The sequence below is a fragment of the Streptomyces sp. NPDC057428 genome, from assembly GCF_042803195.1.
Lineage (GTDB): Bacteria > Actinomycetota > Actinomycetes > Streptomycetales > Streptomycetaceae > Streptomyces.
In genome coordinates this window covers 856-49,502 of the sequence record NZ_JBHVCT010000051.1, presented here as the reverse complement: position 1 = coordinate 49,502, position 48,647 = coordinate 856, and the positions used below count along the sequence as shown (strand labels likewise).

Here is a 48,647-nt window from a genome sequence, read left to right as displayed (position 1 = left end):
GCCTGAGGCGAAGCAGGCCGGCCGGAGTGCGTCCATGGCGGGAGGGGTCAGCCGACCGTCGTGCGGACGACGGGCGAGACGGCGCCGCCGCCGACGATCCGGAGGGCGTTCTCGCCCCGGATTCCCAGCTTGACCCGCAGGCTGTACTCGCCACTGGCGGCCGTCTTCATCGTGGCCGGCAGGGCGACCCAGCGCCCGCCCTGCTTCTGCTGAAGGGTGACCGGGGTGCCGGAGCCGATGTTCCGGGCAGAGCCGTGGATACGGAACTCCTCCCAGGCCGCGACATTGCGCGCGGTCGCGTACGCCGACAGGGCCGGGCGGGTCATCAGATCCTTGGCGCTGTGCCCGGACGGCGCGGGGACGTCGGACGAGGCCGCCGCTGCGCCCACCGCACCGGCCAGTGCCAGCGCTGTCAGCAGTGCTGCCGCGGACGCGCGCCTGAATCGGTCCATGGATGGCTCTCCTTCGTGCACGGCGTGATCGGCGGGACCGACGCGATGCGATCGACTTCGGGAGCGCCAAACCTAGACATATTTCACATAATCCTCACTATGGACACGCCGTCAGAATCGCAGGACCGCCGCTACGCGTCCGTGGCCCGCGAGTGAGTCGTCGGCGACGAAGGCCACCTCGCAGCCGTTGTCCAGCGCCGCCTCGACCAGTTCGTCGACCACGTCCTCGCGCACCTGGCCGTCCGTGCCCGGGGTGACGTCGGGGCCCACCAGCTCCAGGTGTCCGTCGGTGATCCTGGCGGTCTGCTCGAAGTGCTCCTCGGCCGTGACCAGGCCCGCGCGCCCCTCTCGCACGGCCGTCCACACCTCGTCCAGTCCGCCGGCGAAGGAATGGCTGCTCTTGGCGTTGTCGAGCCGGCCGCGGATTCCCGCCGCGGCCTGCTGTCGCCAGTCGTCCAGAGCCGGGCTCAGCTCCTTGAGGAGTTCGGCTGGGCTCGTGTCCGCCGTGGTCCCTTTGGCGATCCGGCCGACGGCGGTACTCGCGCTCTCTCCCACGTCGTCGAGCAGGGAGAGCGCGGGCGCGAGGCCGACCAGGAACAGCGGGCGGGGATCCGTGGACAGAATCCCGCGCAGCTTCGCGTCGACCGAGCGCAGGAAGTTGCGCGTGTCCTCGCTGGTGTAGGTGCTCGGGGTGTCGCCGATCCGTTCCTCTCGCTGCGGATTGGGCGCCTCGTGCGGGGCCGTGAGCGGGAACCCGCCCTTCTTCTCGGCGTGCAGGCCGTCGTTCGTGCCCGAGAAAAGGGTGGCGTGCTCCGCGGAGAATCCGAGAACCCAGAAGTGCTGCGATCGCGCCTTGGCGGAGACGAGATTCCGGGTCAGGTAGCTGTCGCTGAGCACCACGCGCTCGGGGGCGGTGCGCGGCAACTGCCAGATCTGGTACTCGCCGGCGTCGGCGAAGATGACCAGCGCGTCCAGCGCGCGACGTTGATCGACCTCTTCCGCGGCCCGTTCGAGCTGAGCCTTCACGGCGGCCGCGGTCTCCCGGCTCACCCGGGGATCGGCCTCCAGCCGACTACCCGCCTCGGCCACCAGATTCCGCAGCCGTACGGCGTCCTGGGCGTTCTCCGGCGCTTTGCGGTGGGTGGGCATCGTCAGGGACAGGGCCGGGTACGGCCGGGTCCTGCGCAGTTCCTGCAAGAGGCCGGGGGTCAGGGCGTCCGTATCCATCGTTCCCTCCCGGAGGGTTCGGGGTGTGCGGTACTGGGGTCGCCCCTGCTGCGGAGCGGGTGATTCAACGAGTCAATTCATACCTTTTGTTCCTAGTATGAGCGAGTTGTTCCCCCTCTCCGCGGAGGTGCGTGCGATGGTCATGCCCGAGATCCCCGACTGCACCGTCGTGACGTGGCCGGCCGGGCGCACCGGCCCCGGGGCGAGGCGACCCCAGGACATCTCCGGCGGCTCGGGATGACCGCGAAGCCCGGGGGGCCCGCGGTTCGTGCCGCCGGAGGCCGGGCTGGGCGTCCGGTGGCCTGCGCGTGAGCGCGGCAGACGCGGTGACGGACGCGCTGCGCGATCTCCACAAACGTTTCATGGACGTACGTGAGGGCCAACGTGCTGATTACATCCCGGAGTTGACCAGGTCCGATGCCCGCGACTTCGGCCTCGCGCTCGTCAGTATGGACGGGCACCGCTACAGCGCGGGCGCCGCCGACACCCCCTTTACGATGCAGTCGGTCTCCAAACCGTTCGTCTACGCCCTCGCCCTCTCCTCGCTCGGCCTCGACGAGGTGGGCCGCTGGGTCGGTGCGGAACCCAGCGGCGAGGCCTACAACGCCATCAGCCTGGAGCCCGGCACGGGGCGGCCCGCCAACGCCATGGTCAACGCCGGTGCCATCGTCACCACGGCTCTGGTCCCCGACACTCAGCAAGCCCCCGCCTTCACCCGCATCCTGACCACCCTGAGCCGCTTCGCCGGCCGGAATCTGGACGTCGACGAGGACGTGTACGCCTCCGAGGCGGCCACCGGCGACCGCAACCGTGCCCTCGCCTACCTGATCCGCAGCACGGGGGTCCTGCCCGCCGATCCGGTGGCCGCCGTGGACACCTACTTCCGCCAGTGCGCGGTGCGGGCCACCGCGGTCGACCTCGCGGTGATGGCGGCCACCCTCGCGCACGGCGGCGTCAATCCCGTCAGCGGTGAGGCGGTCGTGTCCGCCGACGTGGCGGCTCAGGTCCTCGCGGTCATGGCCACCTGCGGCATGTACAACGCCTCCGGAGAATGGCTGCTGCGGGTCGGACTGCCGGCCAAGAGCGGTGTGTCGGGCGGTCTGATCGCTGCGGGGCCCGCCCGCTTCGGTCTGGCCACCTACAGCCCGCTCCTCGACGCCGCGGGGACCTCGGTGCGCGGCCGTGACGCGCTCGGCGCCCTCTCGGAACGCCTGGGGCTCCACCTCATGAAGAACCCCGCGCTGCCGGGGTCCACCGTCACGCTGGCGACCACCGCCGACGTCCTGCCCTCGGCTCCGGCCGGCAGGGAGGAGAGAGCGCTGAGGGAACGCGTCGGAGTCGTCGCCGCACAGGGTGCCCTCGACTTCACGGCGGTCGAGCGGGTGCTCCACGCCATGGACGAGTCCGGTCCCGAGCGTGCCGGTCCGGTCGTGCTCGATCTGCGGGAGGTGACGGGTGCTGACGCGGCCGCCCTCGCCTTGCTGCATGCGGGCCTCGCCCGGCTCGCGCGCGAGGGCCGGCGCCTGGCCGTGGTGGACCCGGGAGGCCGCCTCGGCCCGCCGGACCTCGTCCGGGGACGGACCGGCCGGGACCTGCCGCGCCACAGCTCTCGCGAGGAGGCGGTCGAGCACTGCGCACAGGACCTGGCCGGACCGGCGTGAGCCCCTACCAGACGGCCTCGACCCACTCGGGGTGGTCGATGAACGGGTTCCGGTTGTGCTGGAAACGGTCGAATATGACCTGGTTGCGGTTCTGCTCGAAGCTGTCCGGCGGGTCCTCCTGGCTCCACTCCTTCAGCACGGAGAGCCGGCCGATGTTAGGGGCCGAGCCGTTGTCGACGTTGTCGTTCGGCTCGAGGTCCGCGAACGAGTCGTCGCCTTCGTAGCGGACCGCCATGTAGAGGATCATCCGGGCCACATCGCCCTTGACCGCGTCGCGCGGTTCGAAGGAGTCGCCGTCCGTGAAGTTGCCGGGCGCGCCCGAGACGGCGCTGCCGCCGTTGTCGAAGTCCTTGTTGCCTCGGATCGAGTTGACCCCCACGTCCTCGGGGCGCAGGTGGTGGATGTCGGTGCCCGGACCGGTGGCCGTGCCGAAGTCGCCGTGCGACTTGGCCCAGACGTGCTCCCGGTTCCAGTCGCCGGTGTCGCCGCCGTTTCCGCTCTTCGCCTGCGAGCGTCCGGTGTAGAGGAGGATCACGTTGGAGGAGTTCGAGGGGTCCTGGTCGGTGACCTTGAGTGCGTCCCACACCTGGCTGTAGGAGAGCTTGGTCTGTTCGCTGATGATCGTGTGCAGTGAACTCTTGAGCGCGGCGCCGGTCTTGCCCACGGCGTCCTGGTAGTAGGTGTCGTCGAGGGCGGCGGCCGGTGACGTCGTTGCGACGCGTGTGGGGGTGGCGGCGGGCGCGGTCGCCGCGACGCCGGTGAGTACGGCGATCGAGGCTGCTGTCGCGAGCAGTGGACGCGCGTAGAAAAGGCGACGACTGGACATGTGGGGTGTCCTCTCCGGGACTGCGAACGGTGTCGTGAGGCCGGGCACTGCCTGGTGGCTCGGGAGCTTTCCACACGCACGGTGCCGTCGGGTGAACGTTGCGTATTTATCATGTGCAAGTCAAGTGGCATCTAATCCGCGTGCGCTGGGTCATCGGATGCGCGGAGCGCGCCCCGGCGCGAGAATTGCCGCAAGGACGAGGAGGCGGTATGAGCGAAGAGTCCGATTCTGTATCCGTGCCGGAGATCCGGGGCATCACTCCGGACCATCTGCTGCACACGGGCGGCGACGACGAACCCAGCGCGGAGGATCTGGTCCTCGCCTCGGGGCGTGACCTCAGCCCCGAGAACCTCGAGTGGGCCCGGCGCAGGCTGTCCCAGGAGGGCCGGTCTGCCATGGACAAACAGCTCCCGTAGGGCCGGCGGGATCTCCACCGGGCGGGCGGCGTGCTCGGCAGCGCCCGCCGCTCGGTTAGCCTGAACGCAACATGAACCGTTTGACGACGTCACAGGGCGAATTCGAGCTGGCCCGCTTCCCGGAGAACCCGCGCGACCCGTTCCGGGCGTGGGACGCCGCCGACGAGTACCTGCTGCACAGGCTGGACGGCGACGAGGGAAGCGAGCCCGTCCGTCCGTCCGGCACCGTGGCGGTCGTGGGAGACCGCTGGGGCGCACTCGCCACCGCGCTTGCCACCCACCGGCCCGTACAGATCACCGACTCCTACCTCACCCGGCGCGCGACCGAGGCCAACCTCGAGCGCAACGGCGCCGCCGCGGACTCGGTCCGGATGCTGTCGGCACGCGACACCCCGCCGGAGCGAGTGGACCTGCTTCTCGTACGCGTACCCAAGAGCCTCGCGCTCCTGGAGGACCAGCTGCACCGGCTCGCGCCCGCCGTGCATGCCGGGACCGTCGTCATCGGCACCGGCATGGTGAAAGAGATCCACACCTCCACACTCAAACTGTTCGAGCGGATCATCGGGCCCACCCGTACGTCCCTCGCGGTCAAGAAGGCGCGGCTGATCCACTGCACGCCGGATCCGGCCCTGCCCCGGACGCCCAGCCCCTGGCCGTACCACTACGACCTGCCCGACGACGTCGGTGTGGTGTCCGGGCGGACGGTCACGAATCACGCCGGGATCTTCTGCGCCGAGCGGCTCGACGTCGGCACCCGCTTCTTCCTGAAGCACCTCCCCACACGGAGCGGACCCGACCGCGTCGTCGACCTGGGCTGCGGGAACGGTGTCGTAGGCACGGCCGCGGCGCTCGCCAACCCCGAAGCGTCCGTCACCTTCATCGACGAGTCCTATCAGGCCGTCGCCTCGGCCGAGGCGACCTTCCGGGCGAACACCGATGCCGATGCCGCCTTCCTGGTCGGCGACGCGATGGCGGACGTCGCACCGGGAAGCGTGGACCTGGTCCTGACCAACCCGCCGTTCCACTCGCACCAGGCGGTCACCGACGCGACGGCCCGGAACATGTTCCACGGGGCGCGCACCTCGCTGCGGCAGGGCGGTGAGCTGTGGGTGGTCGGCAACCGTCACCTCGGCTACCACACGCAGCTGCGCCGGATCTTCGGCAACTGCGTCACGGTGGCGGGCGACCCGAAATTCGTGGTCCTGCGAGCCGTCAAGCGCTGAGTCCCCGTCCGGGGCGTGCCGCCCGCCCCGTACAAACTCCGCAGACAGGGCGCCATACTGGACGCGCCGGGGAGGGCACAGCAGTAGGGCCTTTCGCCCGGATCACGCTGGAGCAGGGTGCGGTGACAGGCACGCGAGCCCGGCGCGACCCGTACGAGGGGCCCTGGGCGGGCAGTGAGACAGACGGGGGGCGACGACAGGCGATGGCGGACACGAGGCTGATCCAGAGCCGCTACCGGCTGCTCGATCTGATCGGGCGCGGGGGCATGGGTGAGGTGTGGCGGGCGCGGGACGAGGCGCTGGGCCGCCAGGTGGCGGTCAAGTGCCTGAAGCCGGTGGGGCCGCAGCACGACAAGGACTTCACCCGCATCCTGCGCGAGCGGTTCCGCCGCGAGGCTCGGGTGGCCGCCGCGCTCCAGCACCGGGGTGTCACCGTCGTACACGACTTCGGCGAGTCGGACGGCGTCCTGTATCTCGTCATGGAGCTCCTGGAGGGACGTAACCTCAGCCAGCTCCTCGAGGACAACGAGCAGAACCCGCTGCCGGTGGCCGAGGTCGTCGACATCGCGGACCAGGTCGCCGACGCCCTCGGTTACACCCACCAGCAGGGCATCGTGCACCGCGACCTCAAGCCCGCCAACATCATGCGGCTCGACGACGGAGCGGTGAAGATCTGCGACTTCGGGATAGCCAGGCTCGGCCACGACATCGGCTTCACCTCACGCCTCACCGGAAACGGGATCGCGATGGGGACCACGCACTACATGTCGCCCGAGCAGATCAGCGGCGGCGAGGTCGACCACCGCAGTGACCTGTACTCCCTGGGCTGTGTGCTGTACGAGATCGCCACCGGGGCACCGCCGTTCGACATGGACGACGCCTGGGCCGTCCTCGTCGGACACCGCGACACCGTCCCGGAGCCGCCGCGCACCCGCCGGGCCGAACTCCCCGGATTCCTGGACCGGGTCGTCCTCGATCTGCTGGCCAAGGAGCCCGGCGAGAGGCCTGCCGACGCCGGAGACCTGAGGCAGCGCATCGCCGTGGGCCGTACCGGCGAGCAGCCGGCCGGCGGAAACGGCCGCCTGGCCCCGTCACCGGTACGGGGCCTGGGCCTGGGTGCGCCGACCCGACTGCCGTCCTGGACACGCCATATGACCACCGGACCCAGGGCCGCCGGTATGGCCGCCGACCCCGGGGCGGCGGCCCTCGACCACGCGGCCGCCCTGACCGGTTCATGGACCACGGTGGCCGGATCCGGGCTCACCGGCGCTTTCCCGCACGCCGGTTCCGGCCGCCCCGTCGCGTCGCCCGCGCTGCTCGCAACCCTGGCCAGCCGTCACAGCGCCGGCCTGAACCTGGGGCGGCTCGGCCACTGGGAGGAGTCCGCCGAGGCACACCGCGCGGTCGCCACCGGACGCGAAAACGCCCTCGGCCCCGACCACCCCGACACGCTGGCCAGCAGGTACGAGGCCGGATACGCCCTCAGCCGCTCCGGACGGACCGAGGACGCGCTACGCGAGTTCGGCAGGGCCGCTGACGGCCGGGAACGTGCCCTGGGCCCCGACCACCCCGAGACCCTCGCCGCACGGCAGGAGACGGCTTACGCACTCGGCCGTCTGGGCCGGCACTTCGAGGCCCACCAGGTGTACGCGGCCGTCCTCGCCTCCCGGGAGCGGGCCACGGGACCGGACCACCCCGACACCCTGCACTGCCGTCACAACCTGGCCCTCAACCTCGGCAGGCTCGGCCGCCCGGAGGACTCGTACCGCATGGCTCGCGAGGTCGCCGACGCCCGGGGCCGGCTCCTCGGCGCGACGCACCCGGACACCCTGGTCACCCTGTACGAAGTGGCCTACACACTGGGCCTCCTGGACCGTTGGACCGAAGCCCTGCAGATCTATCGCGAGGTGGCGGACGCCCGGACCGCCACGCTGGGAACCGACCACCCCGACACCCTCTCCGCCCGCTACGAGGTGGGCATCAGCCTCGGCCGCCTGGGGCGAAGCGCCGAGGCTCTGGAGCTCTACCGGGGACTGGTCGAGGACCGTGCCCGGGTCAGCGGGGCGGCCGACCCCGAGACACTTCGTGCCCGGCACGGCCTGTGCGTCAACCTCGGCCGGCTGGAGCGCTGGGAGGAGGCGCTCGCCGAGGCCCGTGAGGTGTGCGCGATCCGGGCCCGCACGTTGGGGCCCGACCACCCCGACACGCTCGTCAGCCGCCGCGAGGTGGCCGTCGGCCTGGGCTGGCTCGGCCGCTGGGCGGAGGCCCTGACCGACTACAGGGCGGTCGCCGAAGCGCGCGAACGGGTGCTGGGCGCCGACGATCCCGACTCACTCGTTGGCCGCAACGACGAGGCGTACTGCCTGGAGCAGCTCGGTCGCGGCGCGGAGGCCGCCGAGCTCTACCGACGGGTCGCCGACCTTCGCCGGCAGCGTGGGGCACTCCCGCTCCCTGATCCAGCCTGATCCCAACGAAAGACCCTAGGCGCCCCGCGCTCGGTAGAGGTCGCGGAGCAGGGCGATCTCGGCCCCGTGGTGCAGGATCTCCTGGTTGACCCACCAGACGGTGTCGACGAAGGGATCCTCCGGGTCGCTGCCGTAGGGATACGTGCTGTGGCCGACCGTGTCGAGAACGGTGTCGTCCGCGCCGAGAAGCGCCTTACGCCACGCGTCCGCCGATGCCTCGAAGTCCGCCACCGCCCCCGCGGCGTCGCCCACGACCCGGTAGTCGTCCCGTGTCATGCCGTGGCTGCCCGTGGTGTGGTCGGCGCGAAGGGCCAGCAGCTCGCTGAGGTGGCTCAGGCGCCAGGCGAGGGTCGTGAAGGGCGGCGGCGACGGATGCGGGAACGGTGCCGTGTCCCGTCCCCACTCGCCCGAGCCCGTCAGGAGAGCAGCGCCGGGACCCGGACCCGCGCTGCGCCGCCGGACCGACCAGCAGTCCGGCACCGGTTCCCACAGATACTCCGCGTCGGTCAGGACCGAGACCTCCACGACGGTGCCGTTCCCGCTGTCCGCCGCCGGCCCAGCCATCCGCCTGGTGAGCCGCTCGCACGCCCAGTCGAACTGTTCCAGCAGCGGAATCAGACGTGCGGGGGCGTCCATGCGGTCTCCTCGGGTGTCACGGGGCGTGAAGCGGTCAGGGCGAGCAGCCTGCCACAGCCTTCACCGCACCGCCCACGGGTTTCGGGCGTCCACTCCGAGGGCGCCTGCCCTCTGTCCAGGGACGATCAGGGCGTGTTACGAAGGGGCATGCCCGCAGAACAGATGTCCTCACCCGGCACACCCTCGCGCGCCGACTACGACGCGGTCATCGTGGGCGGTGGCCACAACGGCCTGGTGGCCGCCGCCTATCTCGCCCGCGCCGGGCAGTCGGTCCTCGTCCTGGAACGTCTCGCGGGCACCGGCGGAGCGGCCGTGTCGACCCGTCCGTTCGAAGGCGTCGACGCGCGTCTCTCCCGCTACTCCTACCTGGTCTCGCTCCTCCCGACGAAGATCGTCCGCGAGCTGCGCCTCGACTTCGCCGTACGCAAGCGCACCGTGTCCTCGTACACACCCGCCGTGCGCGACGGGCGGGCGACGGGGCTGCTCGTCGGCGGTGACGGGACGCGCGCCTCCTTCGCCGCGCTCACCGGTGGCGACCGTGAGTACGACGCCTGGCAGCGCTTCTACGGGATGACCCGGAAGGTCGCCGAGCGTGTCTTCCCGACACTCACCGAACCCCTCGTCACCCGTGAAGCCCTCCGGGCCCGCGTGGACGACGAGGAGGCCTGGCGCATGCTGTTCGAGGAACCCCTCGGAGCCGCGGTGGAGGAGAACTTCGCCGACGACCTCGTACGCGGAGTCGTGCTCACCGACGCGCTCATCGGGACGTTCGCCGACGCGCACGATCCGTCCCTCCTCCAGAACCGCTGTTTCCTCTACCACGTGATCGGCAACGCGACCGGTGACTGGGACGTCCCGGTCGGAGGCATGGGCGCGCTCACCGACGCGCTGGCCGGTGCCGCTTCGGCCGCGGGTGCCGAGATCCGGGTCCTGCACGAGGCGATCCGCATCGAGACGGACGGCAACCGAGCGGAGGTCACCGTCCGCTCGCCCGGCGGGGAACACGTCGTCGCGGCACGTACGGTCCTGGTCAACGCGTCGCCGCAGGCACTCACCGAACTGCTCGGCGAGAAACCGCCACCCGCGGCCGCGGGCTCGCAGCTCAAGGTGAACATGCTGCTCACCCGGCTGCCGAGACTGCGTGACCGCTCCGTCGACCCGCGCCTCGCGTTCGCCGGGACGTTCCACGTCGCCGAGGGCTACGAGCAACTGGCCGCGGCTTACCGCGAGGCGGCATCCGGACGCCTGCCAGGTACCCCGCCCTCCGAGATCTACTGCCACTCACTGACCGATCCCTCGATCCTCGGCCCCGATCTCGCGGCCCGTGGCTACCAGACCCTGACACTCTTCGGCCTGCACACGCCCGCCCGGCTCTTCGAGGCGGACAACGAAGCGACGCGCGCCGCCCTGCTCGACGCGACCCTGGCCGAACTCGACGTCCACCTCGACGAGCCGATCGCCGACTGCCTGGCCGTCGACGCGACGGGGAAGCCGTGCATCGAGGCGAAGACACCGCTCGACCTGGAGCGCGAACTGGGGCTGCCCGGCGGCCACATCTTCCACCGGGGCCTCTCATTCCCGTACGCCGACGGCGCGACCGGACCCTGGGGCGTGGAAACCGCGCACGCCAACGTCCTGCTGTGCGGCGCCGGCGCGGTGCGCGGTGGCGGGGTCAGCGGGGTGCCAGGCCACAACGCGGCCATGGCGGTGCTGGGCCGGTGAACCGCCGTATACGCCGCACCGGTCCGTTCAGGGAGCGATGCGGACGCCGGCGGCGGGTACCGGCCGTGACGTACGACCCACCGGCCGACCGGCGAGCGGGCGGCGAGGGCCGCCTCCGGGCAGTCCGTGCTCGCAGCCGAGGTGCTCGCTCAGCCGCCGACGAGTGAGAAGCCGAGTACGACGCCCGCCGACACCGTCACCTTGCCGGGCGTCAGATCACCTTCGCCGCTGCCGTCGTCGTGGCTGCTGTGACTGCGGCAGTTCTGCACCTGCTCGGCGTCCACATCCTTGATGTGGACGACGGGACCGAGGCGCGCTCCCGCCGCCTCCGCGTAAAGGGCGGCCTTCTCCCGCGCAGCGGCCACGGCCGCCTCTCGGGCCCTGGCGCGAAGTTCCTTCTTCGTGCGCACGTCGAACTCGACGCCCTTGACTTCGTTGGCCCCGGCCTCGACGACCTTGATGAGGACGGTCTCCAGCGCGTCGAGGTCGCCGAGTTCGATCACGAAGGAGGCGGTGCACTCGTAGCCCAGGAACGTACGCTCGCTGCTGTAGGTACACGGTGGCCGCGCAGGACCTCCCGGATCCGGTTCACCCCGCTCCGCGTGGCCGCGAAGGCCTCACCCGGCTTGTTCCTGGTCTGCGATATCGCCACCCGCAGGCGTGCCAGGTCGGGCGCGGCGTCCACGCTCGCCTCTCCGAACACCGACACGCCCCACGGGGCGTCTATGGACTGGGTTCCGTTCATGCCGGTCATCCAACCAGCAGGACCCGCTCAGTCAGCGGAAACGCTCCACCCGGTCGCCTCGATGCGGTCCGCATCGCCCGGCTTCCTCTCGTCGAAGAGCGTGCGGCGGCCGTCCCGCACTCTGAGCGCGTCCACGTACACACCGCGTCCGACGTACAACTGGTCGGTGGTATAACGCCAGCGAATCCGCACCTCCGTGCCGCGCCAGTCGCCCAGGTCTGCCTCCAGGGAGTGCCAGACGCGTCCTGACCACCCCGAGACCGAGCCGTCCGGGTGTGCGCTGGAGTTCCTGGGCCGCGCCCCCTGGGCCGGCACCGTGGAGAAGGGGACGGGGTGCCAGGTCGCCCCGGAGTCCGAGGAGACTTCCAGCCGCAGGGAGTCGGATGCCGGCTCGGTGTCCCACCACAGGCCGCAGCTCAGGACGGGATGCGATGAGGCGGGGCGCAGCGTGGGGAGTGTCAGTGTCGCGGTGGTGGCGCTCGCCATACCGGAGTACCACGCGGTGCCGCCCCGCGCCGGACGGACCGGCACGGCCCGAGCCATCCGGTTGGCCGTGGCCACTCGTGGTGCGCTTCCCGAGCGCCAGTTGCGCACGGGGTGCACGGAGTTGCCCAGGACGATCAGGAGCGAGTCCGTGGTCGGATCCAGGACCAGGCTCGTACCCGTGAAACCGGTGTGTCCCGCGGTGCGCGGGGTGGCCATCGCGCCCATGTACCAGTGCTGGTAGAGCTCGAAGCCCAGGCCGTGCTCGTCGCCGGGGAAGGCCGTGTTGAAGTCGGTGAACATCAGCTCCACGGATTCATCGGACAGGATCCGGGACCTGCCGTAGACGCCACCGTTGAGCAGGGTGCGGGCCAGGATCGCGAGATCCCAGGCGCAGGAGAAGACACCCGCGTGACCCGCGACGCCGCCGAGACCGTACGCGTTCTCGTCGTGGACCTCTCCCCAGACCAGCCCGCGTTCGAGACCCGACCAGGGCAGCCGGGCGTCCTCGGTGGCCGCGATCTTCGGCTTCCAGGATGCCGGCGGGTTGTACCGCGTCCGGTGCATCCCGAGCGGAGCGGTGATCTCCTCGCGGAGCAGGACGTCCTGGGTGCGACCGGTGATCTTTTCCAGGATCAGCTGGAGCGAGATGAGATTGAGATCGGAGTAGAGGTACTTGCCACCCGGCACGGACGCCAGAACCTCATCCCACAGCAGGCGGAGCTGCCCCTCCCGCGTCGGCTCCTTGTAGAGCGGGATCCAAGCCCGGAAGCCCGACGTGTGCGTGAGGAGCTGCCGCACGGTGACGTTCTGCTTGCCGCCTCCGGCGAACTCGGGGAGGTACGAGGCCACCCGCGCATCGAGTGCCAGCGCCCCACGCTCGATCTGCTGCACGGCCAGGATGGAGGTGAACAGCTTGGACACCGACGCCAGGTCGAAAACCGTGTCCTCGGCCATGGGGATCTGCTGATCCGGAGGGAACTCCACCCCGGTGTCCGTCTTCTCGTCGTACGCCGCATAGCGCACGGCCGAGCCGATCGGACGGTGCAGAGCCACGGTGCCACCGCGGCCGGCGAGCAGCACCGCGCCCGCGTACCAGGGGTGCGCGGGGGAGTCGGACAGATACTTCTCCGCGTCCGCCACCAGTCGGTCGAGCTGATCCGGCAGCAGGCCGGCCCGCGCGGCCGAGCCGCGCCGCAGAGTGGGTCGGCTCCGCCCTGATTCCATGACCGTCCCGGTTCCCGATGCCGCCCCCGGATCCTCGCCGCCCGCCGTGGGCCGCCCCGTGGCAACCGCCGGCCCCGCGGCCCCCGCCAGGGGAATCGGAGCCAGGGCGAGCGCCCCGCCCAGTGCCAGTATCCCGCCGCCCAGCCTCCGACGGCTCATTCCCCGGTCCGACACGTATCCGGCCATCCGGAACCCCTTCCCCTCACGTGCGAAAGCACCAGCGCGAAAGTAACTTTCGAAATCTCGTACGGTGATGAAACTTCCTGCCGAACCAGAGGCTACTGTCACGACCGCCGCCTGTGTCCCTGAGGGAACAAAAGAATCTGACGTGACGCCAGGTGCCGTGGCCCCTTCGCGTCACCTTCGCCCTGCTTCCTCCTCCGCCGCTCCGGCCACCGGTCCCGACGCCTGTGGTCCGTGGCCGGAGTCCCGGGCCCCGCCCCGCGTCATGGCGCACGTCGCCCGACCGCACGAGGGACGGACACCCGCAAACCGGCCTGCCGACACCGACGCGCACGGCTCTTGACCCCCGGCGTCCGGCCGCTCAGGATCACGCCATGACAGGTGTACACAGCAGCACAGTGGACGGTGTCCTCACGCGCAGCGCACGGCGCACCCCGGGGAGCACCGCGGTCAGGTACGCCGAGCGGACCTGGACCTACGCCGCGCTGGACGAGGCGGTGAGCACGGCTGCCGCGGTCCTGACGGCCGGGCACGGGCTGGTACCCGGTGACCGGGTGGCCTCGTACGCCCACAACTCGGACGCCTATCTGATCGCCTATCTGGCCTGCGCCCGAGCAGGGCTGGTACATGTGCCGGTCAATCAGAACCTCACCGGCGAAGACCTGGAGTACATCCTCGTGCAGTCAGGCAGCGCGCTCGTCCTCTCCGACCCGGCCCTCGTCCCCCGAGTCCCCGCCGGTCACCCCGTACGGGCACTGCGGGACGCCCCGGGCTCCCTGCTGGACGAACTCGACACGCCGCGCCCCTTCACCCCAGCGCGCGAACCCGGTGCCGACGATTTGGTGCAGTTGCTCTACACCTCCGGAACCACAGCCCTGCCCAAGGGCGCGATGATGACGCACGGCGCGCTGGTGCACGAGTACGTCAGTGCCGTCACAGCCCTGGACCTCAGGGGCACCGACCGGCCGATCCACTCACTGCCGCTCTACCACTCCGCACAGATGCACGTGTTCCTCCTGCCGTATCTCGCCGTTGGCGCCGAGAGCACGATCCTTGACGCCCCGGACGCCGGGCGGATCTTCGACCTGGTCGAGGCCGGGCAGGCGGACAGCCTTTTCGCGCCGCCGACGGTCTGGATCGGACTCGCCAACCATCCCGACTTCGCGATCCGCGAGCTCGGAGCCCTGCGCAAGGCGTACTACGGCGCCTCGGTCATGCCCGTGCCCGTGCTGGAGCGCTTGCGCGAACGGCTGCCGGAGCTGGCGTTCTACAACTGCTTCGGGCAGAGCGAGATCGGACCCCTCGCCACCGTCCTGGGGCCTGACGAACACGAGGGCCGGATGGACTCGTGCGGGCGACCCGTGCTCTTCGTCGAGGCGCGGCTGGTCGACGAGCACGGCAAGGAGGTTCCGGACGGGGAGGCGGGTGAAGTGGTCTACCGCTCCCCGCAGCTGTGCCAGGGCTACTGGGACAAGCCGGAGGAGAGCGCCGAGGCCTTCCGTGACGGCTGGTTCCACTCCGGAGATCTCGCGGTGCGCGACGCGGAGGGCTACTTCACGGTCGTCGACCGGTTGAAGGACGTCATCAACTCAGGAGGGGTGCTCGTCGCGTCCCGGCAGGTGGAGGATGTCCTCTACACCCATCCAGCTGTGGCGGAGGCCGCCGTGGTCGGGCTGCCGGATCCGCGCTGGATCGAGGCCGTCACGGCCGTCGTCGTCCTCCGCGGGGAGGCGTCGGAGACCGAGCTGATCGATCACGCCCGTGAGCGGCTCGCACATTTCAAGGCCCCGAAGCGCGTGCTGTTCGTCGACGAACTCCCGCGCAACGCCAGCGGGAAGATCCTCAAGAGAGAACTGCGGGGCCGGTTCTCCGAGACGGGCGCCTGACGCCAGGTCGGCGTGCGGTCCCACCGCCTTAGCCCGTTCGCCGTCGCAGGCATGACTGCTCCTCAGCTTCCGGCCCGGATCGGATGACCTGCGCAAACGAACGCCTGGAGGAAGGACCCCGGGTCCGGCTGGGTGACACACCTGGTGGTGCCACGTGTTGCGGCGGTGACGGGGTGTCGGTTGCCTCGGACGTGGGGCACAGCAGAGGCGCCGCGCAGTCCGGCCGGACCCTGCTCCCGTTGGAGGATCCTCATGTGCAACACACGCATCGGTGCGGGTATCTGTCTGGCCGTGGGTTCCCTTGCCCTCGCGGCCCCCGTGGCGGAGGCGGCGGACCCGGCCGGTGAACAGACCATCCGCATCAGCCCGGCGCACGCCTCGCCGGGCGCACAGGTCACCGTCAGCACCAGAGCCTGCGGCAAGGAGACCTACGGCAAGGGGACGTCGGAGGCGGGTGGCGCCTTCCATCTCTTCGAGGGCGACCGCAAGGGAGTGCTCGTCGGCGTGTTCGAGATCCCGCGGGGCACCGTGCCGGGGACGGACACCGTGACCGTGAAGTGCCCTCCGCGGATCAAGATCACGGACACCTACCGGATCACCGACCGCGCGCCCAGCGGGGGCGTGGACGCGGGCTTCGGGGCCCCCACCGACACGAGCACACAGCTCGCCCTGGGGAGCGTGCTGCTCGCCGGGGCCGCGGCCGGGGGAGTGGTGAGGATGCGCCGCAGGGCCGTCGCACGCGGCTGACCCCCCCCGCGCGGCTCCCGTCCGCAGGCCCTGGATCTTCCCGGCTCCAGGGCCCGGGGACTCCCACCTACCCCGTGAAGCAGAGGCACACGATGAAGACCGTGCCCACGAGCAGCCTGACGCCCCAGTCGTTCCCGGCGGTGAAACACCTCGTCTGGGCACTGGCGGTGGGGACCGTGCTGGTGATCACCGGACTGCGCGAGGACAGGCCGCCGCAACCCCCGGCCGTCGCCGCGGCCCCCGCGCCGCCTGCGGCTCCGGCCCCGGCGAGCAGCCCGGTTCGTCCCGCGCGGGCCGGGCCCGCGCTGACGTACACAGCGGCCGAACGCCCCGAGCCCCGGCGTCCTGCCCTCGTCCGTCTGCCTACGGCGCCGCCGGCACTCGTCCCCCGGCCGCCGGTCCGTCCGGCACCGCTGCTTTCGGCGAGGGGATTCCCCGTACCGGCCGGACCCACACCAAGACGGTGGGACGGTGCCCCATCGGCCTCCAAGAGTTCCGCCCCCGGCCGAAGCACTCTTGCGACGCCGCCCTCCGTCCGGCCGCTTCCGCCCGTGACACCGGTCCGCCTGCGCATTCCGAGCCTCAAGGTGGACGCGCCCATGATGAAGTTGGGTCTCGACGCTTCCGGAGCCCTGAAGCCCCCGCCCGACAACAATCCGGTGCTCGCGGGGTGGTACGCCGGGGGCACGGTTCCGGGTTCCGTGGGTACCGCGGTCACGGCCGGACACGTGGACACCCGTCTCGGCCCCGGAGTCTTCCAACTGCTGGGACTACTGCGCAGAGGTGCGACTGTGGAGATCATCCGGGAGGACCTGAGTACCGCGGTGTTCACCGTCTATGCCGTGGAGACTTACGGCAAGAAGGACTTCCCCGACAACAAGGTCTACGGATCCTCGACCCGGCCCGAGCTACGGGTGATCACCTGCGGGGGCGATTACAACAAGAAGTCCGGCTACCAGGACAACGTCGTGGTCTTCGCGTCCCTGACCGACTCACGCTGACCGCCTGACCGCCTGACCGCCTGACCGCCTGACCGCTGAGGGGCTCCCCGCCGACGTCGCTCCCTCCGGGCACTCACCGATCACGGTCCCGCGGGACGAGGCGTCCCCGGGTGCCTCCTCAGTCCTCCTCCCGGAGGTCGACGATCCGCCTGATCTTGCCCATCGACCGCTCGAGCGTCTCGGGGTCGACGATCTCCACCTCGACGCTCACGCCGATCCCGTCCTTCACCGCGGCCCCTATCGTCCGCGCAGCCGACGCGCGGTCGTCCATGCTGGCACCCGACCGTGCCTCGGCCCGCACGGTCAGGGCGTCCAGGCGTCCCTGGCGAGTCAGTCTCAGCTGGAAGTGAGGGGCCACTCCCGGCGTCCGGAGCACGATCTCCTCGATCTGGGTCGGGAAGAGATTCACCCCACGCAGAATCACCATGTCGTCGCTGCGCCCCGTGACCTTCTCCATGCGCCGGAAGGCGCGTGCGGTACCCGGGAGCAGGCGCGTCAGGTCGCGGGTCCGGTAACGGATCACCGGCATGGCCTCCTTCGTGAGTGAGGTGAATACCAACTCGCCCTCCTCCCCGTCCGGCAGGACCTCGCCCGTGAACGGGTCGACGACCTCCGGATAGAAGTGGTCCTCCCAGATGTGCAGACCGTCCTTCGTCTCGACACATTCCTGGGCCACGCCCGGCCCCATCACCTCCGAGAGCCCGTAAATGTCGACCGCGTCGATGGCGAACCGCTCCTCGATCTCCCCGCGCATCTGCTCGGTCCACGGCTCGGCGCCGAAGATGCCGACCTTCAGGGACGTGGAGCGCGGATCGACGCCCTGGCGCTCGAACTCGTCCAGGAGTGTGAGCATGTAGGAGGGCGTGATCATGATGATCTCGGGCCGGAAGTCCTGGATGAGCTGGACCTGGCGCGCAGTCATCCCACCGGACGCGGGAATGACCGTGCAGCCGAGCCGTTCGGCACCGTAGTGGGCACCGAGGCCGCCCGTGAACAGCCCGTACCCGTAGGCCACATGGACCTTGTGCCCTGGTCGGCCGCCGGCGGCCCTGATGGAGCGGGCCACCACATCCGCCCAGGTGTCCAGGTCGCGCGCGGTGTACCCGACGACCGTCGGCCGGCCGGTCGTGCCGCTGGAGGCGTGGATCCGTCGCACCTGTTCCTCCGGGACGGCGAACATCCCGAAGGGATAGTTGTCACGCAGGTCGGCCTTGACGGTGAACGGGAAACGGGCGAGATCGGCGAGGCTGCGGCAGTCCTCGGGCCGCAGACCAGCCTTGTCGAAGGCGGCCCGGTAGAAGGCTACGTTCTCGTACGCGTGCCGCAGCGTGGCCCGCAGGCGCTCCAGCTGCAGCGCCTCGAGCTCGTCGCGGCCGAGCCGCTCCCCGGCATCCAGCAGCGCCGTCATACGGATCATCCTCCCGCCGACAGACGACCGACCATTCGGTCGTTCCCTGGGAGCAGTAATTCAGGACGTGAGGCCTTCTGGCAAGGGGCGGGCGCCGCCTGTGGAAAACCCCACGGGCGTCGTCTGTGGAGAACCCCCGGCCCCCGCGGCTTCGCAGCCGGAGCGTTCAGCCGGCTCAGCATGAGTCCGCCCTGCCGCCCCCGAGCCGGACTCTGGGGCGGCAGGGCGGCAGGGCCGAGGCCGACGGCCCACGGGGCCGCCGATCGTGCCGGGTCAGACCCGGTGCAGCAGTGTCGCCATGACCTCGTACAGCGTTCCCTCGGGGTCCGCCGCCGCGTTCTCGGAACGCCAGGCCACGAATCCGTCGGGGCGCACCAGCACGGCGCCCTCGGCCGAGGTGCCGTGGGAGGCCGCCCAGTCGGCCCCCTCTTCGGACACGAGGTCCGCACCCGGGCCGGAACCGATGCCGAAGGCGTCCAGACGGACGCCCAGGCGCTTCGCCACCCCGGCGGCGGCCGCACGCCAGCCCTGGTGCCGGGCGTCGCAGAGCAGGACGAACGCCTGCTCGTAGAGGTCCAGGGTCGACACGCGCTCCCCGTCACGGCCGAGCCACATGTGCGGGGCGCGTGAGCCCGGCTCACCCGTCAGACCCATCCCCTCGGGCACCACAGGGGCAGCGGGGTCGCAGCCCAGGACGGCCCCCCGCGGATAGCGGTACCCGAGCGCGACCGCGAGCATGCCGCCGCCCTTGCGGCCGCCACCACCGGGGCCCGGCGATCCGGCGTACCCCGGGTGGCTGTGCTCGCTCGAACGGGCCGAGGCGCGGGCACTCGTGGCCTTGGCCACGGGAAGCCGCTCTGCCTCGTACGTCTCCAGAAGCTCCGGCTCCGCCGCGCCGTCGATCACGGCGGCCAGCTTCCACGCCAGGTTGTGCGCGTCCTGGATCCCGGTGTTGGAGCCGAAGGCCCCGGTGGGGGACATCTCGTGGGCGGAGTCACCGGCGAGGAAGACCCTGCCGGAGCCGTAGCGCTCGGCCACCCGTTCCGCCGCGTGCCACGGGGCCTTGCCCGTGATCTCGATGTCGAGATCCGGTGCTCCGACCGCGAGGCGGATGTGTTCCGCGCACCTCTCGTCGGTGAAGTCCTCCAGAGTCTCGCCCCGGTCGGGCTGCCACGGCGCGTGGAAGACCCAGCGTTCCTCGTTGTCCACCGGGAGGAGCGCCCCGTCAGCCTTCGGGTTGGTCAGGTAGCAGACGATGAAGCGCCGGTCACCCACCACCGCGGCGAGGCGCCGGGAGCGGAAGGTGATGCTCACGTTGTGGAAGAGGTCGCCAGGACCCGTCTGGCCGATGCCCAGCTGCTCCCGGATCGGGCTGCGGGGGCCGTCGGCCGCCACGAGGTAGTCCGCGCGCACCGTGCTGTGCACCCCGGTCTCCCGGTCCTTCACGACGGCGGTGACCCCGTCCGCGTCCTGCTCGAAGCTGATCAGCTCGGTGGAGAACCGCAGCTCGCTGCCCTGCGCCCTCGCGTGGTCGACCAGGACGGGTTCCAGGTCGTTCTGGCTGCACAGGCACCAGCCGCTGGGGCTGAACCTGGCGAGCCCGCCGCCCGGGTCGATCTCCTTGAACAGCCATTCCTGGTCGTCCCCGGTGAGCGAGCCGGCCTGCAGGATGCCATGGTTCTCCGCCAGCACGGATGCGGCGTCCCGGATCAGCTGTTCCGCACCCGCGGTGCGGAACACCTCCATGGTGCGGACGTTGTTGCCACGCCCGCGGGGGTGGGTCGAGGTGCTGCGGTGCTTCTCCACCAGCAGGTGGCGGATGCCGAGCCGGCTCAGGAAGAGGGACGTGGACAGGCCCACCAGGGACCCACCGACGACAAGGACCGGTACGCGATGGTCGACGTTCTCATTCATTTGTTGCTCCAGCTCGGACGCACTACGGATGCAGTGTCCATGCCCTCGCGGGAGGGGTTCGGCCGGGCTTCCGACGGTGCCTCACCTGAACGGTTCATAAATCTCGCGCCACCCGCACTCGCGTTCCACGATCAGTCGCGGGAGCGATGTCCGCGATGCGGTGGCGTTGCCACGCGTCAGTGGGCAGGGCCTGCGCCGCTTCCACCGATACCGCCTGATGACGAGGGGCCACGTGACGTGGCCGCCGTACCGTCTCGAAGGAGAACGAAAGATGACAGCCCTCTCGGAACGTATATCTCAGTCCGCCTTCGACGGTTCGAGGCTCCGGGTCATACTGCTGCTGGACCTGCACGACGGCGCCCAGAACCAGTTCCTCGAGGCGTACGAGCACATGCGCAACCAGGTGGCCTCGATCCCCGGACACATCAGCGACCAGCTGTGCCAGTCCATCGAGAACCCTTCGCAGTGGCTCATCACCAGTGAGTGGGAGAGCGCACCGCCGTTCCTCGCCTGGGTCAACAGTGAGGAGCACGTCGCGACGGTGCAGCCGCTGCACAGCTGCGTGCGTGACACCCGATCCCTTCGTTTCAGCGTCCTGCGGGAGACCGGTGCGGCTTTCGAGGGCACCTCTGAGCCCGTCAAGAGCCGCCTCCAGTCCGCGCCGCGCCTCGGTGACGGCGTCGTGCGCCACGCACTGACGTTCACGGTCAAGCCGGGCACGGAGGAGATGGTCGCGAAGATCCTCGCCGACTACGACTCCCCGCAGGCACGCGTGGACGAGAACACCCGACTGCGCCGTACCTCGCTCTTCATGCACGGCAACCGTGTCGTGCGGGCCGTCGAGGTGGAGGGCGACCTGATGGCCGCCCTGCGCCACGTCTCACGGCAGCCCGAGGTCAGGGCCGTGGAAGAGGCCATCAACCCGTATCTGGAGCAGGACCGCGACCTGAGCGACCCCGACTCCGCCCGTATGTTCTTCACCCGGGCGGCGCTCCCGACCGTCCACCATGTGACGGCCGGCCGCCACTCCTCGGCCGAGGTCGAGCGGCACGCGCTGTTCTACCAGGCCAAGGAAGGCTGCGGCATGGCCCTGGCCCGGCTGCTCGCCGGCCAGGACGAGGAGGCGGCGGACGACGTCGCGAGCCCCATCGAGAGCAGCACCATCTTCCAGCGCGACGACATCGTGGTGCGGCTCCTCGAGGTGAGCGGCCCGCTCGGCGCGCACCCGACGCAGGCGCTCGGCATCGGTGGTCACCGCAAGGCGGCCATGCTCGGCCGGCTGCTGGACGGCGGTGCGAACGGCATGCCGACGACCGACCAGGAGGCCGCCCGCTTCCTCGCGCAGGCCGAGATGAACCTGATCACCGACCGTCGGGCCACCGGTTCCTGACGCGTTACCAGCGACCGGGAGCACCCCGATCCGCCGACCACCGCACAACGTGCCTGGAGGAGACCAGCCATGACCACCCAGCGGCCTCGCATCGTGGACCTCAGCGAGACTCAGCCCAACCGCAGGCGCGGGGGCGACCTGCGCGCTCTGCTCACACCCACGGCGGTGGGTGCCACCAGCGGCTTCATGGGGCTGGCCCTCATCGAGCCCGGTGACCGCATCGGCGAGCACTACCACCCGTACTCCGAGGAATTCGTGTTCGTCGTGGCGGGGCTCCTCGAAGTCGACCTGGACGGGGAGACGTTCGCCATGCGGCCCGACCAGGGACTGCTGATCCCGCCGCACGTCCGTCACCGGTTCCGCAACGTGGGGGACGTGGAGGCCCGCATGGTCTTCCACCTCGGCCCGCTGGCCCCGCGCCCGGAACTCGGGCACGTGGACACCGAGGTCACGGAGACTGCCGAGCGCGGAGCCCCGCCGGAACGAACGGGGGCCGCCTCATGACACGGCGCGTCGCGGTAACCGGGGTCGGCGTCGTCGCACCCGGCGGCATCGGGGCGCCGGCGTTCTGGGACCTGCTCGCCAACGGCCGTACGGCCACACGCGGCATCACCCTGTTCGACCCGTCGCAGTTCCGCTCGCGCATCGCCGCCGAGTGCGACTTCGACCCCGCCGCCCACGGCCTGGACGAGCAGCTGATCGCCCGCTCGGACCGGTACATCCAGTTCGCCCTGGTCGCGGCCAGGGAAGCGCTGGGAGACGCCGGACTCGACCTGGAGAGGGAGGACCCCTGGCGCATCGGTGTCTCCCTCGGGACCGCTGTCGGCGGCACCACCAGGCTCGAGCACGACTACGTCGCCGTCAGCGGCAGCGGCGCCCGCTGGGACGTCGACCACCGGCCCGCCGGCGCTCACCTCGAAAGGGCGTTCGCGCCGAGCACCCTCGCCTCCGCGGTCGCGGAGGAGGTGGGTGCACACGGACCGGTGCAGACCGTCTCGACGGGCTGCACCTCCGGACTCGACGCGATCGGCTACGCCTTCCACTCCGTCGAGGAGGGCAGGGTCGACGTCTGCATCGCGGGCGCGTCCGACACGCCGATCACCCCCATCACGGTGGCCTGCTTCGACGCGATCAAGGCCACCTCGGCGAACAACGACGATCCGGAGCACGCCTCCAGGCCGTTCGACGCCCGCCGGGACGGGTTCGTGATGGGTGAGGGCGGAGCGGTCCTCGTACTCGAGGAGCTCGAGCACGCACGGGCCCGCGGCGCCACCGTCTACTGCGAGATATCGGGCTACGCCACCTTCGGCAACGCCTACCACATGACCGGGCTGACCAGCGAAGGCCTGGAGATGGCCGAGGCCATCAACACCGCCCTCGCGCACGCCAGGCTGGACGGCTCGCAGGTGGACTACGTCAACGCGCACGGCTCGGGCACGAAGCAGAACGACCGGCACGAGACGGCCGCGGTGAAGCGCGCTCTGGGCAACCACGCGTACAAGGTGCCGATGAGTTCGATCAAGTCGATGGTCGGCCACTCCCTGGGCGCCATCGGAGCGATCGAGATCGCCGCGTGCGTACTGGCCCTCAAGCACCAGACGGTGCCTCCGACGGCCAACTACGAGACCCCGGACCCCGAGTGCGACCTCGACTACGTACCGCGCACCGCCCGGCCCCTCAAGCTGCGCAGTGTGCTCTCGGTCGGCAGCGGCTTCGGTGGATTCCAGTCCGCCGTCGCCATGACCCGATCAGGCGGGAGGAACCCATGAGTGCCCGCACAACCCCGGCCCACCGCAGCTCCGTCATCACGGGGATCGGCGTCGTCGCCCCCAACGGGACGGGCGTCGGGGCCTTCTGGAAGCAGACCCAGGAAGGAGTCAGCGTCCTCGATCTGGTCTCCCGCGAGGGCTGCGAGAACCTCCCGCTGCGGGTAGCGGGGGAGGTCCGGGACTTCGACCCGGTCGCCTTCATCGAGGAGCGCTTCCTCGTCCAGACCGACCGCTTCACCCACTACGCCATGGCGGCCGCCGATCTCGCCCTCGACGACGCCCGGCTCGGCCGCGCCGACTACGAGGGCGCGCCGTTCAAGGTGGGCGTGGTCACCGCGGCCGGTTCCGGCGGCGGTGAGTTCGGCCAGCGTGAGCTGCAGCGGCTGTGGGGGCAGGGATCCCGCTTCGTCGGCCCCTACCAGTCCATCGCCTGGTTCTACGCGGCGAGCACCGGTCAGATCTCGATCCGGGGCGGCTTCAAGGGGCCGTGCGCCGTCGTCGCCAGCGACGAGGCCGGCGGCCTGGACGCGCTCATGCACGCGGCGCGCTCCATCCGGCGGGGCACGGACGCCGTCGTCGTCGGCGCTGCGGAGGCGCCGCTCGCACCGTACTCGGTCGTCTGCCAGCTCGGCTACGACGACCTCAGCCTGAGCGACGAACCGACCCGCGCCTACCGCCCGTTCACCTCGGACGCCTGCGGATTCGTCCCGGCCGAGGGCGGCGGCATGCTCGTGGTCGAGGAGAAGACGGCTGCCCTCGACCGCGGAGCCCGGGTCCGGGCCGAACTCGCCGGACACGCGGCCACCTTCACGGGCGCCGGCCGGTGGGATGAGTCGCGCGGAGGACTCGCCCACGCGATCGAGGGAGCGCTGCGCGAGGCGGGCTGTGCGCCGGAGGAGGTCGACGTGGTCTTCGCGGACGCGCTCGGCGTGCCCTCGGCGGACCGTGCCGAAGCCCTGGCCATCGCCGACGTCCTCGGCGCACACGGACGGCGCGTGCCTGTGACGGCCCCCAAGACCGGGATCGGCCGCGCCTACTGCGGTGCCCCTGTGCTGGACACGGCAGCCGCCGTCCTGGCCATGGAACACGGTCTGATTCCGCCGACGCCCAACGTCTTCGACGTGTGCCACGACCTCGACGTGGTCACGGGACGTGCGCGCACCGCCGAACTGCGGACAGCTCTCGTGCTGAGCCGAGGACTCATGGGATCCAACGCGGCCCTGGTGCTGCGACGTCCCACCGACACCCCCGTGTGAGAAGGAGCAGTACCGATGACCGCTCAACTGACGTACGAGGAACTGGCCGGACTCATGAAGAACGGCGCCGGCCTCACGGTCGACCCCGCCGTGATGGCCGACCGACCCGGCTCCGCCTTCGACGAGTACGGCCTCGACTCGCTCGGGCTTCTCGGCATCGTCGCCGCGCTCGAGAACCGGTACGGCCACCCCCTGCCGGTCGACGCCGACCGGTGCAAGACGCCCCGCGAGTTCCTCGACCTCGTGAACACCACCCTCGTGACAGGAGCCTGACGTGTCCGGACACACCGAGAACGAGATCACCATCGCCGCGCCTCTTGACCTCGTCTGGGACATGACGAACGATCTCGAGAACTGGCCGCAGCTGTTCAGCGAGTACGCGTCCGTCGAGGTGATGAAGCGTGAGGGGCAGAAGACGACCTTCCGCCTCACGATGCACCCCGACGACAACGGCAAGGTGTGGAGTTGGGTCTCGGAGCGCACCACGGACCGTCAGGGCCGGAACGTGCGCGCCCGGCGGGTCGAGCCCGGCCCGTTCCAGCACATGGACATCCGGTGGGAGTACTCGGAGGTCCCGGGCGGCACGCGCATGCACTGGCGGCAGGACTTCGCGATGCGCCCGGACGCGCCGGTCGACGACGCGTGGATGACCGAGAACATCAACCGCAACTCCCGCGTGCAGCTGGAACTCATCCGGGACAAGATCGAGCAGCGCGACCGGGAGCGGCGCTCCGCCTCGGTTCCTGTCAACTGACGCCCGGAAAGGCAGCCGGATGCACCACGCACTGATCGTTGCCCGGATGGCGCCCGAGTCCGCACCGGACATCGCGAAGCTGTTCGCGGCCTCCGACAACACCGACCTGCCCCACCTCGTCGGCGTCAACAGGCGCAGCCTGTTCCAGTTCGGCGATGTGTACCTGCACCTGATCGAGTCCGAGCGCCCCCCGGGACCGGAGATCGCCAAGGTGATGGAACACCCCGAGTTCAAGGCCATCAGCGACCGGCTGACCGCCTTCGTCAGTCCCTACGACCCGCAGACCTGGCGTGGTCCGAAGGACGCGATGGCACAGCAGTTCTACACGTGGCAGCGGGACGGTTCCGCCTGATGCACGCACGATCGCCCCGGGTCCGGCACCTGAGTGCCGGGCCCGGGGCGATCTTCGTCCGCCCGGGGGTCCGGGTTACGGCACGACGCACTCGAACGCGTGCAGGTACGCGTTGACCGGGTGGATCTGGCCCACCCGCAGGCCGGCGTCGGACATCCGCGTGACCAGGCTCTCCCGGGTGTGCTTCGCACCCCCGACGTTGAGCAGGAGCAGCAGGTCCATCGCCGTGGTGAACCGCATCGACGGGGTGTCGTCGACGAGGTTCTCGATGATCACCACGCGGGCGCCGGGACGCGCGGCGGAGACCACGTTGGCGAGCGTCCTGCGGGTGCTCTCGTCGTCCCATTCGAGGATGTTCTTGATGATGTAGAGATCCACCTCGAACGGGATGTCCTCGCGGCAGTCGCCGGGCACGATCCGGACGCGGTCCGCGAGCGGGCCACCGTCCCGCAGCCTGGCGTCCGCGCGCGCCACGACACCCGGCAGGTCCAGGAGCGTGCCGTGGACCGATGGGTGCTTCTCCAGCAGACTCGCGAGCACGTGGCCCTGCCCGCCGCCGATGTCGGCGACCGATGAGACCCCGGTGAGGTCGAGGAGCTCGGCGACATCCCGCGCCGACTGCACGCTGGACGTGGTCATCGCCCGGTTGAACACCTGGGCTGATTCACCGGCGTCCTGGTGGAGGTAGTCGAAGAAGCCCTTGCCGAACGTCTCGGGGAAGACGCTCTTGCCGGTGCGCACCGCGTCCTCGAGCCGCGGCCAGACCTCCCAGGTCCAGGGCTCCGTGCACCACAGGGAGATGTAACGCAGGCTGTTGGGGTCGTCCTCCCTCAGCAGCCGGGACATCTCCGTGTGGACGAACTTCCCGTCCTGGGTCTCGCTGAAGATCCCGTAGCAGCACAGCGCACGCAGCAGGCGCTGCAGCGGGATCGGCTCGGCATCCACGACGAGGGCCAGTTCGGCGGCCGACGAGGGCGTCTCGCCCAGGGCGTCGGCGATGCCCAGCCGCGCTGCCGCGCGCACGGCCGCGGCGCAGGCCGCCCCGAACGCGAGCTCGCGCAGACGCATGGACGGCGGCGGCGTCTGAGCGGCGGAGGCCGCCGGGTGCGCGGCGACGGGGGTGGTCTCGGGTGTGGGGCTCACGGTTGTCATACCGTCTCGGTCCTCCTTGTGCGGTCGTGGTCAGCTGTCATTCGGCACACATCCCGGCCGGGACGGATGTCCCGCACGTGTTGCTGACGAAGGTGTTGCCCTTGCCCGCGGTGTCGCGGTTGGCGAGGTCGGCCGGCTTGTTGCCGCGCACGAGGTTGCCGCTGATCTCGTTGTCGGTGTTCAGCGCGCCCACGAAGCTCTTGAAGAGCAGGATGCCGCCGGAGAGGGGGGTCGATCCGACGTTGTCCCGAATGACGTTGGAACGGACGATCGTGCTCTCACTGCCGGTGAGTACGATGCCTGACCCCTGGATCGCCGACAGGCGCGGGGTCGCCGGGCAGAACTTGTTGTTCTTCATGATCCGGTTACCGCTGATGGTCATCGCTCCGGCCGCGGGCTTGGACTCGTCGCCGACGACGAAGACCCCGCTGCAGTTGCCGGTCATCGTGTTGCCGTCGATCACCAGGTTCCTGACCCGGCGCGCCGTGACACCGATGCGGTTCCGGGTCACAGAGTTGTCCACGACCAGGGTCCCGCCGGTGTCGGTCGCCCCGCCCTCCTCGCTGACCGAGTTGGCGACGAAGATCCCTGCGTCACCGTTGGCGGTGGCGGTGTTGCGCCGGAAGTCGCCCCGGGTGGAGCGCTCCTGCGCGATACCCCAGGTGCCGTTCCTCGAGGCGGTCACCCTGCGGACGGAGAGCCCGTCGGTCCAGGACGCCCAGACGCCGCTCTTGCTGAACCCGGAGACGGTCAGCGCACGGATCCTGACGTCGTCGACGGTGTGCCCCTTGGTCCCGACGACGCAGATGCCGTTCCCGCCGGCCGCACACGCGTTGGCGGCCCGCGGGCCCCTGGCGGCCTCGGCGCCCTTGGTGGCCTTGGCCGGCTTCGTGGACTTCGCGGGCTTGGCGTTCTTCGCCGGCTTGGTGGCCTTGGCCGCGGGCGGCCTGATCACCGTGCGCTCGCCGGCCCCCCGCAGAGTCAGGCCCGGTGTGGTGATCAGGACGCTCTCGCGGTACGTGCCGGGCAGGAGGACGATCGTGTCGCCCGGCTCCGCGGCGTTCACCGCGCCCTGGATCGATTCGCCCGGGTGCACCACGTGATCACGGTGTCCGGACGCCGCGGTCGGGGCGGCCGCGAGGCCCAGCGCGGAGGCCGTGACGACGGTGACGGCGGCCAGGCTGTTCATGTGTCTTGTTCTCATGAGCCGAAGCTATGGGTGATCAATCGCCGTTGCCACGCATGGTGACCGTATGGATACAAGGCGTGCCTGAATGGCTTACTAGACCTGTTCGGCTCGCCACCCAACGTATTCGTGCAGCGGGTCCGCACCACTGCGGATGCCTCTCGCGACGCCTCCGGCCGGAGCGGGGGCCATGCCCGAGAGGTGCGTCGCGGGCCACCCCGCGGACTTCGACCGGCTCCTGTGATCGGCGGCATGCGAAGACAGGCCGGATCACCCTGCGCGTGCACTCCGCGCTGGACGCGGTCGGGCTCACCGCGGCCGTCGCCCTCGCGCTCACCGATGCGGGGATCAGCTGCAACGTGATCGCCGGGTTCCATCACGACCACCTGTTCGTTCCGTACGAGCGGGCGGCCGAGGCGGTCCGGGTGCTGGAAGCACTGGCGGCGGAGTCGGGCTAGGAGTGCCCGGCTCCGCAACGTGAGCCGGGACACGTAACATGGCCCCATGTCCTTCCTCCGCCGCCGCAGCGCCGCCACTCCCGCGGGCCCGGACTTCGACGTCCTGGCCATGGACCCGGGCGACTGGCCCGGCAACCTCGGCGCCGGTCTCCTGCCCGCCCCCGACGGGAGCTGTCAGGGCGTGTTCCTGCGCTACGACCTGTTCGGTGGACGCGGGCCCGCGATGATCATCGGCAACCTGCCGGAAGGATCACCGGCCCGCGAGACCGAGGAGGGGCAGGTTCCCTTCGAGGTCGCACAGCTCCTCCTCGCGCTCGAGAACGACGAGCCGGTCGAAGTCACCGGCTCCGAGGACGTGCCCGTCATGCAGGGCGACAGCCTGCTGATCGTGCGGCGGATCAAGCTCTCCGAGAGCCGGATCTCCTGCGTCCAGTTCGACCGGAGTGACGGGGTACTCGTCACCATCGCCAGCTGGGACCGTCCGATCACGGATGACCTGTACGCCCTGCTGAAGCCACTTCCGGCAGAGCTGTTCCAGCAGGGCTGAAACGTCCCTGCGCCGTCAGCAGCCGGGTCACCCGAGTTGCTGACGTCCCGAACCCCGTGGGGCCGCTGATGTGCCACGGGGTCCCGGTGCCCCGCCGCAGATCCTGCTCGCGGTAGCGCCGGCAGTCGCGGTGCCAGATGAGGATGCCCGCCATCCAGTGCTGCAGCTCCACGACATAACCCGCCAGGATCTCCCTGGCCTCGGCATCGAGACCGAAATCGTCGTACAGCACGGGGAGTTCCCGCTCGGCGACGTGCTGGAACTGGCGCATCCGCGAATTCATCAGGTCGTCCACGATCGCGACGCCGGTCGGATAGTCCACCCCGAAGAAGTTCTGCACGACCAGGACACCGTTGTGCACCTCGCCCTCGTACTCGATCTCCTTCTGGTACGAGAAGACGTCGTTCATCAGGCACGCGTAGTCGGCGGCCGCGTTCTCGAGGGACCGCATCGGGCCGCTGCGGTAGACCGCGTCCGGCACCTTCTTGCCGTGGCCAAGCCTGCACAGGCTCATGGTGAGGTCCGAACCGAACGTCGCGCGGCGCATCTCCATGTAGTCGACGGGATCGGGAATCCGGTTCTGTGCCTGGTTCGCCAGCTCCCAGAGCCAGCTCGCCGTCATCTTCTCCACGGCCTCGCGGAAGGTACGGCGCCCGCCCTCGTCCATCGGGCCGGCCGTCCTGAGCCAGAGGTCCGCGAGCCCCCGCTCCAGTGCGTTGACCGGCTCGGGCAGGGACGCACCGTCCAGCGGCATGAACATCGACAGCCGCTCGTTGGCGAGCCTCGCCCCCGCCAGATCACGCCCCCGGCCGTGCACCACCGGGAACCAGTCATCCCCGTACGTCCCCCAGGTCAGCCATCCCGACGACAGGTCCAGCTCGTCGGGGGTCGCATCGGGGTGCAACCCGGCGGCACACAGCGGCAGATCGGTCGCGACGAGTCGCTCCTCGTCCCAGATGTGCGAACCCGGCACGCCCGGCTGCGCCTCCAGCAGCCCCATCCGGTGCGACCACTCCACGATCCTGACGCGCGCGCCGTCCAGGTGCGGACTCAGTGTCGTGCTGAACGGCATGTCGAAGTCCGGCAGCAGGGACGGGCCCACGTGCTGATAGGGCACGTGCGTGTGGCTGCGCCGGCGCAGTGACTCGGCGCGGGGGGTGAGCCGGATCGAGCCTGCGGCCATCCCGAAGCCGGGCACGCTCTGTCCGGCTCCGCCGCCGTTCATGTAGCGGCTGGAGCGCATGTGCCACTCGTGGCCGCCGGACTGCCAGTCCTGGAGCCCCTTGACGTACGCGAGAACCGCCACCGTCTCGTCCGCGGTCAGCCCCTTCTCGGCACACAGGGGCCCGAGTTCGGTCAGGGCGGTGTTCTCGAACTGCTGCAGGCGTGACGTCAGCAGGTCGTTGACCGCCTCGGCCGCCTCCTGCGTGGAGCAGCCCAGGAACCGCTCCAGGACCAGTACGCCGTTGCTGTTCTCGCCCTCGTCCTCGACCTCGCGCTGGTACGAGAAGAGGTCGTTGCGCAGATGCACGCCGTCGGAGAACGCGTCGCTCAGGACCCGCAACGCACGTGCGTCGGCCACCGATGCGGGGACCTCGGCGTTCGCGGCGTACTCCACCAGCCCGGCCGACCAGGGCGCCCCGCCCACCTTGCGGCGCATCTCGATGTATTCGACAGGGTTGGCGATACGCCCCTCGTTGATGTTCGCGAGCTCCCAGAGGGACTCGTTCAGAAGGTTCTCCGTCGCCTCGGCGAACCGGGCCCGCCATGCGTCGGACATGCTCGGCACGGTCCGCGCCCACAGGTCCGCGAGGCCCGCCTCGACGGGGTTTGTCGGTTCGGGCGTCGCGGCGCCGCGACGCATCGGCATGAAGGCGGGGAGCCGGTCCAGGTACCGCTTGCCCCCCTCCCTGTCCGGCGTGCGCTTGAACAGCTCCAGGAAGTGGTCGTCGAAGAAGAAGACCCACACGTACCAGTCGGTGACGAGGGAAAGCGCCTCGGCCGAGCAGTCGGGGTGGGTGTACGCGCAGAGCAGGGCGTAGTCGTGGGACTCGAGGTCCTTCTCCTCCCAGATTCCCGAGCCCTCCAGCATCCCCATCCCGCGTGCCCACTCCCGTGTGTGGGTCCGGGCCGTCTCCAGATGTGGATTGAGACGCGCCGGGTACGGCACGTAGAAGTCCGGCAGTGTGAAGGGCTGTGCCATGTGTGCGTCCGGCCTTTCGGAGAACTCCGCGTGCTCCACGCGGATCTGTCCTGTCGGCGCCAGCACTACCCCTCGGCCATCCGGGGCACGCACGCCGGGAAATAGTCACACAAACTCAGGTGTGGTTGCACACTGCACTCTTGACTCACCAACACCTTGCGTCACAGAGTGTGCGCCGACAGACGAACGCGGAGAGCGCTCCCGGGGCACTCCGCGACCGACCGGCCCAAGAAGGGTTGTCATGACGTCGAAGCAGAGGACCAGACTCGCGCTCGCACTGACCGCGGCGGGGGCGCTGAGCGTGGCGCTCCTCTCCCCGGCGGCCGCCGGCGCGGACACCGTACGGCCGGAATGTCCGCGCAGCCTGTCCTGCGACTGGGTCCCCGCCGCCTACCAGCAGACCGGTGACCCCGCTGACAAGGACACGTACGGCAACTACGACACCGCGGAACGCCCGGCCGGCAACCAGGTCAAGTTCATCGTCCTGCACGACACGGAGGAGGACTTCGACACCACGCTGAAGATCTTCCAGAACCCGCTCAACCAGACCTCGGCGCACTACGTGGTGCGTTCGTCCGACGGTCACATCACTCAGATGGTGAAGAACAAGGACGTCGCCTGGCAGGCAGGCAACTGGTATCTCAACACGCACTCCATCGGCATCGAGCAGGAGGGAGTCGCGACCGAGGGCGCCAAGTGGTACACCCCCGAGATGTACCGCTCGACCGCACGTCTGGTGCGGCACCTGGCGGCCAAGTACGACATCCCCCTCGATCGGCAGCACATCATCGGGCACGACGGCGTCCCGCCCACCAGCGCGGCGGGGACGAAGAACATGCACTGGGATCCGGGCCCGTACTGGGACTGGAACCGCTTCATGGCCCTGCTCGGCAGGCCCAGCGTGCCGAGCGCGCCCAGGACCGGCGAACTGGTCACCGTCAGCGCGGACTTCACCAAGAACCAGCAGGAGTTCCGGGACTGCGAGAAGGGCGTGGACCTGCCCCGCCAGGGGAGCAGCGCGGTGCCGCTGCACACGGAGCCGTCCGCGGACTCACCGCTGTTCTCCGACCCCGGACTGCACCCGGACGGATCCCCCGGCACGAACTGCGCCGCCGACTGGGGCAGCAAGATCAGTGCCACCCAGCAGGCTGTCGTCGCCGACCGTGCCCCCGGATGGACGGCGATCTGGTGGTACGGACAGAAGGCATGGTTCAGCACCCCGGACAGGGCCCGGGTCACCACCCCCACCTCGGGCACGGTCGTCCGCCCGAAGGCGGGCAAGACCGAAGTGCCGGTGTACGGGGTCGCCTACCCGGAGAAGGGGGAGTACCCCGCGGACTTCGTGAAGCCGAGCGTCGGCACCCCGCTCGTGTACACCATCAAGGAGGGGCAGGCGTTCCCCGGCGGCGGAGAGGCGCCCACCGGCTACTACTACGCCCCGACCATCGACGGGTCGAAGCCGTACGACCACACGTACTTCGCGGGCGCCCAGAAGTACGTGACGGTGCAGATCGGCCATCGGATCGGCTTCGTGAAGGCGTCCGACGTCGATGTGGTGCGAGCGCGCTCGTGAGCCGCGACTGAGGGCACATCGGCGCGCTGCGGGACCCGTGTGTCGGCACCGGTCCCGCAGCGCGTCCCCCCGTTCGTCAGGCCGGTCGTCCCGGCGTGGTCAGCGTGTTCCCACCGCGGCGCGCACGGCCCGCCGCGCCATCGCGCAGTCGTCGTGCAGCCTGCGCAGCAGGAGCCGCTGCTCCTCGCCCGAGGACAGTGCGCCCTGCCGTGCCTGGCCGCCCCCGGACGGAGCGCCCTCGCGCATGGCCCGCTGCACAGCCGTCTCGTACGTACGGATCTCGCGGGTCAGCACGATCATCAGGTTGATCAGGAAGGCGTCGCGGGCCGCTGCGCCCGAGGCCTGCGCGAGCTGGCTGATCTGCCGCCGGGACGCCGGAGCGTCACCGAGTACGGCCCAGAGCGTCGCGAGGTCGTACCCCGGGAGGTACCATCCCGCGTGCTCCCAATCGACCAGCACCGGGCCGGTGGGAGGGAGCAGGATGTTCGACAGCAGTGCGTCGCCGTGGCAGAACTGGCCCATTCCCTGACGGCCACCGGCGTGCGCCAGGCCGTGCAGCAGCTTCTGCAGGTCGCCCAGGTCGCGGTCCGTGAAGAGGCCCAGCTCGTGGTAGCGGGCGATGCGCGAGGCGTAGTCGAGCGGGGCGTCGAACAGCCCCGCCGGAGGCCTCCACGCGTTGATCCGGCTGATCGCTCCCAGAACGGCTCGAAGGTCCGCGCGGGGCGGCGCCTCCGCAGGGTGCCTGGTCAGCGCCGCGACGCGGCCGGGCATCCGCTCGATCACCAGGGTGCAGTTCTCCGGGTCGGCGGCGATGAGCCGCGGGGCCCGGACCGGCGGGCGGTGCCTGACGAACGCGCGGTATGCCGCTATTTCGTGCCGGAACCTCTCCGTCCATGCCGGGGAGTGGTCCAGTAAACACTTGGCCACCGCGGTCGCACGGCCGGTGGTTCCCACGATGAGTACCGAACGTCCGCTGCGGCGCAGCACCTGCACCGGGTTGAACTCCGGGCAGATGCGGTGCACCGAGGCGATGGCCATTCTCAACTGAGCGCCCTGGGCGCCCGACAGGTCGAGCCGTCCGCTGAGCGCCTGGGTGCCCGGTCCCGCCGCCCGTCGGGTCCGACCCGCGGCGGACGCCGGTGACGCGGCGCGGGGGTCGAGATACGGACCGCCGCCCGTCCCGAAGGGACGGAGCGGCCGGGGCGGGACGGACACGGAGGACGATGCTGTGTACATGGGCTAGACAGATCCCTTCGTGCGCCGACAAGTTACGTACGCCGCCCCGGCCGGCGGCCGTTCGGCACCCTGGGGAGTACCTAGGGCTGCCGGGCGGGGTGGCGCTTTCCTACCTGACACCGCGGCGCGGGTGGCACAACATCTGGCGACCCCTGGCGAAGCATGGCGAATATTCGCCCGGCATCCGCCGGGGGGCTAGGGTCAAGTCAGCCGAGAACCTGGGGGCTTGACGTGACCGGAGAACCCAACACCCGCCTATCTGACCTGTTCGGCCTGGCCGGCTGGTCCAAGGGCGAACTCGCGAGAATGGTGAACAGGCAGGCGGCGGCCATGGGCCACCTCCAACTGGCCACCGACACCTCGCGGGTACGGCGCTGGATCGACATGGGGGAGTCCCCCCGGGATCCCGTGCCGGAAGTGCTGGCAGCCCTGTTCACCGAGCGGCTCGGCCGTGTCGTGACCATCGAGGACCTCGGGTTCGGCCGGCGCGGGCGTGTGGGGAAACGGCAGAAAGACGGGACGGAGAACAATCCCGACGGATTGCCGTGGGCGCCCGAACGGACGGCAGCGGTCCTCACCGAATTCACGGGAATGGACCTCATGCTCAACCGACGCGGCTTGGTGGGCGCGGGCGCCGCGCTCGCCGCCGGCTCAGCTCTCACCGGCGCCCTGCACGACTGGCTGAACTCCGAGCCCGCCCCGGCGGCCCGGACCCGCCCCAGCGATCCCCTGTACGCGGACAACGCCGGTTTCGACCGGTACGAGGCCGCCCCCATCGGGTCCGAGGAGATCGAGGCTCTCGAGCGCTCGGTCGAGGTGTTCCGAGCGTGGGACGCCTCCCGGGGCGGTGGACTTCAGCGCAAGGCGGTCGTGGGCCAGCTCAACGAGGTGGGTGGCATGCTCGCCTACCGACACCCCGACCATCTGCAGCGCCGCCTGTGGGGCGTCGCGGCCAACCTCGCGGTGCTCGCAGGCTGGATGTCCCACGACGTCGGCCTGGAGCCCACCGCCCAGAAGTACTTCGTCATCGCGGCCCACGCGGCGCGCGAGGGCGGCGACCGTCCGCGCGCGGGAGAGGCGCTGTCCCGCGCCGCACGTCAGATGGTCCACCTGGGACGGCCCGACGACGCGCTCGACCTCATGAAGCTCGCGAAGTCGGGGTCCGGGGAGGAGACACTGCCGCGCACCCGCGCGATGCTGCACACGATCGAGGCATGGGCGCAGGCTTCGATGGGCCACGGCCAGGCCATGCGGCGCACCCTCGGTGAGGCCGAGGAACTGTTCGTGTCCGACAAACGCGATGTGCCGGCACCCAGCTGGATGCAGTTGTTCGACGAGGCCGACATGCACGGGATGCAGGCCCTGGCCTTCCGTACGCTGGCCGAGCACGACCCGCGCGCGGCGAGCACGGCCCAGCGCCACGCCAAGCAGGCGCTGGAGCTTCGGATAAACGGTCGCCAGCGGTCCAAGATCTTCGACTACATCTCGCTCGCCTCGGCGTGCTTCATCGGCGACGACCCGGAGCAGGCCGACCGCTACGCACGCCTCGCCCTGGTGTCGATGGGGGAGACCTCCTCGCACCGCACCTGGGACCGGCTGCGCGAGATGTACCGGCTCACCGGCCAGTTCGCGGGCTACGCCAAGATCGAGGATCTGCGTGCGGAGATCGAGCTCGCGCTGCCGCCGAGCCCCGTCAAGAAGAAGGCGAGAGGGTCGCAGATCTGACACACCGCGGCCGCCGCAGAGCTAGGGGCGTCTCAGCGCCCAGCCCGTCGGCGGGAGTACGTGGACACAACGGTTCCCCAAGAGCATGCCGCTGCTTCAGGCGTGCCTCACGCCTTTACGCGCGCGACCAACACACATGCGTCGTCGAGCCGTTCACCAGAACCGAGCTCCTCGACGACGATTCGCACGCAGTCCTGCGCCGTGCGTGCGTGCCCGAAGCGGGGTGCCAGGTCCAGAAGCGTGTCCGGGCCCGCACCCCGGACGGCGTGCCGTGTCAGTCCGTCGGTGTACAGGACGAGGGTGTCGCCCGGCAGCAGGGCCACCTGGTCCTGCTCGTAAGTGACCCCGGTCGCCGCACCGAGGAGCACCCCGTCCGGCGCGGGCAGAGGACGTCCCACTCCGTTGCGGAACAAGAGCGGTGCGGGGTGCCCCGCCTGTGCCCAGGCGAGGGTGCCGGTCGACGGATCGAAGCGGCAGCACACGGCGCTGCCCAGGGCGGGCTGAGCCGAACATTCGATCAGCTGGTTCAGATGCCCCATCATGGCGCCGGGGTCGATTCCGGCTACGGCCATGCCGCGCAGCGCGCCGAGCAGCATCGTCATCGAGGAGGTGGCAGGAATGCCGTGACCGGTCAGGTCACCGACGCTGAGGAGGGTCTTTCCGTCCGGAAGCGGCAGGGCGTCGTACCAGTCGCCGCCGATGAGGTTGCTCGCGTCTGACGGGAGGTAGTGGGCGGCGATGTCCAGCCCGCTCGCCTCCCGGCCGGATATCGGCAGTGAACCATGCCAGGTAGGGAGGACAGCCTCCTGGAGTTCCACCGCCATCCGGTGTTCCGCCCGTGCACGCTGCTCGCGGCGACGCAGCGTCTCCTGCGTCCTGTCCACGGTGTGCCGACTCCGCCGCAGCCGGCTGACATCGCGCAGGACCGCCCACATCGAAGCAGTGCAGCCGTCGGCGTCGAGGACGGGTTCACCCATCATGTGCAGAGTGCGCATGCCGCCGTCGGGCAGCAGGATGCGGAATTCGCCGTCTATCGGCCTGCCGTCCACGAGGCAGTCCGTGACCATCGACGTCAGCAGGGGCTGATCCTCGGCGAGAAGCACGGATGGCAGTTCGTCCAGCGACAGTGCTCCTCTGCCCGGGTCCCTGCCGAAGATCGGATACAGCTCGTCGGACCAGCTGACCTCGTCCGTCAGCAGGTTCCATTCGGCGCTGCCCACCCTGCTCAGCAGCGAGTCCGCGAGGGGGCCGGGAGCTGACTCCCGGCAGGAGTCCTGAGCCGTCTCGGCGTCCGTCGGGCGCGGAATGCCGTCCCGTAGCTGTCCCAGGTGCTCGCCGAGGTCGTCGAGCTGGTGGACCGCGAGTTCACAGAGTGCTCGCTGCCAGCGCAGCTGAGGATCGTCGTCGTCGATCACGGAGGTGTCCCGGCGCACTGCGTCCACGTCGCCGCGCAACCGCAGGGCCCGGTGGATGAGGGCGTCGACGGCATCCCGCTCGGGCGGCTGTGGGGCGGAGCGGTCCGCGAACAGATGGGACGGCATCTGGTACTCCGATACAGGCGGTGCGGCCGGTTCGTGGGGGTGGACCGAACACGACTGTTGCACAGGGCGAGGGAGGCCGTAAGGGGTTTGGCAACACTCGATGGGTTGTTGCTTCCGGCATATGCCGTCGGCGGAGTGGGGCGGGGGTCCGCCGAACACCCTTGCCCCTGGTGCGTAGTTGACGCAACTCGACCGGCGCGATCAGCCCGGCGTGCGCCCGCGCGCGCGGCTCTCGCGCGGCTCACCGGCGTCCGAGCAGGGGTTATGCGGCGTTGTGCGGCGTGATCGGTCAAGGCCCTGGGATGCCGATCGCGCCCCGGGTTCGATGACGTGTTCCAGGCAGCGGGCGCATGTTCGTCGAGTGACAGTTCGAAGAGCTGCCTCAAGATGTGCACGGGCCCCGGGGTGCGGGAATGGGGTCACCCCTCCTCGTGTTGTGAGGGTCAGAAAGAAAACGATACCCATTCCCATGCGGGAGTGGGGTCGGCCATCCCGTCTGGAGGCCCCATGGCACGCAGTGAGACCAGGCCCGTCGTCCAGCTCCGGTCGACCGCCGGAACCGGCCACACCTACGTGACGCGCAAGAACCGGCGAAACGACCCGGACCGGCTGGAGCTGCGCAAGTTCGACCCCTCGGTCGGCCGTCACGTCGTGTTCCGTGAGGCCCGCTGACCAACGGTGAAACGCCGCTCCCTTTCGGTCGGCACAGCCTCCTGGTCTGCGTCGACCGTGGCGTGGATCACATGAAGGAATGCGGATTCACGGGAACGGGAGCTGGTGGTTTATCGTTCACCTATACGTGGGCGTGAGTGACGGAGCCCGCCACCAACGGCGACCCGTCCCCGCTGCACGCAGAGACCGCCCCGGCTGGATTCCCCCGATCCGGCCGGGGCTTCCTCGTTCCGCCCGTCATGCGCCCCGGGTGCCGTCACGTGGTCCGCGTGAGGTCCGCCGCGTAGTACTCGATGGCCGGCCGGTAGCGCCGCACACGCTCACTGTCGCTCGTCGCCGCCACCAGTCGCAACAGGATCTGCATCGCCTCGTGGTGCTCGCCCGTGTTGTACAGCGCCATGGACAGGAAGGTCCGCAGCGCGCCGTCGTCCGGGAACTCCTCCACCCCGCGTCGCAGCGTCTCGACGGACTGCCCGAACCTCCCGAGAACCCGGTAGGTGCTCCCGAGTCCGACCAGGGCGCCCCGGCGGTCGTCGTCGCCGAGGCCGCCACGCTGCAGGCACCGCTCGTAATAGGGAACCGCCTCGGCTTCGAGACCGAGCACATCATGGACCCAGGCGGTCTGATAGGCGACGTCCACGCAGTCGGGGAATTCGGCGGTGAGGGCGAGGAGGCGCTCCCTTGCCTGTTCCGGATGGCCCTGCTCACGCAGCCGTACGGCCTCCGCGATCCGCTCGTCCTTGTCCTGTGCGCTCATGCGCTCATCGTCGCATCCGAACCGTGGGTGTGCGGACCAGGGTTGGGGGCATCAGTTCCGCCATGACAGCAGAGGTGGATCGTGGTACACGACGCAGAGGCGTGGGACGCCTTCTGCTGCGCGCAGCAGTACTGGCTGCGGCTTTCCTGGCACTGGTGGCCTTCTCCGTCGTCCTCGCGAAGGTGACACTGACACCGTCACCGGCGTCCGAGGACATCGTGACGTCCAACATGAAGCCGGGGCGCTCGATACGACAGTACGCCGAGGACTACACCTTCCTCGGGGCGTGCAAGCAGGCCGGCGGGAACATCCTGCTCGGTACGCCCTTCGGCGTGCTCCTGCCTATCCTGGTACCCCGGCGCCTGCGGATGCTCCGGATGACCGTACTGACCGTACTGGTCATGGCGGTCGTCGAACTCACGCAGGGCGCCCTGGTCGCGGGACGGGCCTTCGACATCGACGACGTGATCCTCAACACGACCGGGGCGCTGCTCGGTTACCTGGTGGTGGGCCGGCGCATCAGCCACCGCTACCACGCACTGGCGGACGATCCGGTCGTTGCGGAAGAGGGGAAGCCCGAACCCGGGACGCCGGCGAAAGCGGCGCGGTCCGGCAAGGCGGAGGGCGGTGCGGGGCCGAAGTCCGGTCTCATGGGCAGGTTCCGAGGTGCTGGGAGCGGGACGGACGCCAAGGCCGTGGGGGCGGGCGCGCGGACGAAGTCCGGTGTGGGTGCGAAGCCCAAGGCCCGGCCCGCCGCGCCCCGGAGCGCGCCCGCGCCGGTGGCTCGCGGACGCGCTCTGTTCGACAAGTGGCGTAGTCGACGGGAGAGCCCGGGCGGGTGAGCGCCGGGAGCCGCCGACCTGGGGCCCTGGAGCGCCGGGTAGGCGTTCTTCACGAGCTCCTGGAACTGGGCGGAGAACCACTGGCCGGAGACCGGGGCGTCGGGCAGCGCCCCTGACAGGTTGTTGCCGTTGCGGACATCACCCGTGTAGGTCGGGTCGCACATCCCTTGCCCTCGTTGTTCGGGATTTCCTTGCTGGAGCCGTCCGACTCGCCCGGAGGCTTCATCCAGACGCGTCGACACCTGTCGCCGGGGCCGCCTTCGGCCGTTCGCCGAGGCCGGCTCCGGCCTGGTTGCACCAGTTCCCGAGGTGGATGCGCCGGTGCGGCGCCCGGCCGGTCTTGACGGCTCCGGCTGTCGGACGCTAGTCCCCGATGTCCACCGGGTCGGCGACACGCCCCGTGGGGAGGTCGCGCACCCGATCCGGCAACGGATCGCCGACTCCGGCTGAGCCCGAACCCGCCTGTACGTACAGGAATTGACGTAGTCGTGACCGTTTCGCGGAGTGAAAACGCCGGACCGGGTCACATGTAAGAGATGACGTCCACTGACGTAAGGACAGACAGCACAGGCGATCCCGGCCAGGGCAGCACGCCGCGGCGTCGCGCACGGACGCGGGGATGCCTGCCGTTCGCCGGCGTGGTCGCCGCGGCGCTGGTCCTGCTGCTCCTGGGCAGCAAGCTCAGCCTGCTGCCGGGGTTCGGTGACCTCTTCGGCGAGAAGACCAACGACCGTTCGGGTCCCGCGGTACTCAAGTCCATCCAGGACATGAGCGCGTACGAGGCCGCCTCCGGAAACTTCCAGGTGGTAGTCGACCTGGAGAAGGACGCCAAGTACCTGCCCGACGCCATCCGCGGCACGCGCACCCTGTACGTGGGCGCGGGCACCGTCGGAGCCTCCGTGGACCTCGGCAAGGTCGGCGAGAACGGGGTGACGGTCAACGAGGAAAGGACCACGGCCGAGCTCCGGCTGCCGCACGCGGTTCTGGGGAAGCCCGCCCTGGATCCGGACCGTTCCTACGCGGTGTCCAAGCAGCGCGGCATCCTCGACAGGCTGGGCGACTTCTTCTCCGACAACCCGGGCAGCGAGCAGGCGGTCAACAAGCTCGCGGCCAAGCACATCGGCGAGGCGGCCAAGGAGAGCGGCCTCACGAAGCGCGCTGAGAAGAACACCACGTCCATGCTCCAGGGCCTGCTCGGCTCGCTCGGCTTCGAGAAGGTCACCGTCACCTACGCCGACTCACCCGCCTGACCCGCCATGCGGCGGCCCGGAGGACCTGCGGCACACTCAGCGGAACGAACGGCCGTACCATCGGCCGGCAGAGCCGGGGAGTGATGACCATGAGCGCCGACACCGCCGAACGTTTCAGGGCCGCCGTCGAGGAGCATGATCCGGCGGCCCTGGAGGAGTTGTTCACCGAGGACGTCCGTCTCTTCAGCCCGGTGAAGTTCACACCGTTCGAGGGCCGGCCGATGGTGCTCGGCCTCTTCGGTGTCTTGCTGCGCACCTTCGAGGACTTCCGCTACATCGGGCATTTCGAGGGCGAGGCCCTCACCAGCGCCGAGGACTCCGAGGAACCCTCGGAGATCCTGCTGTTCAAGGCGTCGGTGAACGGCAAGGCGATTCACGGCATCGACCTGCTCCAGTTCGCGCCGGACGGCCGGATCAAGGAGTTCACGGTGATGGTCCGCCCGATGTCCGCCGTGCAGGCCCTGGGAGAGGCCGTGCTGAAGGGGCTGGCCGCCGACGGCCTCGTGCCGGACCCGGGCGCGGTCACGAGCTGAGACCCGTGTGCCCGGCCGGGGAGGCTCCGGACCGGGCCTCGCCGCGCCCGCGCATCCCGCCGGATGGGCCGACGGTCCGGCTTGCCGTAACGGCAAATTCCCTTGTCCGGGACGCTCCGCCCGCCGAATGATGGTGCCGCAGACGTGCCCCGAGAACACGAGGAGAACCATGCCGCAGCCCGCCACCGCCGCCGAACCCTCCATCACCGTCCCCGGGGCGGTCCACCGGCTGGTCGATGTCCCCGGTGGCCGGATCCACCTCCTGGAACAGGGGAGCGGCCCCCTCGTACTCATGATCCACGGCTTCCCCGAGACGTCGTACTCGTGGCGCCACCAACTTCCGGCGGTCGCCGCGGCCGGCTTTCGCGCGGTGGCCGTCGACGTACGCGGCTACGGGCGCTCCTCGGCCCCAGGCCCAGTGGACGCCTACCGCATGACGGCCCACGTCGCCGACAACGTCGGCGTCGTGCACGCGCTGGGCGAGGACTCCGCGACGGTCGTCGGCCACGACTGGGGCTCGTCCATCGCCGCCGACAGCGCGCTGCTGCGCCCCGACATGTTCACCGCGGTGGCCATGCTCAGCGTCCCCTACGCGCCCTGGAACCCGGTCAGGCCCACTGACGGCTTCGAACGTATCGGCGGCGACGAGGAGTTCTACGTCAGCTACTTCCAGGAGCCGGGTCGCGCCGAGGCGGAGATCGACCCTGACGTGCGCGGATGGCTCGCCGGCTTCTACACGTCGCTGTCGGGCGACACGATGCCCCCGCCCGGCGCCCCGAGCCCCTTCTTCGTACCCACCGGGGCATCGATGCGCGATCGGTTCTCCGGCGGTGACCTGCCCTCCTGGCTCTCGGAGGAGGACCTGGACGTCTACAGCGCCGACTTCCGGAGAACCGGCCTGAGCGGCGCCCTCAACCGTTACCGCAACGTGGACAGGGACTGGGAGGACCTCTCGGCCTGGGCGGGCGCCCGGCTCACAAGTCCGGCGCTCTTCATCGGCGGTGGCCTCGACTCCTCGACGACATGGATGGCCGACGCGATCGCCGCCTATCCCACCACGCTCCCCGGCCTGGTCTCCTCACACATCCTCGACGGAGCCGGGCACTGGATCCAGCAGGAGCGCGCCGCGGAGGTCAACGCCCTCCTGACGACCTGGCTGCGCACAGTGCATGCCTGATCCGTCCACCGGCCCGTTCGTCCCCGCTCCGGGCCCGGCCGCGTGTCGCACTTCGGGTGCCGTACGCGGACCGGCCATGGTGGCCGGATGAACTGTGCAGGCATCATCTCCGACGCGTTCGAACGCATCCATGAAACGGTGCACGCCGCCGTCGAGGGACTCCCGTCCGAGGACCTCAACGCCAGGCTCGACAAGGACGCGAACTCGATCGCCTGGCTCGTGTGGCACCTCACTCGTGTCCAGGACGACCACATCGCCGACGCCGCCGGAACGGAGCAGCTCTGGTTCGGGGACTGGGCCCCCCGCTTCGGTCTGCCGCTCGAGGAGGCATCGACCGGCTACGGCCACACCAGCGCCCAGGTCGCCTCGGTGCGGGTGACGTCGGCCGACCTCCTCCTCGGGTACTTCGACGCCGTGCACGAGCGGACCACGGGCTTCGTGCGGGATCTGGACGGTCATGCCCTGGACCGGGTTGTGGACGACGCGTGGTCGCCGCCCGTGACTCTCGGCGTGCGGCTGGTCAGCGTCATCTCGGACGACCTGCAGCACGCCGGGCAGGCGGCATTCGTCCGAGGGGTGCTGCAGCGCCGCTAGAGGGCGGCAACCCCGGTGCGGGCGTAGTGCCCAGGACTCGTGCCGACCACCCGCGTGGTGGCAGTGCAGGCGCTCGGCCGCCTCATGGAGGGACAACCCCTCCACGAAGTGATCGTCGAGCAGGTCACGGAGCTCGAACGCGACTCTGCGGTCGGGCACCGCAGGCGGCACGCCGAGTGCGTCGCGCAGATGTCCGGCGAGGCGTTCGCGGACCAGCGCGAGCCTGCTCTGCGCCTCGAGTTCGTCGCCCGGGCGCTCGAGCGTCCGGTGGAGCTGGTGGACCCGGTGCCGCAGCGACGGATCGTCCAGCACCGGCCGGTCCACCGCGCGGCCGACCAGGTCCGCGTCGATCTGCCCGGTGTCCAGGTACAGGACACGCTTGCGGAATCCTCCGGGGGTCATGGCGCCCCCGTTGTGCGGGACGTGCGGAGGCAGCAGGGTCACGACCGAGCTGGGCGCCCCGTGTTCATGGCGGTCGAGGTCGTAACGCACCACTCCCTCGTCGACGATGAGCAGCGTCCAGGCGTCGTGCGTGTGCATCGGGTACGAGTGGTTCGCGAAGTGGGCGTGGAAGACCTCGTCGATTCCCTCGACGTCCGGACGCCACGCGGTGATGTCCGGAAGTGCACCCATGAGGACAGCCTACAGAGCGGCACCGGCCCGGGCGGGACGACGGCCGGGCGGGAGCACCGGAGGACGCAAATTTCGTACAAGACCCGGGCCGCCCGGCTCGGCAGTCTCTCCGTATGACCGATGACAACGCACCCGTACGCTTCGACACCAAGATCGCGGTGCTGCTCCGCGACGACCTGGAGACCTGGCAGCGCCTCAACATCACCGCATTCCTGGTGAGTGGTCTCGGCACACAGGTCCCCGAGGTGATCGGCGAGCCGTACACCGACGCCGAGGACACCCCGTATCTGCCCATGTTCCGCCAGCCGGTGCTCGTGTTCACCGGATCCAAGGAAGTGCTCACGACCGCGCACACCAGAGCGGTGGGGCGTGGTGCGACCTTGGCCGTGTTCACCTCCGACCTGTTTTCGACCGGCCATGACAAGGCGAACAGGGCAGCCGTCCGGGCCGTTGGGCGGGACGGGATGGATCTGGTGGGGCTGGCCGTGTACGGGCCGCGCAATGCCGTCGACAAGATCCTCAAAGGCGCGGCCATGCACCCCTGACCGGTGCCGTCGCGTCACCGGCCGGATACTCCCGGGCACACCCGTGCGGGTGAAGGTTCCCGGTGCCATAATTGGGAGCAGTCCGCTAGACAGGCTTGTCACCGTCCCGAAAGGCGACGCGTCATGAACTGGGCATCGTGGACCACCCTCGGTGTCTTCGCGGGAACCGGCGGAGTGCGCACCGAAGAGGTAGGTGTCGTGAGCGGTGAGCTGGCCGTGCACACGACTTGGATCGAAGGGCAGGCAGAGGTCGCCGTGCAGTTCAGCGGCGCCTCGGACTGGTTCACACTGGCCGGGAGCCCGGTGCCGTGTCCTTCCGAGGAAGCCAGCCGGTCATTCCATCAGAGCGTCGTCGAGGCTGTACGTGCCGGCGGCGGAGCCACGGTTCCGGTTCCGCATACGGCCGAGCGACCTGCGCATCACGACGTCAGCGTCCTGTGAAACCGAGCACGTAGCGTCGCTGCCAGGGAGTCTCGACTGCCTTGGGATGGTAGGCACGGCGGACGAACGCGACCGCTTCCGCGGCCGGGACGCCGTCGAGCACGGCCAGGCACGCGAGCGCTGTGCCCGTCCTTCCACGCCCGCCTCGGCATGCGACCTCCACCCGCTCAGCCGCAGCCCGGTCCCACGCTTCCTCCAGCACGGCGCGGGCCGCCGCCCGGTCCGTGGGCAGGCGGAAGTCGGGCCAGCGTACCCACCGGGACTCCCAGCCGACCGGGGGCGGCGGGCCGCCCAGGAGATGCACCGCGAAGGCCGGCTCCGGCCCCGTCGGCAGCGGATGCCTCAGACCACGCCCGCGGACCAGCCGTCCTGAGGGAAGCGATATCACCCCCGCGGTCGCGGGGTCCCAGGACTCCTCCACGCTCAGTCCTTCCGCTCGGGGCCAGTCGCCAGAAGGATAGCCAACTCCTCCAACGCCTCGGGAGGGCCTTCGCCCTCGGCGGACAACACGAGCGGATCTCCGTGCCGGCCGGCCGGCCGGCACGGACAGCTGACGGGGGGACGTCGTACGGCGGGACGGTGACGCGGCGGTCACGGAGCCTGCTTCGCCAGAACCAGGGCCACGGGGATGCCAACGCTGACAGCCACCGCCGACGGATCGAGATCGGTCGGGGTCGGCATGACGCTTCCGGGCAGCTGCACGGCTGCGGCCCCGTGAGCCACCGCGGCGGCGAGCGCTGATCCGCCTGTACCGCCGGCGGAGAGGAACCCCGCGAGTGAGGCGTCGCACGCCCCGACGTCGCTGCGCACGGCGTCCACCCGCGCAGCAGCGAAGAAGGCTCCGGACGGTTCCACCAGCAACTGACCCGTGGCGCCCAGGCTCGCGAGCACGGAGCGCGCTCCGCGCCCGTACATCTCCTGCGCCGCTTCGAGCGCGTCACCGACCGTCGTGAGCGGCCGGCCCACGGCCTCGGCCAGTTCGTCCGTGTTCGGCTTCACCACGTCGGGTCGTTCGCCCAGGGCGGCGGACAGTGCCGCGCCCGAGGTGTCGAATCCGTGCACCGGCCCGGTGGCTGCGGCCGACCAGTTCGGCGTACCAGTGCGGCGGCAGACCGCGCGACAGGCTTCCGCAGCAGGCGATCCAGTCCGCGCCCCCCGACAGGTCCCGGACGGTGCCGAGCAGACGCTGGGCCTCGGCCGGGGTGATCTCCGGCCCCGGCGCGTTGACCTTGGTGAGTGTGCCGTCGGGTTCGACGAGGGTGATGTTGACCCGGGTGCTGCCGGAGATCTCCACCCCGGCGGCCTCGATACCTTGTTCACCGAGAAGCCGCGCGAGCAACGCCCTCGGGCCCGCCGAGCGGCGCGACCGCGACGGTACGGTGTCCGGTCGCCGCGACGGCGCGCGAGACGTTGACCCCCTTGCCGCCGGGATCGACGCGGTCCGTGGCCGCGCGCAGCACGGTGCCGCGGACGAGCCCGGGCAGCTCGTAGGTGCGGTCCAGGCTCGGGTTGGGGGTGACCGTCACAATCATGCGCGCACCACTTCCGCACCCGGGCTCTCGATCGGGGAGCTCACCCAGGGCGGCTGCGGCGGCGCGGTCCTTCTCGTCCGCGGCCACACTGTCGCACTCCGCGAGATCCGGCTCGAATCCCGGTCGCCCGCAGGAATCGCGCCCACGTGCACCCGCCCCAGCATCCCGGCCCTGTCGAGGGACTTCAGGTCGCGCCGGACGGTCTCGGCGGTCACCGCACGGTCGCGAAACAGCAAAGTAAGCACATTCGGACGACGTGTGGTCATGAACGGAACGTCGGCTTCTTCACGAAACTGATCCCGGGAGGCCTCAGCCCGTGCGACGCCCCGCCGCCCCGGGGCTCAGTGGGCGTGCCAGCATCGGCACTCCCAGGACCTGGTGGCCGCCGCTGGCCTGCATGCGCACCTCACCGCGCTCGCTGATCTCTGCACGCACGATGCCGGTCTCGTCCGCGTAGACCGGGTAGCCGCCTGCGCCGGAACGCGCCGTCAGGTGGACGACGACCACGTCGTCCGTGGCGCCCTCCGCCTGGAAGATGAGTTCGTAACTCTCCGGATAATCCATATCGACCTCCGCCCGGGCACGCGCGGCAGGCGCAGGCCCGTCATCCCATTGTTCCTCACCCGGGAGCACGGCGCTTCGTGGAGAACGGCCGTGTGACCCTCGGTGATTGCGGATGCGGAATGGGTGAGGCGGAGCGACCATCGTCTGCAAGGGATCGGACGCGTGCTGTCGACTTCGCACGGCCGCCCGTGACGCCGTGCGGAACCGCGCCGGCGCGATCGGACTTCGTCGGCGCGGGGCCCACGGGCGCCCGGCCACCCTGTGGAGAGGAACTGCCGTGCTGATGGCCAATCCCGCAACGCTGCGGAATCTCGTCAAGCGCTACGAGACAGCGCGAAACGCCCACGCACGGCTGGGCACTTCCGAGAGCAGCCGCACCCTCGAGGACGTGTCCTACACCCTCTGCGTCACCACCGGGACGAGGACCGTCCCCGACGCCCTGGTGGTCGCCGCCGCTCAGCTGCGGACGTTGACCTCCGCCGGATCTCTGGGTCCGGCGTCGGTACCTTCCGAGGTTCAGCTGACCGCCTGAGGTCACACGCGGGAGGCCCTGTGCGGGCCGTGTCCGGCGATGCCCCGGCCCGGCCGGGTGCACTGCCTCCGCACGAGAAGCTCTGTCATGACGCCGGTTCCCTCGGACCGGCGTCATCGGCGTGTCCGGGGGTCCGCGGGCCCGGGGTCACGGCCACGGCGAATGGGCGGACGGGGCCGTCGATCGGGTGACACCCCCCGGTCGGACAACATGACTGTTCGCCGGGGTGGCTAGGCATGCGGTTATGAGATTTGAGACCCGCCGCAACAAGACCGTTTCCTCGCGCACGCGCCGGCTCCGCGTCGTCGGCGTCCTGTGCGTCGCCCTTGCCGCCACCCTTGTGACCGGCTGCGGGCAGGAGAGCGGTGACAAGACCGCCGCCGCGACCTCCGAGGCCGCGAAGGTTCTTCCGAAGCAGACGACGAGTCCTTCCGGCAGTGTCAGCCCCTCCGGGACGGCGCAGCTGACCGAGGACCAGACCAAGCGCAAGGAAATGCTCTCCACCGTCAAGGTCACCTTCGACAAGGCCGCCACTACGGCCGTCGGTGAGGTGTCAGGTGGCAAGCTGACCGACATCGACCTCGCAGGCCTCGACGACGACGACTCCAGCGCCAGCCCGAGTCCTGAGGGCAGCGCCAGCCCGGGCGGCAGCGCCAGCCCGAGCGGCTCCGGCAGCCCGAGCCCGAGCGGCAGTTCCACCGACCCGACGTGGGTCGCAGTGGTCGCCGAGAAGGACGGCACCGCGCACATTGTGACCATCGACGCGGTGACCGGAAGGGTCATCGACTCCGTGCCGGACTCGGGTCAGAGCGACTCCGACAAGCAGAAGCTGGCCGGCCGGCTCGCCCAGGCGAAGCAGACGCCCCAGCAGGCGGCCAAGATCGCCACGGACAAGCAGAAGGGCACTGTCACCTCCGTCGCACTCGACGAGAACGACAGCCAGGCCGTTGTCTGGCAGGTGGACGTGGTCACCAAGGGCTGGAACAAGGCCACCTTCGACGTGGACGCGGCCACGGGCACGATCACTGACGAGCAGGTCGACGACGACTGACCACCGCACCCCCGAACCCCGTCCATCGGTGGCGGGCCCCCACGCGGGGCCCCCCCCCAGGGGGGGGCCGGCACCGGGTGGTGGGGCCCCCGGGTGGGGGGTGGGGGGGGGGGGGGCCCGGGTTTACAGGGCCCGGGGGGGGGGGGTGTAGGGGGGGGGA

General features: G+C 70.3%; 44 protein-coding genes and 6 pseudogenes. 30 read left to right on the top strand and 20 right to left on the bottom strand.

The features are described 5' to 3' along the window. Positions 1 to 47: 47 nt before the first annotated feature. Both ACFU5K_RS20300 and ACFU5K_RS20295 read right to left on the bottom strand, forming a co-directional pair. On the bottom strand, positions 48 to 452 hold the full coding sequence (locus ACFU5K_RS20300; RefSeq protein ID WP_384063476.1) for a hypothetical protein: 405 nt from the start codon (positions 450 to 452) through the stop codon (positions 48 to 50). 111 nt (positions 453 to 563) lie between these two features. Then, positions 564 to 1,679, bottom strand: a complete 1,116-nt coding sequence (locus tag ACFU5K_RS20295) for a chemotaxis protein (RefSeq protein ID WP_384063473.1) — start codon at positions 1,677 to 1,679, stop codon at positions 564 to 566. A gap of 97 nt (positions 1,680 to 1,776) precedes the next feature. On the opposite strand from ACFU5K_RS20295, the gene ACFU5K_RS20290 reads away from it, so the two are divergent. Next, positions 1,777 to 1,920 carry a hypothetical protein gene (locus ACFU5K_RS20290; RefSeq protein ID WP_384063470.1) on the top strand — a complete coding sequence of 48 codons (144 nt, stop codon included), beginning with the start codon at positions 1,777 to 1,779 and terminating at the stop codon, positions 1,918 to 1,920. A 67-nt stretch (positions 1,921 to 1,987) separates the two neighbouring features. Continuing rightward, positions 1,988 to 3,340, top strand: a complete 1,353-nt coding sequence (gene glsA / locus ACFU5K_RS20285; RefSeq protein WP_384063467.1) for a glutaminase A — start codon at positions 1,988 to 1,990, stop codon at positions 3,338 to 3,340. Positions 3,341 to 3,344: 4 nt separating this feature from the next. On the opposite strand, the gene ACFU5K_RS20280 is transcribed toward glsA, so the two are convergent. Further along, positions 3,345 to 4,166, bottom strand: a complete 822-nt coding sequence (locus ACFU5K_RS20280) for an endonuclease I family protein (RefSeq protein ID WP_384063465.1) — start codon at positions 4,164 to 4,166, stop codon at positions 3,345 to 3,347. Positions 4,167 to 4,375: 209 nt separating this feature from the next. Here ACFU5K_RS20280 and ACFU5K_RS20275 point away from each other — a divergent pair, with 209 nt between their 5' ends. The 3 genes from ACFU5K_RS20275 to ACFU5K_RS20265 all read left to right on the top strand — a co-directional run bounded on the left by ACFU5K_RS20275 (position 4,376) and on the right by ACFU5K_RS20265 (position 8,270). Then, complete coding sequence (locus tag ACFU5K_RS20275) at positions 4,376 to 4,582, top strand: hypothetical protein (RefSeq protein WP_384063462.1); 207 nt, start codon at positions 4,376 to 4,378, stop codon at positions 4,580 to 4,582. A gap of 71 nt (positions 4,583 to 4,653) precedes the next feature. Further along, positions 4,654 to 5,805, top strand: a complete 1,152-nt coding sequence (locus tag ACFU5K_RS20270) for a methyltransferase (protein ID WP_384063459.1) — start codon at positions 4,654 to 4,656, stop codon at positions 5,803 to 5,805. A 203-nt stretch (positions 5,806 to 6,008) separates the two neighbouring features. Next, positions 6,009 to 8,270 (top strand): tetratricopeptide repeat protein, encoded by a 2,262-nt coding sequence (locus tag ACFU5K_RS20265; RefSeq protein ID WP_384063482.1) that lies wholly within the window; start codon positions 6,009 to 6,011, stop codon positions 8,268 to 8,270. Between the two features lie 15 nt (positions 8,271 to 8,285). Here ACFU5K_RS20265 and ACFU5K_RS20260 read toward each other — a convergent pair whose 3' ends face one another. Then, the gene (locus ACFU5K_RS20260; protein WP_384063456.1) at positions 8,286 to 8,906 is read right to left on the bottom strand and encodes a DinB family protein; all 621 of its coding nucleotides are present in this window, start codon (positions 8,904 to 8,906) and stop codon (positions 8,286 to 8,288) included. Positions 8,907 to 9,053: 147 nt separating this feature from the next. Here ACFU5K_RS20260 and ACFU5K_RS20255 point away from each other — a divergent pair, with 147 nt between their 5' ends. Then, on the top strand, positions 9,054 to 10,628 hold the full coding sequence (locus tag ACFU5K_RS20255) for a phytoene desaturase family protein (RefSeq protein WP_384063453.1): 1,575 nt from the start codon (positions 9,054 to 9,056) through the stop codon (positions 10,626 to 10,628). 149 nt (positions 10,629 to 10,777) lie between these two features. Here ACFU5K_RS20255 and ACFU5K_RS20250 read toward each other — a convergent pair. Both ACFU5K_RS20250 and ACFU5K_RS20245 read right to left on the bottom strand, forming a co-directional pair. Next, positions 10,778 to 11,382, bottom strand: a pseudogene (locus ACFU5K_RS20250) (SIMPL domain-containing protein). Positions 11,383 to 11,400: 18 nt separating this feature from the next. Continuing rightward, on the bottom strand, positions 11,401 to 13,269 hold the full coding sequence (locus ACFU5K_RS20245) for a serine hydrolase (protein WP_384063450.1): 1,869 nt from the start codon (positions 13,267 to 13,269) through the stop codon (positions 11,401 to 11,403). Positions 13,270 to 13,640: 371 nt separating this feature from the next. Between ACFU5K_RS20245 and ACFU5K_RS20240 the strand changes: the two genes are divergently transcribed. From ACFU5K_RS20240 to ACFU5K_RS20230, 3 genes are all read left to right on the top strand, one after another. Continuing rightward, positions 13,641 to 15,152: an acyl-CoA synthetase gene (locus ACFU5K_RS20240; RefSeq protein ID WP_384063448.1), complete on the top strand. Its 1,512-nt coding sequence runs from the start codon at positions 13,641 to 13,643 to the stop codon at positions 15,150 to 15,152. A 252-nt stretch (positions 15,153 to 15,404) separates the two neighbouring features. Next, positions 15,405 to 15,899 carry a sortase gene (locus ACFU5K_RS20235; RefSeq protein WP_384063445.1) on the top strand — a complete coding sequence of 165 codons (495 nt, stop codon included), beginning with the start codon at positions 15,405 to 15,407 and terminating at the stop codon, positions 15,897 to 15,899. A gap of 413 nt (positions 15,900 to 16,312) precedes the next feature. Beyond that, the gene (locus ACFU5K_RS20230; RefSeq protein WP_384063479.1) at positions 16,313 to 16,900 is read left to right on the top strand and encodes a class F sortase; all 588 of its coding nucleotides are present in this window, start codon (positions 16,313 to 16,315) and stop codon (positions 16,898 to 16,900) included. A 118-nt stretch (positions 16,901 to 17,018) separates the two neighbouring features. Here the strand turns inward: ACFU5K_RS20230 and paaK are convergent, their stop codons facing one another. Both paaK and ACFU5K_RS20220 read right to left on the bottom strand, forming a co-directional pair. Further along, positions 17,019 to 18,308: a phenylacetate--CoA ligase PaaK gene (paaK, locus tag ACFU5K_RS20225; protein ID WP_384063443.1), complete on the bottom strand. Its 1,290-nt coding sequence runs from the start codon at positions 18,306 to 18,308 to the stop codon at positions 17,019 to 17,021. A 273-nt stretch (positions 18,309 to 18,581) separates the two neighbouring features. Continuing rightward, entirely contained in the window at positions 18,582 to 20,222 is a 1,641-nt protein-coding gene (locus tag ACFU5K_RS20220) for an FAD-dependent oxidoreductase (protein WP_384063439.1), read from the bottom strand. A 271-nt stretch (positions 20,223 to 20,493) separates the two neighbouring features. Here ACFU5K_RS20220 and ACFU5K_RS20215 point away from each other — a divergent pair, with 271 nt between their 5' ends. The 7 genes from ACFU5K_RS20215 (at position 20,494) to ACFU5K_RS20185 (ending at position 25,743) form a co-directional block, all read left to right on the top strand. Then, the gene (locus ACFU5K_RS20215) at positions 20,494 to 21,612 is read left to right on the top strand and encodes a TcmI family type II polyketide cyclase (RefSeq protein ID WP_384063435.1); all 1,119 of its coding nucleotides are present in this window, start codon (positions 20,494 to 20,496) and stop codon (positions 21,610 to 21,612) included. Positions 21,613 to 21,681: 69 nt separating this feature from the next. Continuing rightward, a complete protein-coding gene (locus tag ACFU5K_RS20210) occupies positions 21,682 to 22,116 on the top strand; it encodes a cupin domain-containing protein (RefSeq protein WP_384063433.1) in 435 nt (144 codons plus the stop codon). After that, a complete protein-coding gene (locus ACFU5K_RS20205) occupies positions 22,113 to 23,381 on the top strand; it encodes a beta-ketoacyl-[acyl-carrier-protein] synthase family protein (protein ID WP_384063430.1) in 1,269 nt (422 codons plus the stop codon). Before ACFU5K_RS20210 ends, ACFU5K_RS20205 begins: the two co-directional genes overlap by 4 nt. Next, positions 23,378 to 24,637: a ketosynthase chain-length factor gene (locus ACFU5K_RS20200; RefSeq protein WP_384063427.1), complete on the top strand. Its 1,260-nt coding sequence runs from the start codon at positions 23,378 to 23,380 to the stop codon at positions 24,635 to 24,637. Before ACFU5K_RS20205 ends, ACFU5K_RS20200 begins: the two co-directional genes overlap by 4 nt. A gap of 15 nt (positions 24,638 to 24,652) precedes the next feature. Then, on the top strand, positions 24,653 to 24,910 hold the full coding sequence (locus ACFU5K_RS20195) for an acyl carrier protein (RefSeq protein WP_384063425.1): 258 nt from the start codon (positions 24,653 to 24,655) through the stop codon (positions 24,908 to 24,910). Between the two features lies 1 nt (position 24,911). Continuing rightward, positions 24,912 to 25,391, top strand: a complete 480-nt coding sequence (locus tag ACFU5K_RS20190) for an SRPBCC family protein (protein ID WP_384063422.1) — start codon at positions 24,912 to 24,914, stop codon at positions 25,389 to 25,391. Positions 25,392 to 25,410: 19 nt separating this feature from the next. Further along, positions 25,411 to 25,743 carry a TcmI family type II polyketide cyclase gene (locus tag ACFU5K_RS20185; protein ID WP_384063420.1) on the top strand — a complete coding sequence of 111 codons (333 nt, stop codon included), beginning with the start codon at positions 25,411 to 25,413 and terminating at the stop codon, positions 25,741 to 25,743. Between the two features lie 75 nt (positions 25,744 to 25,818). Here ACFU5K_RS20185 and ACFU5K_RS20180 read toward each other — a convergent pair whose 3' ends face one another. Together ACFU5K_RS20180 and ACFU5K_RS20175 are read right to left on the bottom strand one after the other, a co-directional pair. After that, on the bottom strand, positions 25,819 to 26,895 hold the full coding sequence (locus ACFU5K_RS20180; RefSeq protein ID WP_384063418.1) for a methyltransferase: 1,077 nt from the start codon (positions 26,893 to 26,895) through the stop codon (positions 25,819 to 25,821). A gap of 37 nt (positions 26,896 to 26,932) precedes the next feature. Beyond that, positions 26,933 to 28,099 (bottom strand): nitrous oxide reductase family maturation protein NosD, encoded by a 1,167-nt coding sequence (locus tag ACFU5K_RS20175; RefSeq protein WP_384063415.1) that lies wholly within the window; start codon positions 28,097 to 28,099, stop codon positions 26,933 to 26,935. Between the two features lie 245 nt (positions 28,100 to 28,344). Between ACFU5K_RS20175 and ACFU5K_RS20170 the strand changes: the two are divergent. After that, positions 28,345 to 28,539 (top strand): annotated as a pseudogene (locus ACFU5K_RS20170) (ACT domain-containing protein); the annotation flags it as partial. Positions 28,540 to 28,585: 46 nt separating this feature from the next. Further along, entirely contained in the window at positions 28,586 to 29,086 is a 501-nt protein-coding gene (locus ACFU5K_RS20165; RefSeq protein ID WP_203184308.1) for a hypothetical protein, read from the top strand. Here ACFU5K_RS20165 and ACFU5K_RS20160 read toward each other — a convergent pair. After that, on the bottom strand, positions 29,025 to 31,289 hold the full coding sequence (locus ACFU5K_RS20160) for a germacradienol/geosmin synthase (RefSeq protein WP_384063412.1): 2,265 nt from the start codon (positions 31,287 to 31,289) through the stop codon (positions 29,025 to 29,027). The genes ACFU5K_RS20165 and ACFU5K_RS20160 overlap by 62 nt on opposite strands. A gap of 241 nt (positions 31,290 to 31,530) precedes the next feature. On the opposite strand from ACFU5K_RS20160, the gene ACFU5K_RS20155 reads away from it, so the two are divergent. Beyond that, positions 31,531 to 32,862 carry an N-acetylmuramoyl-L-alanine amidase gene (locus ACFU5K_RS20155; RefSeq protein WP_384063410.1) on the top strand — a complete coding sequence of 444 codons (1,332 nt, stop codon included), beginning with the start codon at positions 31,531 to 31,533 and terminating at the stop codon, positions 32,860 to 32,862. A gap of 99 nt (positions 32,863 to 32,961) precedes the next feature. Here the strand turns inward: ACFU5K_RS20155 and ACFU5K_RS20150 are convergent, their stop codons facing one another. Continuing rightward, positions 32,962 to 34,098, bottom strand: coding sequence for an aminoglycoside phosphotransferase family protein (locus tag ACFU5K_RS20150; protein WP_384063407.1), 1,137 nt, complete (start codon positions 34,096 to 34,098; stop codon positions 32,962 to 32,964). A gap of 231 nt (positions 34,099 to 34,329) precedes the next feature. Here ACFU5K_RS20150 and ACFU5K_RS20145 point away from each other — a divergent pair, with 231 nt between their 5' ends. Next, positions 34,330 to 35,823, top strand: a complete 1,494-nt coding sequence (locus ACFU5K_RS20145) for a hypothetical protein (RefSeq protein WP_384063405.1) — start codon at positions 34,330 to 34,332, stop codon at positions 35,821 to 35,823. Positions 35,824 to 35,930: 107 nt separating this feature from the next. Here the strand turns inward: ACFU5K_RS20145 and ACFU5K_RS20140 are convergent, their stop codons facing one another. Continuing rightward, positions 35,931 to 37,364 carry a PP2C family protein-serine/threonine phosphatase gene (locus ACFU5K_RS20140; protein WP_384063403.1) on the bottom strand — a complete coding sequence of 478 codons (1,434 nt, stop codon included), beginning with the start codon at positions 37,362 to 37,364 and terminating at the stop codon, positions 35,931 to 35,933. A 507-nt stretch (positions 37,365 to 37,871) separates the two neighbouring features. Between ACFU5K_RS20140 and rpmG the strand changes: the two genes are divergently transcribed. Then, on the top strand, positions 37,872 to 38,036 hold the full coding sequence (gene rpmG / locus ACFU5K_RS20135) for a 50S ribosomal protein L33 (protein ID WP_384063401.1): 165 nt from the start codon (positions 37,872 to 37,874) through the stop codon (positions 38,034 to 38,036). Between the two features lie 256 nt (positions 38,037 to 38,292). Here rpmG and ACFU5K_RS20130 read toward each other — a convergent pair whose 3' ends face one another. Then, positions 38,293 to 38,793, bottom strand: coding sequence for a tetratricopeptide repeat protein (locus tag ACFU5K_RS20130; protein WP_384063398.1), 501 nt, complete (start codon positions 38,791 to 38,793; stop codon positions 38,293 to 38,295). Between the two features lie 62 nt (positions 38,794 to 38,855). On the opposite strand from ACFU5K_RS20130, the gene ACFU5K_RS20125 reads away from it, so the two are divergent. Continuing rightward, a complete protein-coding gene (locus tag ACFU5K_RS20125) occupies positions 38,856 to 39,635 on the top strand; it encodes a VanZ family protein (protein ID WP_384063396.1) in 780 nt (259 codons plus the stop codon). A gap of 29 nt (positions 39,636 to 39,664) precedes the next feature. Here the strand turns inward: ACFU5K_RS20125 and ACFU5K_RS20120 are convergent. Then, positions 39,665 to 39,956 (bottom strand): annotated as a pseudogene (locus ACFU5K_RS20120) (glycoside hydrolase family 6 protein); the annotation flags it as partial. 215 nt (positions 39,957 to 40,171) lie between these two features. Here ACFU5K_RS20120 and ACFU5K_RS20115 point away from each other — a divergent pair. The 4 genes from ACFU5K_RS20115 to ACFU5K_RS20100 all read left to right on the top strand — a co-directional run bounded on the left by ACFU5K_RS20115 (position 40,172) and on the right by ACFU5K_RS20100 (position 43,189). Beyond that, positions 40,172 to 40,885, top strand: a complete 714-nt coding sequence (locus ACFU5K_RS20115; protein WP_384063393.1) for a DUF4230 domain-containing protein — start codon at positions 40,172 to 40,174, stop codon at positions 40,883 to 40,885. Between the two features lie 89 nt (positions 40,886 to 40,974). Further along, the gene (locus ACFU5K_RS20110; RefSeq protein ID WP_384063390.1) at positions 40,975 to 41,418 is read left to right on the top strand and encodes a nuclear transport factor 2 family protein; all 444 of its coding nucleotides are present in this window, start codon (positions 40,975 to 40,977) and stop codon (positions 41,416 to 41,418) included. A gap of 169 nt (positions 41,419 to 41,587) precedes the next feature. Next, on the top strand, positions 41,588 to 42,595 hold the full coding sequence (locus ACFU5K_RS20105) for an alpha/beta fold hydrolase (protein ID WP_384063387.1): 1,008 nt from the start codon (positions 41,588 to 41,590) through the stop codon (positions 42,593 to 42,595). A gap of 87 nt (positions 42,596 to 42,682) precedes the next feature. Next, the gene (locus ACFU5K_RS20100; RefSeq protein WP_384063384.1) at positions 42,683 to 43,189 is read left to right on the top strand and encodes a DUF664 domain-containing protein; all 507 of its coding nucleotides are present in this window, start codon (positions 42,683 to 42,685) and stop codon (positions 43,187 to 43,189) included. A 54-nt stretch (positions 43,190 to 43,243) separates the two neighbouring features. Here ACFU5K_RS20100 and ACFU5K_RS20095 read toward each other — a convergent pair. Then, a pseudogene (locus tag ACFU5K_RS20095) lies at positions 43,244 to 43,822 on the bottom strand (AraC family ligand binding domain-containing protein); the annotation flags it as partial. Positions 43,823 to 43,935: 113 nt separating this feature from the next. Between ACFU5K_RS20095 and ACFU5K_RS20090 the strand changes: the two are divergent. Continuing rightward, positions 43,936 to 44,367: a DUF2000 family protein gene (locus ACFU5K_RS20090; RefSeq protein WP_384063381.1), complete on the top strand. Its 432-nt coding sequence runs from the start codon at positions 43,936 to 43,938 to the stop codon at positions 44,365 to 44,367. Positions 44,368 to 44,490: 123 nt separating this feature from the next. Continuing rightward, the gene (locus tag ACFU5K_RS20085; RefSeq protein ID WP_384063378.1) at positions 44,491 to 44,808 is read left to right on the top strand and encodes a hypothetical protein; all 318 of its coding nucleotides are present in this window, start codon (positions 44,491 to 44,493) and stop codon (positions 44,806 to 44,808) included. Here ACFU5K_RS20085 and ACFU5K_RS20080 read toward each other — a convergent pair. From ACFU5K_RS20080 to ACFU5K_RS20065, 4 genes and pseudogenes are all read right to left on the bottom strand, one after another. Then, a complete protein-coding gene (locus ACFU5K_RS20080; protein ID WP_384063375.1) occupies positions 44,795 to 45,229 on the bottom strand; it encodes a protein-tyrosine phosphatase family protein in 435 nt (144 codons plus the stop codon). The genes ACFU5K_RS20085 and ACFU5K_RS20080 overlap by 14 nt on opposite strands. Before the next feature lie 170 nt (positions 45,230 to 45,399). Continuing rightward, a pseudogene (gene pfkB, locus ACFU5K_RS20075) lies at positions 45,400 to 46,340 on the bottom strand (1-phosphofructokinase). Between the two features lie 33 nt (positions 46,341 to 46,373). Beyond that, a pseudogene (locus ACFU5K_RS20070) lies at positions 46,374 to 46,606 on the bottom strand (DeoR family transcriptional regulator); the annotation flags it as partial. A 43-nt stretch (positions 46,607 to 46,649) separates the two neighbouring features. Next, the gene (locus ACFU5K_RS20065) at positions 46,650 to 46,904 is read right to left on the bottom strand and encodes a DUF6296 family protein (protein ID WP_384063372.1); all 255 of its coding nucleotides are present in this window, start codon (positions 46,902 to 46,904) and stop codon (positions 46,650 to 46,652) included. A 277-nt stretch (positions 46,905 to 47,181) separates the two neighbouring features. Here ACFU5K_RS20065 and ACFU5K_RS20060 point away from each other — a divergent pair, with 277 nt between their 5' ends. Further along, positions 47,182 to 47,436 (top strand): DUF5133 domain-containing protein, encoded by a 255-nt coding sequence (locus ACFU5K_RS20060; RefSeq protein ID WP_384063369.1) that lies wholly within the window; start codon positions 47,182 to 47,184, stop codon positions 47,434 to 47,436. A 244-nt stretch (positions 47,437 to 47,680) separates the two neighbouring features. Beyond that, positions 47,681 to 48,487 (top strand): PepSY domain-containing protein, encoded by an 807-nt coding sequence (locus ACFU5K_RS20055; protein ID WP_384063367.1) that lies wholly within the window; start codon positions 47,681 to 47,683, stop codon positions 48,485 to 48,487. Positions 48,488 to 48,647: the final 160 nt, after the last annotated feature.

Excerpts from the sequence above, each read along its gene's own strand:
- ACFU5K_RS20300 (WP_384063476.1), bottom strand. The coding sequence starts at position 452 with ATGGACCGATTCAGGCGCGCGTCCGCGGCAGCACTGCTGACAGCGCTG.
- ACFU5K_RS20295 (WP_384063473.1), bottom strand. The coding sequence starts at position 1,679 with ATGGATACGGACGCCCTGACCCCCGGCCTCTTGCAGGAACTGCGCAGG.
- ACFU5K_RS20290 (WP_384063470.1), top strand. The coding sequence starts at position 1,777 with ATGAGCGAGTTGTTCCCCCTCTCCGCGGAGGTGCGTGCGATGGTCATG.
- ACFU5K_RS20280 (WP_384063465.1), bottom strand. The coding sequence starts at position 4,166 with ATGTCCAGTCGTCGCCTTTTCTACGCGCGTCCACTGCTCGCGACAGCA.
- ACFU5K_RS20275 (WP_384063462.1), top strand. The coding sequence starts at position 4,376 with ATGAGCGAAGAGTCCGATTCTGTATCCGTGCCGGAGATCCGGGGCATC.
- ACFU5K_RS20270 (WP_384063459.1), top strand. The coding sequence starts at position 4,654 with ATGAACCGTTTGACGACGTCACAGGGCGAATTCGAGCTGGCCCGCTTC.
- ACFU5K_RS20265 (WP_384063482.1), top strand. The coding sequence starts at position 6,009 with ATGGCGGACACGAGGCTGATCCAGAGCCGCTACCGGCTGCTCGATCTG.
- ACFU5K_RS20260 (WP_384063456.1), bottom strand. The coding sequence starts at position 8,906 with ATGGACGCCCCCGCACGTCTGATTCCGCTGCTGGAACAGTTCGACTGG.
- ACFU5K_RS20255 (WP_384063453.1), top strand. The coding sequence starts at position 9,054 with ATGCCCGCAGAACAGATGTCCTCACCCGGCACACCCTCGCGCGCCGAC.
- ACFU5K_RS20245 (WP_384063450.1), bottom strand. The coding sequence starts at position 13,269 with ATGGCCGGATACGTGTCGGACCGGGGAATGAGCCGTCGGAGGCTGGGC.
- ACFU5K_RS20240 (WP_384063448.1), top strand. The coding sequence starts at position 13,641 with ATGACAGGTGTACACAGCAGCACAGTGGACGGTGTCCTCACGCGCAGC.
- ACFU5K_RS20235 (WP_384063445.1), top strand. The coding sequence starts at position 15,405 with ATGTGCAACACACGCATCGGTGCGGGTATCTGTCTGGCCGTGGGTTCC.
- paaK (WP_384063443.1), bottom strand. The coding sequence starts at position 18,308 with ATGACGGCGCTGCTGGATGCCGGGGAGCGGCTCGGCCGCGACGAGCTC.
- ACFU5K_RS20220 (WP_384063439.1), bottom strand. The coding sequence starts at position 20,222 with ATGAATGAGAACGTCGACCATCGCGTACCGGTCCTTGTCGTCGGTGGG.
- ACFU5K_RS20215 (WP_384063435.1), top strand. The coding sequence starts at position 20,494 with ATGACAGCCCTCTCGGAACGTATATCTCAGTCCGCCTTCGACGGTTCG.
- ACFU5K_RS20210 (WP_384063433.1), top strand. The coding sequence starts at position 21,682 with ATGACCACCCAGCGGCCTCGCATCGTGGACCTCAGCGAGACTCAGCCC.
- ACFU5K_RS20205 (WP_384063430.1), top strand. The coding sequence starts at position 22,113 with ATGACACGGCGCGTCGCGGTAACCGGGGTCGGCGTCGTCGCACCCGGC.
- ACFU5K_RS20200 (WP_384063427.1), top strand. The coding sequence starts at position 23,378 with ATGAGTGCCCGCACAACCCCGGCCCACCGCAGCTCCGTCATCACGGGG.
- ACFU5K_RS20195 (WP_384063425.1), top strand. The coding sequence starts at position 24,653 with ATGACCGCTCAACTGACGTACGAGGAACTGGCCGGACTCATGAAGAAC.
- ACFU5K_RS20185 (WP_384063420.1), top strand. The coding sequence starts at position 25,411 with ATGCACCACGCACTGATCGTTGCCCGGATGGCGCCCGAGTCCGCACCG.
- ACFU5K_RS20180 (WP_384063418.1), bottom strand. The coding sequence starts at position 26,895 with ATGACAACCGTGAGCCCCACACCCGAGACCACCCCCGTCGCCGCGCAC.
- ACFU5K_RS20175 (WP_384063415.1), bottom strand. The coding sequence starts at position 28,099 with ATGAGAACAAGACACATGAACAGCCTGGCCGCCGTCACCGTCGTCACG.
- ACFU5K_RS20165 (WP_203184308.1), top strand. The coding sequence starts at position 28,586 with ATGTCCTTCCTCCGCCGCCGCAGCGCCGCCACTCCCGCGGGCCCGGAC.
- ACFU5K_RS20160 (WP_384063412.1), bottom strand. The coding sequence starts at position 31,289 with ATGGCACAGCCCTTCACACTGCCGGACTTCTACGTGCCGTACCCGGCG.
- ACFU5K_RS20155 (WP_384063410.1), top strand. The coding sequence starts at position 31,531 with ATGACGTCGAAGCAGAGGACCAGACTCGCGCTCGCACTGACCGCGGCG.
- ACFU5K_RS20150 (WP_384063407.1), bottom strand. The coding sequence starts at position 34,098 with ATGTACACAGCATCGTCCTCCGTGTCCGTCCCGCCCCGGCCGCTCCGT.
- ACFU5K_RS20140 (WP_384063403.1), bottom strand. The coding sequence starts at position 37,364 with ATGCCGTCCCATCTGTTCGCGGACCGCTCCGCCCCACAGCCGCCCGAG.
- rpmG (WP_384063401.1), top strand. The coding sequence starts at position 37,872 with ATGGCACGCAGTGAGACCAGGCCCGTCGTCCAGCTCCGGTCGACCGCC.
- ACFU5K_RS20130 (WP_384063398.1), bottom strand. The coding sequence starts at position 38,793 with ATGAGCGCACAGGACAAGGACGAGCGGATCGCGGAGGCCGTACGGCTG.
- ACFU5K_RS20125 (WP_384063396.1), top strand. The coding sequence starts at position 38,856 with ATGACAGCAGAGGTGGATCGTGGTACACGACGCAGAGGCGTGGGACGC.
- ACFU5K_RS20115 (WP_384063393.1), top strand. The coding sequence starts at position 40,172 with ATGACGTCCACTGACGTAAGGACAGACAGCACAGGCGATCCCGGCCAG.
- ACFU5K_RS20110 (WP_384063390.1), top strand. The coding sequence starts at position 40,975 with ATGAGCGCCGACACCGCCGAACGTTTCAGGGCCGCCGTCGAGGAGCAT.
- ACFU5K_RS20105 (WP_384063387.1), top strand. The coding sequence starts at position 41,588 with ATGCCGCAGCCCGCCACCGCCGCCGAACCCTCCATCACCGTCCCCGGG.
- ACFU5K_RS20100 (WP_384063384.1), top strand. The coding sequence starts at position 42,683 with ATGAACTGTGCAGGCATCATCTCCGACGCGTTCGAACGCATCCATGAA.
- ACFU5K_RS20090 (WP_384063381.1), top strand. The coding sequence starts at position 43,936 with ATGACCGATGACAACGCACCCGTACGCTTCGACACCAAGATCGCGGTG.
- ACFU5K_RS20085 (WP_384063378.1), top strand. The coding sequence starts at position 44,491 with ATGAACTGGGCATCGTGGACCACCCTCGGTGTCTTCGCGGGAACCGGC.
- ACFU5K_RS20065 (WP_384063372.1), bottom strand. The coding sequence starts at position 46,904 with ATGGATTATCCGGAGAGTTACGAACTCATCTTCCAGGCGGAGGGCGCC.
- ACFU5K_RS20055 (WP_384063367.1), top strand. The coding sequence starts at position 47,681 with ATGAGATTTGAGACCCGCCGCAACAAGACCGTTTCCTCGCGCACGCGC.